At 68.3% G+C, this 56,365-nt stretch carries 55 protein-coding genes and 1 tRNA gene (2 of these 56 cut by a window edge); 28 read left to right on the forward strand and 28 right to left on the reverse strand.

What is annotated here, in order from left to right; all coding sequences use genetic code 11:
* From LK996_RS14990 to LK996_RS15000, 3 genes are all read right to left on the reverse strand, one after another.
* Positions 1-166: the 5' end (the start) of an SRPBCC family protein gene (locus LK996_RS14990; RefSeq protein WP_230528175.1), read on the reverse strand. Its footprint begins 398 nt before the window's first position; the window shows 166 of its 564 coding nt (coding positions 1-166); its start codon is at positions 164-166; its stop codon lies beyond the left edge, outside the window.
* Positions 163-552, reverse strand: coding sequence for an ArsR/SmtB family transcription factor (locus LK996_RS14995; RefSeq protein ID WP_230528176.1), 390 nt, complete (start codon positions 550-552; stop codon positions 163-165). The genes LK996_RS14990 and LK996_RS14995 overlap by 4 nt, the downstream gene beginning before the upstream one ends.
* 112 nt (positions 553-664) lie before the next feature.
* Positions 665-741 (reverse strand) — tRNA-Met (locus LK996_RS15000).
* 128 nt (positions 742-869) lie between these two features.
* Between LK996_RS15000 and LK996_RS15005 the strand changes: the two genes are divergently transcribed.
* The 3 genes from LK996_RS15005 to bfr all read left to right on the forward strand — a co-directional run bounded on the left by LK996_RS15005 (position 870) and on the right by bfr (position 2,336).
* On the forward strand, positions 870-1,478 hold the full coding sequence (locus tag LK996_RS15005) for an RNA pyrophosphohydrolase (RefSeq protein WP_230528177.1): 609 nt from the start codon (positions 870-872) through the stop codon (positions 1,476-1,478).
* A gap of 58 nt (positions 1,479-1,536) precedes the next feature.
* On the forward strand, positions 1,537-1,743 hold the full coding sequence (locus tag LK996_RS15010) for a (2Fe-2S)-binding protein (RefSeq protein WP_230528178.1): 207 nt from the start codon (positions 1,537-1,539) through the stop codon (positions 1,741-1,743).
* A 122-nt stretch (positions 1,744-1,865) separates the two neighbouring features.
* A complete protein-coding gene (bfr, locus tag LK996_RS15015; protein ID WP_230528179.1) occupies positions 1,866-2,336 on the forward strand; it encodes a bacterioferritin in 471 nt (156 codons plus the stop codon).
* Positions 2,337-2,370: 34 nt separating this feature from the next.
* Here the strand turns inward: bfr and LK996_RS15020 are convergent, their stop codons facing one another.
* The 3 genes from LK996_RS15020 to LK996_RS15030 form a co-directional block, all read right to left on the reverse strand.
* Positions 2,371-4,869, reverse strand: a complete 2,499-nt coding sequence (locus tag LK996_RS15020; RefSeq protein WP_230528180.1) for a hybrid sensor histidine kinase/response regulator — start codon at positions 4,867-4,869, stop codon at positions 2,371-2,373.
* Positions 4,869-6,731, reverse strand: coding sequence for an EAL domain-containing protein (locus LK996_RS15025; protein ID WP_425493804.1), 1,863 nt, complete (start codon positions 6,729-6,731; stop codon positions 4,869-4,871). Before LK996_RS15025 ends, LK996_RS15020 begins: the two co-directional genes overlap by 1 nt.
* Before the next feature lie 384 nt (positions 6,732-7,115).
* On the reverse strand, positions 7,116-7,721 hold the full coding sequence (locus tag LK996_RS15030; protein WP_230528182.1) for a DUF4126 domain-containing protein: 606 nt from the start codon (positions 7,719-7,721) through the stop codon (positions 7,116-7,118).
* 91 nt (positions 7,722-7,812) lie between these two features.
* On the opposite strand from LK996_RS15030, the gene LK996_RS15035 reads away from it, so the two are divergent.
* From LK996_RS15035 to LK996_RS15055, 5 genes are all read left to right on the forward strand, one after another.
* Positions 7,813-8,544 (forward strand): DUF6776 family protein, encoded by a 732-nt coding sequence (locus LK996_RS15035; protein ID WP_230528183.1) that lies wholly within the window; start codon positions 7,813-7,815, stop codon positions 8,542-8,544.
* A 1-nt stretch (position 8,545) separates the two neighbouring features.
* Complete coding sequence (locus tag LK996_RS15040) at positions 8,546-8,971, forward strand: bactofilin family protein (protein ID WP_230528184.1); 426 nt, start codon at positions 8,546-8,548, stop codon at positions 8,969-8,971.
* A 65-nt stretch (positions 8,972-9,036) separates the two neighbouring features.
* Entirely contained in the window at positions 9,037-9,402 is a 366-nt protein-coding gene (gene erpA, locus LK996_RS15045) for an iron-sulfur cluster insertion protein ErpA (protein WP_230528185.1), read from the forward strand.
* Entirely contained in the window at positions 9,399-10,304 is a 906-nt protein-coding gene (gene nudC, locus LK996_RS15050; protein ID WP_230528268.1) for an NAD(+) diphosphatase, read from the forward strand. The genes erpA and nudC overlap by 4 nt, the downstream gene beginning before the upstream one ends.
* 73 nt (positions 10,305-10,377) lie before the next feature.
* Positions 10,378-11,292, forward strand: a complete 915-nt coding sequence (locus LK996_RS15055) for a hypothetical protein (RefSeq protein ID WP_230528186.1) — start codon at positions 10,378-10,380, stop codon at positions 11,290-11,292.
* 6 nt (positions 11,293-11,298) lie between these two features.
* On the opposite strand, the gene LK996_RS15060 is transcribed toward LK996_RS15055, so the two are convergent.
* A complete protein-coding gene (locus tag LK996_RS15060; RefSeq protein WP_230528187.1) occupies positions 11,299-13,158 on the reverse strand; it encodes an MFS transporter in 1,860 nt (619 codons plus the stop codon).
* A gap of 30 nt (positions 13,159-13,188) precedes the next feature.
* Complete coding sequence (locus LK996_RS15065; protein ID WP_230528188.1) at positions 13,189-14,550, reverse strand: hypothetical protein; 1,362 nt, start codon at positions 14,548-14,550, stop codon at positions 13,189-13,191.
* 89 nt (positions 14,551-14,639) lie between these two features.
* Here LK996_RS15065 and LK996_RS15070 point away from each other — a divergent pair, with 89 nt between their 5' ends.
* Positions 14,640-15,032, forward strand: coding sequence for a helix-turn-helix domain-containing protein (locus LK996_RS15070; RefSeq protein WP_230528189.1), 393 nt, complete (start codon positions 14,640-14,642; stop codon positions 15,030-15,032).
* Positions 15,033-15,050: 18 nt separating this feature from the next.
* Here the strand turns inward: LK996_RS15070 and LK996_RS15075 are convergent, their stop codons facing one another.
* Entirely contained in the window at positions 15,051-15,689 is a 639-nt protein-coding gene (locus LK996_RS15075) for a DUF6624 domain-containing protein (protein WP_230528190.1), read from the reverse strand.
* 100 nt (positions 15,690-15,789) lie between these two features.
* On the opposite strand from LK996_RS15075, the gene LK996_RS15080 reads away from it, so the two are divergent.
* The gene (locus LK996_RS15080; protein ID WP_230528191.1) at positions 15,790-16,041 is read left to right on the forward strand and encodes a BrnA antitoxin family protein; all 252 of its coding nucleotides are present in this window, start codon (positions 15,790-15,792) and stop codon (positions 16,039-16,041) included.
* A 3-nt stretch (positions 16,042-16,044) separates the two neighbouring features.
* Here LK996_RS15080 and purD read toward each other — a convergent pair whose 3' ends face one another.
* The 14 genes from purD to LK996_RS15155 all read right to left on the reverse strand — a co-directional run bounded on the left by purD (position 16,045) and on the right by LK996_RS15155 (position 30,196).
* Positions 16,045-17,337 carry a phosphoribosylamine--glycine ligase gene (purD, locus tag LK996_RS15085; protein ID WP_230528192.1) on the reverse strand — a complete coding sequence of 431 codons (1,293 nt, stop codon included), beginning with the start codon at positions 17,335-17,337 and terminating at the stop codon, positions 16,045-16,047.
* 28 nt (positions 17,338-17,365) lie between these two features.
* Entirely contained in the window at positions 17,366-18,937 is a 1,572-nt protein-coding gene (purH, locus tag LK996_RS15090; RefSeq protein WP_230528193.1) for a bifunctional phosphoribosylaminoimidazolecarboxamide formyltransferase/IMP cyclohydrolase, read from the reverse strand.
* 70 nt (positions 18,938-19,007) lie between these two features.
* Complete coding sequence (gene fis / locus LK996_RS15095) at positions 19,008-19,268, reverse strand: DNA-binding transcriptional regulator Fis (protein WP_230528194.1); 261 nt, start codon at positions 19,266-19,268, stop codon at positions 19,008-19,010.
* A 97-nt stretch (positions 19,269-19,365) separates the two neighbouring features.
* Complete coding sequence (locus tag LK996_RS16640; protein WP_305068732.1) at positions 19,366-20,931, reverse strand: DUF3426 domain-containing protein; 1,566 nt, start codon at positions 20,929-20,931, stop codon at positions 19,366-19,368.
* 34 nt (positions 20,932-20,965) lie between these two features.
* Positions 20,966-21,886, reverse strand: coding sequence for a 50S ribosomal protein L11 methyltransferase (gene prmA, locus LK996_RS15110; protein ID WP_230528195.1), 921 nt, complete (start codon positions 21,884-21,886; stop codon positions 20,966-20,968).
* 25 nt (positions 21,887-21,911) lie between these two features.
* Positions 21,912-23,198 (reverse strand): hypothetical protein, encoded by a 1,287-nt coding sequence (locus LK996_RS15115; RefSeq protein ID WP_230528196.1) that lies wholly within the window; start codon positions 23,196-23,198, stop codon positions 21,912-21,914.
* A 138-nt stretch (positions 23,199-23,336) separates the two neighbouring features.
* Positions 23,337-24,032: a hypothetical protein gene (locus tag LK996_RS15120; RefSeq protein WP_230528197.1), complete on the reverse strand. Its 696-nt coding sequence runs from the start codon at positions 24,030-24,032 to the stop codon at positions 23,337-23,339.
* Positions 24,033-24,077: 45 nt separating this feature from the next.
* Positions 24,078-25,445 (reverse strand): acetyl-CoA carboxylase biotin carboxylase subunit, encoded by a 1,368-nt coding sequence (accC, locus tag LK996_RS15125; protein WP_230528198.1) that lies wholly within the window; start codon positions 25,443-25,445, stop codon positions 24,078-24,080.
* A gap of 10 nt (positions 25,446-25,455) precedes the next feature.
* Positions 25,456-25,935 carry an acetyl-CoA carboxylase biotin carboxyl carrier protein gene (accB, locus tag LK996_RS15130; protein ID WP_230528199.1) on the reverse strand — a complete coding sequence of 160 codons (480 nt, stop codon included), beginning with the start codon at positions 25,933-25,935 and terminating at the stop codon, positions 25,456-25,458.
* 8 nt (positions 25,936-25,943) lie between these two features.
* Positions 25,944-26,399, reverse strand: coding sequence for a type II 3-dehydroquinate dehydratase (aroQ, locus tag LK996_RS15135; protein WP_230528200.1), 456 nt, complete (start codon positions 26,397-26,399; stop codon positions 25,944-25,946).
* A 135-nt stretch (positions 26,400-26,534) separates the two neighbouring features.
* Positions 26,535-27,131 carry a TlpA disulfide reductase family protein gene (locus LK996_RS15140; protein ID WP_230528201.1) on the reverse strand — a complete coding sequence of 199 codons (597 nt, stop codon included), beginning with the start codon at positions 27,129-27,131 and terminating at the stop codon, positions 26,535-26,537.
* Positions 27,128-29,353, reverse strand: coding sequence for a protein-disulfide reductase DsbD (locus tag LK996_RS15145; RefSeq protein WP_230528202.1), 2,226 nt, complete (start codon positions 29,351-29,353; stop codon positions 27,128-27,130). Before LK996_RS15145 ends, LK996_RS15140 begins: the two co-directional genes overlap by 4 nt.
* A gap of 13 nt (positions 29,354-29,366) precedes the next feature.
* A complete protein-coding gene (gene cutA / locus LK996_RS15150) occupies positions 29,367-29,690 on the reverse strand; it encodes a divalent-cation tolerance protein CutA (protein WP_230528203.1) in 324 nt (107 codons plus the stop codon).
* A gap of 77 nt (positions 29,691-29,767) precedes the next feature.
* Positions 29,768-30,196: a helix-turn-helix domain-containing protein gene (locus LK996_RS15155; protein ID WP_230528204.1), complete on the reverse strand. Its 429-nt coding sequence runs from the start codon at positions 30,194-30,196 to the stop codon at positions 29,768-29,770.
* Positions 30,197-30,816: 620 nt separating this feature from the next.
* On the opposite strand from LK996_RS15155, the gene groES reads away from it, so the two are divergent.
* The 8 genes from groES to glnE all read left to right on the forward strand — a co-directional run bounded on the left by groES (position 30,817) and on the right by glnE (position 40,349).
* A complete protein-coding gene (gene groES, locus LK996_RS15160; RefSeq protein WP_230528205.1) occupies positions 30,817-31,104 on the forward strand; it encodes a co-chaperone GroES in 288 nt (95 codons plus the stop codon).
* Positions 31,105-31,160: 56 nt separating this feature from the next.
* Positions 31,161-32,798, forward strand: coding sequence for a chaperonin GroEL (gene groL / locus LK996_RS15165; RefSeq protein ID WP_230528206.1), 1,638 nt, complete (start codon positions 31,161-31,163; stop codon positions 32,796-32,798).
* Between the two features lie 297 nt (positions 32,799-33,095).
* Positions 33,096-33,638 (forward strand): RNA polymerase sigma factor, encoded by a 543-nt coding sequence (locus tag LK996_RS15170; protein ID WP_230528207.1) that lies wholly within the window; start codon positions 33,096-33,098, stop codon positions 33,636-33,638.
* Entirely contained in the window at positions 33,635-34,303 is a 669-nt protein-coding gene (locus LK996_RS15175) for a zf-HC2 domain-containing protein (RefSeq protein ID WP_230528208.1), read from the forward strand. The genes LK996_RS15170 and LK996_RS15175 overlap by 4 nt, the downstream gene beginning before the upstream one ends.
* A 5-nt stretch (positions 34,304-34,308) precedes the next feature.
* A complete protein-coding gene (locus LK996_RS15180) occupies positions 34,309-35,571 on the forward strand; it encodes a S8 family peptidase (protein WP_230528209.1) in 1,263 nt (420 codons plus the stop codon).
* A 9-nt stretch (positions 35,572-35,580) separates the two neighbouring features.
* Complete coding sequence (locus LK996_RS15185) at positions 35,581-36,402, forward strand: TorF family putative porin (RefSeq protein ID WP_230528210.1); 822 nt, start codon at positions 35,581-35,583, stop codon at positions 36,400-36,402.
* A 30-nt stretch (positions 36,403-36,432) separates the two neighbouring features.
* Positions 36,433-37,575, forward strand: coding sequence for a flavin monoamine oxidase family protein (locus LK996_RS15190; RefSeq protein ID WP_230528211.1), 1,143 nt, complete (start codon positions 36,433-36,435; stop codon positions 37,573-37,575).
* Positions 37,575-40,349 carry a bifunctional [glutamate--ammonia ligase]-adenylyl-L-tyrosine phosphorylase/[glutamate--ammonia-ligase] adenylyltransferase gene (gene glnE, locus LK996_RS15195; RefSeq protein WP_425493799.1) on the forward strand — a complete coding sequence of 925 codons (2,775 nt, stop codon included), beginning with the start codon at positions 37,575-37,577 and terminating at the stop codon, positions 40,347-40,349. The genes LK996_RS15190 and glnE overlap by 1 nt, the downstream gene beginning before the upstream one ends.
* Before the next feature lie 28 nt (positions 40,350-40,377).
* Here glnE and LK996_RS15200 read toward each other — a convergent pair whose 3' ends face one another.
* Positions 40,378-41,355: a mitochondrial fission ELM1 family protein gene (locus tag LK996_RS15200; RefSeq protein WP_230528213.1), complete on the reverse strand. Its 978-nt coding sequence runs from the start codon at positions 41,353-41,355 to the stop codon at positions 40,378-40,380.
* 106 nt (positions 41,356-41,461) lie between these two features.
* On the opposite strand from LK996_RS15200, the gene LK996_RS15205 reads away from it, so the two are divergent.
* The 7 genes from LK996_RS15205 to LK996_RS15235 all read left to right on the forward strand — a co-directional run bounded on the left by LK996_RS15205 (position 41,462) and on the right by LK996_RS15235 (position 46,962).
* On the forward strand, positions 41,462-42,094 hold the full coding sequence (locus LK996_RS15205) for a malonic semialdehyde reductase (protein WP_230528214.1): 633 nt from the start codon (positions 41,462-41,464) through the stop codon (positions 42,092-42,094).
* A gap of 15 nt (positions 42,095-42,109) precedes the next feature.
* Positions 42,110-42,706, forward strand: a complete 597-nt coding sequence (locus LK996_RS15210) for a YceI family protein (RefSeq protein WP_230528215.1) — start codon at positions 42,110-42,112, stop codon at positions 42,704-42,706.
* Positions 42,703-43,431, forward strand: a complete 729-nt coding sequence (locus LK996_RS15215; protein WP_230528216.1) for a pirin family protein — start codon at positions 42,703-42,705, stop codon at positions 43,429-43,431. Before LK996_RS15210 ends, LK996_RS15215 begins: the two co-directional genes overlap by 4 nt.
* Before the next feature lie 71 nt (positions 43,432-43,502).
* Positions 43,503-43,715 carry a zinc-finger domain-containing protein gene (locus tag LK996_RS15220; protein ID WP_230528217.1) on the forward strand — a complete coding sequence of 71 codons (213 nt, stop codon included), beginning with the start codon at positions 43,503-43,505 and terminating at the stop codon, positions 43,713-43,715.
* A gap of 13 nt (positions 43,716-43,728) precedes the next feature.
* A complete protein-coding gene (locus tag LK996_RS15225; RefSeq protein WP_230528218.1) occupies positions 43,729-44,871 on the forward strand; it encodes a glycosyltransferase in 1,143 nt (380 codons plus the stop codon).
* The gene (locus LK996_RS15230) at positions 44,849-46,192 is read left to right on the forward strand and encodes an O-antigen ligase family protein (RefSeq protein WP_230528219.1); all 1,344 of its coding nucleotides are present in this window, start codon (positions 44,849-44,851) and stop codon (positions 46,190-46,192) included. The genes LK996_RS15225 and LK996_RS15230 overlap by 23 nt, the downstream gene beginning before the upstream one ends.
* Positions 46,189-46,962, forward strand: coding sequence for a glycosyltransferase family 2 protein (locus tag LK996_RS15235; RefSeq protein ID WP_230528220.1), 774 nt, complete (start codon positions 46,189-46,191; stop codon positions 46,960-46,962). The genes LK996_RS15230 and LK996_RS15235 overlap by 4 nt, the downstream gene beginning before the upstream one ends.
* Positions 46,963-47,328: 366 nt before the next feature.
* Here the strand turns inward: LK996_RS15235 and lpxL are convergent, their stop codons facing one another.
* Positions 47,329-48,249 (reverse strand): LpxL/LpxP family Kdo(2)-lipid IV(A) lauroyl/palmitoleoyl acyltransferase, encoded by a 921-nt coding sequence (gene lpxL / locus LK996_RS15240; RefSeq protein WP_230528221.1) that lies wholly within the window; start codon positions 48,247-48,249, stop codon positions 47,329-47,331.
* A 54-nt stretch (positions 48,250-48,303) separates the two neighbouring features.
* Here lpxL and waaA point away from each other — a divergent pair, with 54 nt between their 5' ends.
* The gene (waaA, locus tag LK996_RS15245; protein ID WP_230528222.1) at positions 48,304-49,614 is read left to right on the forward strand and encodes a lipid IV(A) 3-deoxy-D-manno-octulosonic acid transferase; all 1,311 of its coding nucleotides are present in this window, start codon (positions 48,304-48,306) and stop codon (positions 49,612-49,614) included.
* A gap of 54 nt (positions 49,615-49,668) precedes the next feature.
* On the opposite strand, the gene LK996_RS15250 is transcribed toward waaA, so the two are convergent.
* From LK996_RS15250 to LK996_RS15260, 3 genes are all read right to left on the reverse strand, one after another.
* The gene (locus LK996_RS15250; RefSeq protein ID WP_230528223.1) at positions 49,669-51,072 is read right to left on the reverse strand and encodes a TolC family outer membrane protein; all 1,404 of its coding nucleotides are present in this window, start codon (positions 51,070-51,072) and stop codon (positions 49,669-49,671) included.
* Between the two features lie 36 nt (positions 51,073-51,108).
* Positions 51,109-51,765 carry a protein-L-isoaspartate O-methyltransferase family protein gene (locus LK996_RS15255; RefSeq protein WP_230528224.1) on the reverse strand — a complete coding sequence of 219 codons (657 nt, stop codon included), beginning with the start codon at positions 51,763-51,765 and terminating at the stop codon, positions 51,109-51,111.
* A gap of 115 nt (positions 51,766-51,880) precedes the next feature.
* On the reverse strand, positions 51,881-52,573 hold the full coding sequence (locus tag LK996_RS15260) for a TetR/AcrR family transcriptional regulator (RefSeq protein WP_230528225.1): 693 nt from the start codon (positions 52,571-52,573) through the stop codon (positions 51,881-51,883).
* A gap of 106 nt (positions 52,574-52,679) precedes the next feature.
* Here LK996_RS15260 and LK996_RS15265 point away from each other — a divergent pair, with 106 nt between their 5' ends.
* Together LK996_RS15265 and LK996_RS15270 are read left to right on the forward strand one after the other, a co-directional pair.
* Complete coding sequence (locus tag LK996_RS15265) at positions 52,680-53,819, forward strand: efflux RND transporter periplasmic adaptor subunit (protein WP_230528226.1); 1,140 nt, start codon at positions 52,680-52,682, stop codon at positions 53,817-53,819.
* A gap of 1 nt (position 53,820) precedes the next feature.
* On the forward strand, positions 53,821-56,365 hold the 5' portion of the coding sequence (locus LK996_RS15270; RefSeq protein ID WP_230528227.1) for an efflux RND transporter permease subunit. Its footprint extends 557 nt past the window's final position; only the first 2,545 of its 3,102 coding nucleotides appear in the window; the start codon lies at positions 53,821-53,823; the stop codon falls past the right edge of the window.

Raw genomic sequence — 56,365 nt, forward strand, 5'->3', positions numbered from 1 at the left:
GCGGTTCGATGTCGCCGGTCGCGAGCCAGAGCGCGCGCAGTGCCGGATCGACGAGGTAGGCCCAGACGCGTTCGATCGGGCCGGGCAGCGTGCGCTCGATGCGCACCGTGTCGGCGGACAGCGGTTGGGCGTAGTCGCCCGTGGCGACGGCGATGGTGGCGTTCATGGGGTCTTCCTCTTGCGCGACTTCGGTGGGGGAGGGGACTTCGACTTCTCCTGTTTCGATTGCTCCTGCTTGAGCAGGGCCTCGAGCTTGTCGAGGCGCTGGTTCCAGAAGGCTTCGTAATGGCGCAGCCATTCGAGGCCGGCGTGCATCGGTGCGGCGTCGAGCGAACAGACGTGCGCACGCCCCTGGATCTCGCGGCGCACGAGGCCCGCGCGTTCGAGCACCTGGATGTGTTTCGACGCGGCGGCGAGCGACATCTCGAGCGGCGCCGCGAGTTCGCCGACGTTGTGCGGCCGCTGCGCGAGGCGTTCGAGCATCGAGCGGCGCGTGCCGTCGGCGAGCGCGTGGAAGACGGCGTCGAGCGGGGCTTTCGTGTATTCAACCATGCGGTTGAATATCTGCCTCGCGATGGTGACTGTCAACCGTCTGGTTGAATGATCCGACGAGCGGGAAGGCCCGGAAACGCAAAAGGCCCCGCGTGAGCGAGGCCTCTACGATTGGTGGCTATGGGTGGACTCGAACCACCGACCCCAGCATTATGAGTGCTGTGCTCTAACCGGCTGAGCTACATAGCCACGGCGAGCCGCGAATTATTCCTGCCGACCGGCCTTCGCGTCAATGCTCGCGAGGCGCGTGTTGCCGTGCTTGTCGCTTCGCCGGTCGCATGGCAGAGTCGGTCGCAGTGCATTGAGGAGTCCGCATCGTGATCGATCCGGACGGTTACCGCCCGAACGTGGGCATCGTGCTCATGCACCCGGATGGCCGGGTGTTCTGGGCACGCCGCGTCCATCGCGACGGCTGGCAATTCCCGCAAGGCGGGATGAATACCGACGAGACGCCGCTCGAGGCCATGTACCGCGAGCTGCGTGAGGAAACCGGCCTGTCGCCGGACCACGTGGCCGTGCTCGGCGTGACGCCGGGTTGGCTGCGCTATCGCCTGCCGCAACGCGCGATCCGGCGCAACGACAAGCTGGTCTGCGTCGGGCAGAAGCAGGTCTGGTACCTGCTGCAGTTCACCGGGCAGGAGTCGGACCTGTGCCTGGACGCCTGCGACAAGCCTGAATTCGATCATTGGCGCTGGGTGGACTTCTGGTACCCGGTCGACCACGTGGTGAACTTCAAGCGCAGCGTTTATGCGAGCGCGCTGGGCCACCTGGCCCCGTTCGCGCGGCAGATCGCAGGGATCGGCGCGATTCCCCATCCGGGCAAGGAGTTACGCATCGATCTCCCGGGCCGAAGCCGCCAGCGGCCGCGCCGGCGGGCAGGGCAAACTGAACGCACCGGTGGTTCGGAACCCGCCAACGGCAATTGACAACGATTCGCATTTGTGGGGAAATGGCGCCGTCCACCCGGCGCCTGAAGTCCCCCAAATGTTCGTCTGCATCTGCCACGGCATCACCGACACCCAGATCCGCGAAGCGGCCGAGAACGGCTGCAAGTCGGTGTCCGAGCTGACGATGCGTACCGGCGCCGGTTCGAGCTGCGGCACGTGCATGGACATGGCCTCCGACCTGCTCGCCCAGCACAGCCCCGCGAAGGACGCCTTCGCCGACTTGCCGGTGCTGCAAGCCGCCTGACGGGCGCGCTTCCAACCCTTTCGCTGCAACCCATCCGTGCGACGTCGATGCGAACGCATCGCGTTTCGTCGTGTCCTGCGCGTCGGCGCTAGCATCCGCGGCATCGAGCACGGAGCACGGACATGAAAGGCGACCCGAAGGTCATCGAACATCTCAACAAGGCGCTCTACAACGAGCTGACCGCGATCAACCAGTACTTCCTGCACGCCAAGATGCTGAAGAACTGGGGCCTGAAGGAACTCGCCGAACACGAGTACAAGGAATCGATCGATGAGATGAAGCACGCCGATCGCCTGGCCGAACGCATCCTCTTCCTCGAAGGCCTGCCCAACTTCCAGGCCCTCGGCAAGATCCGCATCGGCGAGAACCCGCTCGAACTGCTGAAGGCCGACCTCGCGCTCGAACTCGAAGCGCTCCCGGTCCTGCGCGAAGCGATCTCCTACTGCGAGTCGATCCGCGACTCGGTGAGCCGCCGCCTGTTCACCGACATCCTCGATTCCGAGGAAGAACACATCGACTGGATCGAGACGCAGCTCGACCTGATCAACCGACTGGGCGAAGCGAACTACTTGCTGACCAAGATCGAGGAGTAACCGGAGCGGGCCGACGCCCCTGCGTCGGCCGTTCTCAGGCTTCCGCCGTGCGGCGCTTGCGCAGGCGCATCTGCAGCGCGGCGCGCGCGCGTTCGAATTCGTCGGTCAGCATCGCCACCGCGACCGCGGGGCGATCGAGCGTTTCCATGCGCGCACCGAGTTCGATGCGCTTGGCCGCGGCCGACAACGCCATCGCACCGAGGTTCGCGCTCGACGACTTGAGCGAATGCGCGGCTTCGCGCAGCGCCGTGAAGTCGGGCGCGAGCGCGGCGCGCTCGAGTTGCGCCAGCAGGTGCGGCGCATCTTCGAGGAACACGGTGACGATGCGCGAAGCATCGGCGCCGATCACCGCGTACAACTCGTCGAGCGCGCTGTCGTCGATGATCGGTTCGCCCGTCGACGATTCGGACGCAGGCGGTGACGGCGGCGAGGCGGCAGACATGGGCGCGGGCTCCTGCTGCGAAACGAACGCCGGCTCGAGCGATGCAGGCGGCGCCATCGGCGCGCGCTGCATCGGCGCCGGTGACGCGGGCGGGAACGACGGCGCAGGCGCATACGGCGGCGCAGACGAATACGGCGACGGAGCCGCGGTCACTGGCTGGGCAACCGGCGCTTCGATGTTCAACCCCGCAGTCGCGAATGCAGCCGCCGATGGCGCGCGCGGCTTCGGCTGGTCCTGGAGCCAGCGACGCAGGCAGTGTTCGAGCTGGCCGCGCGTCACCGGCTTGGCGAGGTAATCGTCCATGCCCGCGTCGAGGCAGCGCTGGCGATCGCCGGCCATCGCGTTGGCGGTCATCGCGACGATCGGCAAATGCGGGCCGGTGGTGTCCGCCGCTTCGATCTCGCGCCACTTGCGCGACGCGCTGTAGCCGTCGAGCACCGGCATCTGGCAATCCATCAGCACCAGGTCGTAATGGCCGTCGCGCATGCGCAACAGCGCGGCTTCGCCGTTGGTCGCGGTGTCGCATTCCAGGCCCAGCACGCTGAGCAGGCGCTGCGCGACGAGCAGGTTGACCGGGTTGTCTTCGACCAGCAGCACGCGCGCCTGCCAATGCTTGGAAGACGTGTTGGCAGACGCGGCCTTGCGCTCGTCGGTCGTTTCGCCGCGGCCGCGCTTGGCGAGCGCGACGCGCAGTTCCGCATCCGGCGCCTGCCGCGGCAGCAACGTCGCGCCCGAGTACAACTCTTCGGGCACTTCCTCGTCGCCGTACAGGTACACCAGGCGCACGTCGCCGAAGCCGGCGTTGCGCACGACGTTGCGATGCAACGCGATCGCGGTGTTGCTGCGCATGCTCGACATGTCGGCGAGCACGACGCCGTACGTCCACGGCGTTCCTTGCGTGGCCGCCGCGCGCAGGCGATCGAGCGCTTCCTGCGTCGTCTCCACCGTGGTCACGCGCAGGCCCCAGTTCGGCAGCAGCATGCTCAGGCGCGAACGCATGCGCGCATCGGACGTCAGCAGCAACAGGCGCTGGCCGCTGAGATCGGCTTCGCGCGACGGCATGTCGCCGAGCACCTTCAGCAGCGGCACCTCGAAATGGAACGTCGCGCCGTGGCCCGCCTCGGACTGCACGCCGATGCGGCCGCCCATCAGGTCGACGATGCGCTGGCAGATCGCAAGGCCCAGGCCCGTGCCGCCGTACAGGCGCGTCGTCGACGCGTCGGCCTGGGTGAAGGCATGGAACAGGCGCGCCTGCGCGTCGGTCGCGATGCCGATGCCGGTGTCGCGCACTTCGAAACGCAGCTGGTGCTGGCTCGCGGTTTCGCCCACGCGACGCACGCTCACCGAGATCGAACCGCGCTCGGTGAACTTCACCGCGTTGCTGATCAGGTTGGTCAACACCTGGCGCAGGCGCACCGGGTCGCCGCGCACCGGCAGGCGCACGCCGGGATCCAGGTGCAGGTGCAGGCGCAGGCCCTTCGCTTCGGCCGGGCGTTCCATCAGCTGCATGACCGCTTCGAGCAGGTCGCGCAGGTTGAAGTTGGTTGTTTCCAGGTCGAGTTTGTTCGCTTCGAGCTTGGAGTAGTCGAGGATGTCGTCGACGATGCGCAGCAACTGCTGCGACGACGTGTAGGCGGTGCGCACGAGTTCGTGCTGGTCGGGCAGCAGGCGCGCGTGCAGCAGCAGGTCGAGCATCGGCACGATGCCGTTGAGCGGCGTGCGGATCTCGTGGCTCATCGTCGCGAGGAACTCGCCCTTGGCGAGCACCGCGGATTCGGCGGCCTGCTTGGCGCGCGTGAGTTGCTGTTCGAGTTCGTGGTGGCGCTGGATCTCGCGCTGCAACTGGTCGACGACGTGCTTGCCGCGCTTCTCGCGTTCGGCCATCGCCGTCATCTGGCGGTCGCGCACGTGCAGCACGAAGAACACCGCCACCAGCGACACCAGCGCGGTGAGCACGAACAACAATGCCGTGGTCTGCCACGGGCCTTCGATCCCCGTGTACTGCAGCGACAGCGACAGCGCGGCGCCCGCCGCGCCGCCCAGCGCCAGCCAGCGCATGGTGAGCCAGCGACTCGTGACTTCGTTGGCCATCAGAGCACCGCGTTCTTGAAGTCGAAGTCGAGTTCGCTCGCCGCCTGCTGCACGAGGTTGCCCTGGATGAAGTCGATGCCGCTCATCCACAGCGTCGCCGCGGCCTGCGGATCCTCGACGCTGTGGCCGATGACCTGCAGGCCCTGGCGATGCGCGCGGTCGATCGAGGTGCGCATCGCATCGCGCAGCGCGCCGGCGTCGGCGTGCGCGTAACGCGCGGACAGGCGGATGTAGCCTAGCGGCAACTGCGACAGCAGCGAATCGGCGTCCGGCGAATGCTCGTACTGGCTCACGCAGAACTGCACGCCGACCGGCACGAGGTGATCGCAGAACTGGCGTAGCGTGACCGAATGGATCAGTGCATCCGCCAGGCGCACGTCGATCACCAGCGACGGACCTTCGAGTCCGCGCACGGCGATCGCCGACGCGAGCCAGTCCGCGTACGCATCGCGTGCGAGCGTGCGCGGCGATTGCGGAATGAACAGGCGCACGGGGCGTCCCTGCGCGCGGCGCTGCTGCAACACGTCGAGGCCGCGTTCGAGCACCCAGCGATCGATGTCGTGGATGATCCCCGACGTCTCGGCGGCAGGCACGATCTCCGCGGCGTTGTGCAACGTGCCGTCGGCGCCGCGCATGCGCAGCAGCGTCTGGTACTGCGCTTCGTCGCCGCCGGCGACGGCGACGATCGGCTGGTAGACGATTTCGAAGCGATCGTCGGCGAGCGCGTCGCGCAAATATTCCGACAGGTCGCTGCCCGACGTGCGGTCCGGCGGTTCGTACGCGGCGATGCTGGTCGCCTGCGAACGCGCGTGGCGCGACGCGGTTTCCGCCGCTTCGAGCACGCCGCCCGCATCGGTGAAGCCGTGCTTCAGCGCCGCATAGCCGACCGTCACGCGCAGGCGGATGGTATGTCCGTCGACTTCGAAATGATGCTGCGAGATGCCCTCGCGCCACACGCGCGCCTGGCGCTCGAGGCCGTCGTCGTCGAGACCCGGGGTAAACACCAGGAAGCTGTGGTCATTGAGGCGCGTCGCCGGGTGCGTGCCGGCGAGGTCGCCGAGGCGGCGGCCGGTTTCGGTCATCAGGCGTTCGAGCGCGGCGTAGCCGAAGCGCTCGCGCAGCGTCGCGGTGCCTTCCACTTCGAGGAAGAACACGCCGCCGCCCGAAGCCGGCAAAGTGGCACCGAGTTGCTGCAACAGGTGGCCGCGCGCCATCAGCCCGGTCGCCGGATGGCGGCTGGCTTCGGTCATGCGCTGCTTGCCGAGCGCACGCGCGCGCTTGACGCGGCTTTCGATCGCGGCGATCAGGTGGCGCGGGCGAATGGGCTTCTGCAGGAAATCGTCGGCGCCGAGTTCGAGTACTTCGAACTGCTTGTCCGGATCCGGGTCGCCGGTGAGGAACACGATCGGCGTGTGCAGGAACGATTCGTGCGCGCGGATCATCGTCGTCAGTTCGGCGCCCGACAGGCCCGGCATGTGCAGGTCCATCAGCACGAGGTCGGGCGTGATGCGCACCATCATGTCGATGACGTCGGCCGGATCGGCGGCGACGATCGATTCGATGCCCGCGCCGTTCAGCACGCCCGCGGCGAACAACGCCTGCGCGCGATCGTCTTCCACGATCAGCACGCGGAAGGGCGGTTCCTCGCCGCCCAGCGGCGGCATCGGCACGGGATTCGGCGGCGTCGCATCGGGCGGTGCGGCGTGCGTCGACGATGCGTCCTGCGCATCGGCCGGCGGTGCGTCTTCGCTCCAGCGGCGCCAGTAATTGGGCGGCGGGGTTTCCCCGCGCTGCGGTGAGTCGTCGCCGGGCTTTCCGGCGGTAGGCAATTGCAACAACAGGTGCTCCGCGGTCGAAATCATCTGGGCCGTCGCGCCGGCGTCGGGCATGCGTTGCGCGACGCGCGCGGCGGAAACGGGGCCATGCATCTGCGCCAGGAGGCTCGACCAACGCTGATCGAATTGCGATGCGACGTTCTGCAGTCGCTCGATCTCGTGCGCGATCTGCTCGAACGTCCCCGAATCCCATCCCTGCGCGCGTCGATTGCGCAATTGTTGCGCAAGGCCATCCACGCTCCCGCGAAATTGCGCGAACGGGTCCTTTGACGCCGCGTGGCGTTTGGTCTTGGTGGCGGGCATCGTTCCCCCGGCGGTGACCGCCATTATCCCCTGCTCCCCTACAACAGAGTTCCACGAATTTTGAATGCGCCCCCGGCCATTGGGCGAGGCGCTAGCGTGACGCCGTCCTCAATGCGGCACATCCGATTGCGCGGGCGCCGTGCGTGGCCTGAACAACGCGCGCCGCACCGTGCGCCACAGCATCCACACCGCCATCGCGAGCGTCACGCTGATCGCGATCACGATCGCCAGCGCGATCCACGGATGCGCGAACGCGAGCGCGAGACCGCCGACCACGGCCGCATCTTCGGTCACCGACGCGGTCCAGTTGCTGACCGGTTCAGGCGACGTATTCAGCAACGCGCGCGATCCGGCCTTCAGCACGTGACTTGTGAGCGCCACGCCAGCACCGGTAGCGAGCATCCCCGCGCCGAGCTGGCCGTCGGGCGACAGCGCGGCGGCAGCGAGGAACGCGCCGACCGGGATGCGCAACACCGTGTGCAGCAAGTCCCAGCCCGAGTCGATGCCGGGAATCTTGTCGGCGAAGAACTCGGCCGTGGCGAGCAACCCCGAAACGCCGAGCACCCACGGCGAGGTCGTCGCTTCCAGCGCAGGCGGCAGGTCGAGCCAGCCCATCACGCCCGCGAGCCCGATGCCGAACACCGTGAGGTAGACGCGGATGCCGGCCAGCCAGGCCAGCAGGATCCCGATGGCGAAAAGGTGCGCTTCGGACATGGCAGTTTTCCTCCCGTCGAGCGCGTGGCATTCGCCGTACACTCGCTGCCCCGAGTATAGGCGTCCCCCGGCCGCCGTCCCGTGGAGTGACATGGAGCCAGCCGCCAGGCCCCCCCAGTTCGAAATCGTGCAGCGCACCAAGGGCCGCATGCCCTATTGGGCGTGGCCGGTCCTGACGCTCGTGGTCGGCCTGCTCGTCGGCGGGCTGCTCGCGTGGTGGCTCGCGCGGCCCGAAGCGGGCTCGCCGCAGGCGCGCATGGCCGACGCCGACCGTCGCCTGCGCGAACAGCAGGTCGTGATCGCCGAACTCCAGCAACGCGTCTCGACGCTCACGCGCTCCGACCAGATCAGCCGCGACGCGAACCAGGACGTGCAGGGCATGCTCGCCGACAAGGACGAACAGATCGCGAGCCTGCGCGCGGACGTCGCGTTCTACGAACGCTTCGTCGGCAGCGGCGGCGAACGCAAGGGCCTGTCGGTGCATTCGGCCGAATTCGAAAAGGAACCCGGCGGCAGCTGGCGCTACCAGGTCGTGCTGACGCAGAGCCTCAATCGCGGCGCGATCAGCCAGGGCCAGATGAAGTTCGACGTGGAAGGGGTGCAGGACGGTCGGCTCACGACCGTGAAGTGGGACGAGTTGCAACAAACGCCCGGCGCACCGGGACAAGAATATGCATTCCGCTATTTCCAGCGGCTCACGGGCAGCCTTGTACTGCCCGCGGGATTCACCCCGCAACGCGTCAAGGTGGCGCTGCGCGGGAAGGGCGCGAACGTCGACACGGCGCTCGCGTGGACTCTGATGTCGTCACCCGGGGAACAATGAGATGTTCAAGAGCACGCAAGCCAAGCCTTCTTCGCGCGACGGGCAACCCGTCGACACCCTCATCGGTCCGCAGGTCACGATCCGCGGCGACCTGGAATTCAGCGGAGGGCTGTACGTCGAAGGCCGCATCGTCGGCCGCGTCACCGCGGCACAGGGGCAGAAGGGCGTGCTGATGCTCGCCGAGAACGGCAGCATCGAAGGGGAAGTGCATGCGCCGGTCGTGATGATCGATGGCCGCCTGGACGGCGACGTGCATGCCGGCGAGCGCTGCGAGCTGGCCTCGAAGGCCCGCGTCACCGGCAACGTCCACTACCGCGTGGTCGAGATGCACGCCGGCGCCCAGCTCACCGGCCGCCTCGTCCATGCCGACGCCAATGCCGCCGACGTCCTCGACGGCCCGGGCCTGCTGGCCGTCAACGCCGCCTGACCGGCGCAACGGCCTGTCGTCGCGCGCCGCTTGATTGCGGCGCGCATGGCCCGCATCTTGTCGCGATGGAAATCTTCGATACCCCCACCTGGCAGCAGCTCGACGGGCCGGTCCAGTTCTCGCCGGCCGCGGCCGCCAAGGTCCGCGAACTCATCGCCGAGGAAGGCAACGCGGACCTGAAGCTGCGCGTGTACATCCAGGGCGGCGGCTGCTCGGGCTTCCAGTACGGCTTCGAGTTCGACGAATCGCGCGGCGAGGATGACGTCGCGGTGGAAACCGACGGCGTGACGCTGCTCGTCGATCCGCTCAGCCTGCAATACCTGATGGGCGCGGAAGTCGACTACAGCGAAAGCCTGCAGGGTGCGCAGTTCGTCATCCGCAATCCCAACGCGAAAACCACCTGCGGCTGCGGCAGCAGCTTCACGGTCTGAACGCCGCTTCTCCCTTCGCCTTCATCGACGGCGCGCTCGATCGCGCCGATCACCTCCGCGACGATCCCGACACGCTGGCCGCGCTCTGGCCGCAGGCGCGTGTCGTGCTGCTCGAAGACGACGGCCGCGCCTGTTCCGGCGATAACGACGCATTGCTCGCGCCGACCGGCGAAATGCTCGGCGGCGGCCCCGGCACCGCGATCTTCCTCGGCCTGCATGAAGGCGTCGCATGGTTCGCGCAGCGCGCGAACACCGTCGCCTTCGATGCGCCCGGACGCATCGACCTGCGCGCCGCCGCGACACGCTGGCCCGCATTCGAATCCACGGTGTTCGCGCAGGCGCGCGCGATGCTCCACTGGCACACGCGGCATCGCTTCTGCGGCGTGTGCGGCGGCGAGCTCGCATTCGTGCGCGCCGGTTGGCTCGGCCGCTGCACGCAATGCGGCAGCGAGCATTACCCGCGCACCGACCAGGCGATCATCGTCGCGGTGAGCGACGGCGAACGCCTGCTGCTCGGTCGCCAGAAGAACTGGCCGCCGCGGCGCTGGTCGGTGATCGCCGGTTTCGTCGAACCCGGCGAGTCGCTCGAACAGACCGTCGCCCGCGAAGTCCTCGAGGAAACCGGCGTGCGCGTCACCGCGAGCCGATACGTCGCCTCGCAACCCTGGGCGTTCCCCGGTTCGCTGATGCTGGGCTTCCTCGCCGACGCCGGGCCCGACATTCCCGTGGTGGGCGACGAACTCGACGACGCGCGCTGGTTCGACGCCGACACCATCCGCGCGGGCCTTGCCCGCGACTGGGCGGTCGGCCCGGAGGAAGACGAGGGCGGCATCGCGTTGTCCGCGCCCATGTCCATCGCACGTTGGTTGATCCAGTCCTGGTTGGCGTCCGTCACACGCTGAATGCGTAACGGGTGATTCCGTATCATCCTGCGTCGTACGCCCGGGTCCCGGTCGCGATCGCCAGAGGTCGTCGATGTCCACAACGCTGATCGCCGTCGTCATTGCACTCATCGTCGGCCACACCATGCCGGCGCTGGTCGCGTTGCGCCGCTACGACTGGTTCATCCGCTGGCTCGAATGGCTGGCCGCGCAACTGGGCGACAGCCCGACGTGGCGCGGCGTCGGCGGCCTGCTGTTCGCGATCGCGCCGCCGCTGCTGGCGGTGGGGATCGTGCAGCTGATGCTGCGCGGCGACTTCTACGGGTTCCCGGCCTTCCTGTTCGCGCTGGCGACGCTGTTCTACGCGTGGGGCCCGCGCGACCTCGACCACGATGTCGAAGCGGTCGTCGAAGCGACCGATGCCGGCGTGCGACGCGACGCCGCCGCGCGCCTGTACCCCGAACGCGAAGCGCCGTCGCTCGATGGCGGCTCGCTCGTCGAAGCGGTGTTCCGCTGCGCGTTGTGGCGCTGGTTCGGCGTGTTGTTCTGGTTCCTGCTGCTCGGCGCGTTCGGCGCGCTGCTGTATCGCCTCGTCGCATTGTGCGCGCAGGGCGAAGCACAAAAGCGCCTGCCCGAAGGCGCGTCGCAGGCCGCGCGCACGGTGCTGGCGTTCCTCGACTGGCCGGTCGCGCAACTGATGACGCTCTCGCTCGCGCTGGTCGGCAATTTCGACAGCGTCTTCGCCGCGTGGAAGGAAGCGGGCGGCGCGGGCTACACCGGCGACTCGCGTTTCCTCGCTGCCGCCGCGCGCGCGAGCGTGCGCAGCGAACTCGCGGACGAAGCGCTCGATGAGATCGACACCGAGTACGTCGCCGACGGCGGCGTGGCCGTGTCGCGCAGCATTCCCGGCTTGCCGGAACTGCGCGATGCGATGAGCCTGGTGTGGCGGATCCTGTTGTTGTGGCTCGCGGTGTTGGCGTTGTTCGTGATCGCCGGTTGGGTGACCTGACGTTCGTCAGGCCGCGTCGCCGCGCATCCCGCGCACCTTCGCTTCCAGCAATTCCGCCGTCGCGATCTGTCCGTCGATCGCCGGCGCCGCTTCCACTTCGACGTGCGCGCGGAATCGGCGCGGCACGCGCATGCGCTTCAGGCGTCCGTCGCGGCGGCTCCACATGCTGGTCCACATGCCGCGCAACACCATCGGCACGACGGCCACCTGGCGGCGCGCGAGGATCTTCTCGACGCCCGATTTGAACGGTGCGATCTCGCCGTCCTTCGTCAGCGAACCCTCGGGGAAGATGCAGACGAGTTCGCCTTCGGCCAGCGTGGCGTCGATCTCGTCGAACGCGCGCTGCATCAGCGCCGGGTCTTCCTTCGCGCCGGCGATCGGGATCGCCTTCGCGGTGCGGAAGATCCAGCGCATCACCGGGATGTTGAAGATCTTGTAATACATGACGAAGCGCACCGGCCGCGGGATGCTCGCGGCGAGGATCAGCGCGTCCATGTAGCTGACGTGGTTGCACACGAGCAGCGCAGGGCCTTCGTCGGGGACGTATTCCTCGATGCCGCGCGCGCGCAGGCGATACAGCACGCGCACCAGCAGCCAGCTGAGGAAGCGCATCAGGAATTCGGGGACGACGGTGAAGATCCACAGCGCGACCAGCGTGTGCGCGATCGCGAGCGCGAGGAACAACTGCGGGATCGACCAGTGCAGGTATTGCAGCGCCGCGACGCCGATGACCGCGGCGACGACGATGAAGGCCGCGTTCTGGATGTTCATCGCCGCAATCACGCGCGAAAGCTCGCGCTTGGGCGTGCGACTCTGGATGAGCGCGAACAGCGGCACCACGTAGAAGCCCGCGAACAACCCGATGCCCGCCAGCGACACGATCGTGTGCAGCATGCCGTGCCCGTAGGTCGCGCCCGTTTCCGGCAGCCATAGCGCGAGCACGAACAGGAACACCGCCATGCCGAAAGCACCGAGCGGCACGAGGCCGATTTCCACCGTGCGTCCCGACAATTTTTCGCACAGCAGCGACCCCACGCCCGTCGCGATCGAGAACACCGCGAGCAACAGCGTGTACGTGCCCGCTTCGCCGCCGAGGTTGTTGTCGCCGTAGGTCGGCAGTTGCGCGGTGAGCATCGTGCCGACGAACCAGAACCACGACACGCCCAGCACCGAGTTGCGCACCGCCGGTTGCTTGCGCACCAGGCGCATCAGGCGCACGGATTCGGGAATCGGGTTCCAGCCGATCCTGAGGTCCGGCGCCGCGGCTTCGGTCACCGGGATCGCGCGGCTCACCAGGTTGCCCGCGACCGCGAGCATCACCACCGCCGTCGCCGCGACAATCGGGCCGTGCGCATGGTCGCCCTGGAAGATCATCCCGCCGAGCAACATGCCGAGCAGGATGAACACCGAGGTGCCCGATTCGACCAGGCCGTTGCCGCCGGTGAGTTCCTCCGGCTTCAGCACCGACGGCAGGATCGAATACTTCACCGGTCCGAACAGCGCCGACTGCACGCCCGTCGCGAACAGGCAGACCAGCAGCACGGTCATGTTCTGCAGCAGGAAGCCGACCGCCGCGCCCGACATGATGACGATCTCCATCGTCGTCGTGATGCGGATCAGGCGCGACTTCTCCAGCTTCTCCGCGATCTGTCCCGCGGTGGCGGAGAACAGGAAGTAGGGCAGGATGAAGATCGCGGGCGCGAGGTTCGCGTAGATGCTGCGTTCGCTGTCCGACACGCCCATGTAGAACAGCAGGCCGATGATGGCCTGCCGGAATACGTTGTCGTTGAAGGCGCCGAGCGACTGGGTCGCGAAGAACGGCAGGAAGCGCCGCTGGCGGAGGAGTTCGAACTGGTTGTGCGCCATGCGAAGGCCGCCGCGGGGGTTGCGCGGAGCCTAGCAGAGGACGACGTACAGCAACTCGCTCGCGCGGCCGTCGGCGCCGAGCGCGCGGACGCAGACGCGACGCGGGCCATCGTGGCGGGGGAGCCGCAGGCTGACGCTGCGCGCGCCGGGTTCGCCGTCGCGCAAGGCGTGCCACGCGCCGCGGAACACGTCGCCGTCGTGCGCGGGGTCGATGCTCCAATCGACGACCGGCTCGCCGAAGTCGTCGCCGAGTTGCACGTTCACCCATTCGAAGTCGGGCGCGCTGCGCGAACGACGGCGGTCGACGCATGCACGCGCGAGCCCGTCGATGGGCGCGAAACCGCGCGGATCGATGCGCAGCACGGGGCCGCGTTCGGCGCGCGGCAGGCAGCGGATCGCCTGCACCTCCACGCGCAGGTCGCCGCGCCCGGCCAGTTGCTGGCCGAGCAGCGGCGCGACGTGCCAGCCGAGGACGACGACGCGGTCGTAGCGGCCGTGTTCGCGGCGGGTGATCGCGCGGCACACCGTCGCCTCGCCGGTGCGGCGATCGGGGGCATCGACCCAGACGAGCGTGCGTTCGCCGTCGCGTCGTACTTCGCCCAGCACGACGTCCGCGCCCGCGCGCCGGCGACCGGTCGGCGTGGCCATCGACGCCGTTTCCACGAGCGGCTTCGCACCGTAGGCCACCAGCGCGGCGTGCATTGCCGCGAGCGGTTGGGCGGCGGCGTTGCGGCGCATCCATTCGGCGGGCGTCGCGCCGACCGCATCGATGCGGAAGCGCGTGTCGCCGCGCAGCAACAAGCTGCGACGCAGCGCCGCGCACGCGGTGGCATCGCGGACGCATGCGATCCAGTGCGCGTCCTTCGTCGTTGTCTTCGTCTCCGAAGCGAGCGCGGGCAAGCGCGATGCGTCTTCCGCGAGCAGCAGCGTCGTCGCGTCTGCATGTGGCTCGACGTCCGTATCGCGCAACGTGTAGGCATCCAATACGAGTTGCACGATCGAGGCTTCGTCCGGCGCGACGCGCAATGCGAGCGCCGCCGACGGTGCAACCTTGCGCAAGAGCGCCAGGCACGGGGCCCAGCGCGCGAGCCGTGCGGGCAGCGCGTCGCCATCGCACGCCGGGTGCAGGTCGACGACGACGCGCCCGATGCGAGGCGCGCGGCATTCGCGTTGTTCGGCGAGCAGCGCCGCGACCGACAACGCCGGCACGCCGCACAACACGCGCCGCGATGGAGCGCCCGTGTCCGTTGCGGCGTCGCCGGGCACGTCGATCCATTCCACGGGAACGGCGCGTTCGCGCTGTCGTCCGTGCGTGGAATCCACGAGTCGCTGCGCCTGGCGCCGGCCGTGCGCGACGATTCGCGGAAGTCGTTCGAGAAGGGAGGTGGCCATCGCGATTGCCTGCGTTGAACCTGATTGGTTCAACGAGCATAACGCGATACTTGCAAGGCCTTCGCGCGCTTGCGCCTAACGTCGGCGCCATGAAAAGCGAGCAAGCCCTGTTCGGTGAGCGACTGCGAAATGCGGTGAAGGCCGCAGGTTATGCGGAGAGTCCGTCGGAACTCGCACGACTCCTTACGCGCCATGGCGGTGATCCCACGACGCCGCAAGCGATTTCCCGTTGGCTGCACGGAAAGAGCATGCCGCGCCAGCGCAATCTCAAAGCGTTGGCGCAATTGCTCCGTATCGAACCAACCGCATTGCAGTACGGAACCGACACCACTTCCCGCGTTCGCGAGTCGCGCACCGAATTCCGCATCAGTGCGCCGGATCAGCATGCGATCGACGCTTTCCTCGTTTTGCCGGCAAAGGCCCGCAAGATCGTGCGCGACCTGATCGAGCACCTCGGGGAAGAGCGCGAGCGGAAACGCTGACGGCTTCCGCCGAGGGCGTCACTCCGCTTCCGGGCACTCCGTCGGAATGAAGAGCACGCCTTGCGGCCATTCGATCGGCAGCTTGCGCGATTCGCTCATCTCGACGGCGTGGCAGTAGAACGGCGCCAAGCCGATCTCCTTGCGGCGCGCATCGAGGTTGGCCGGATCCTCGATGTCGAAGCGCAGCGTCTTGGCCGGCGTGACCTCGGGATTCAACGCGTAGGCCTGCGGTTGCTTCTGCTGCATGCGATTGCGATCGACCAGGCGCGAAAGCGCGCCGCCATTCGCTTCGCCGGCGAGCACCGCCTCCTTCATCGCCGCCGCGGCGGCGACCTGGAAGTCCGGGCTCATGTCGGCGTGCTGCGCCATGAGCCACGCGTGCATCGCACCTTCCTTGCCCACTTCGGACTGCTTCGGCCAGTTGCACTGCGCGACGACTTCGCGCATCCACGCGGTGTTGTCGCGATCGGTGCGCAGCGCGATGTCGAGTGCGTTCTTGTCGGAGGGGTTGGCCATCAACGCCTTGCGTGCGGCCTGATCGGCATTGGCGTGCGTCGCGAGTGCTTCGCGAAGTGCGGCAGGTGTGCAATCGACTGCGAGCGCAGAAGACGACAGCAAACTCGCGACGACCGCGAACGCGACGCGTCTGTTCAACATACAGGAGGCATTCCCGCGTCGTTCCAAGAGCATTTCCGATTCCCCTGCGCCAAAGCGCGTACGCGATGAAGGCTAGCAGATGCGCACGGAGCGAGCTTTCGTGGTGCAGCATCTAAGGCCAGCGCGCACGCTCGGCGTCATGACACGAGAACTGGATTTTTCAAAAGGACGTCGCGGACCGGTGCTTCCGATTCCGCAGGGCAAGACTCGCATCACCATCTATATCGACGATGAAGTATTGGACATGTTTCGCGAGCAGGCCGACAGGGCAGGTCGCGGATACCAAGGGGCGATGAACAACGCATTGCGTCAATCGTTGGGCTTGCCGCCGACGGACGACGCAACGCGCTGACGCTTACGCCTCCCCCCGCTCCCGCGCAATCGCCCGCCACCCGATGTCGTGCCGGTGGAACTCGCCGTGCCACGAAATCCCGGCGACTTCCGCGTACGCGCGCTGCTGCGCTTCGGCCACGGTGTCGCCCAGCGCGACGACGCACAGGACGCGGCCGCCGGAGGTGACGACGTGTTCGCCTTCCACGCGCGTGCCGGCGTGGAAGACCTTGGTGTTCTCGACGTCCGGCGTGTCCCAGGTGTTGATGATGTCGCCCAGGCGCGGCGTGCCGGGGTAGTGCTCGGCGGCCATCACGACGCCCAGCGACATGCGCGGGTCCCAGTCGGCCTGCGCGCGGTCGAGTCTGCCGTCGATGGCGGCTTCGACGAGATCCACGAGGTCGGAGCGCAGGCGCATCATCACCGGCTGCGTTTCCGGGTCGCCGAAGCGCACGTTGAATTCGATGACCTTCGGCGCGCCGGACTTGTCGATCATCAGGCCCGCGTAGAGGAAGCCGGTGAACGGGACGCCGTCGGCGATCATGCCGCGCACGGTGGGTTCGACGACTTCGCGCATCACGCGCGCATGCACCTCGGGCGTGACCACCGGCGCGGGCGAATATGCGCCCATGCCGCCGGTGTTCGGGCCGGTGTCGCCGTCGTGCACGCGCTTGTGGTCCTGCGACGTCGCCATCGGCAGCGCGGTCTTGCCGTCGACCATCGAGATGAAGCTCGCTTCTTCGCCGTCGAGGAATTCCTCGATGACGACGCGCGCGCCGGCGGCGCCGAAGGCTTCGCCCGACAGCATGTCTTCGATCGCGTGTTCGGCTTCCTCGAGCGTCATCGCGACGATCACGCCCTTGCCGGCCGCGAGGCCGTCGGCCTTCACCACGATCGGCGCGCCCTTCTCGCGCACGTACGCCAATGCTTCGTCGATCTTCGTATGCACCGCGTAATACGCGGTCGGAATCCCGTGCCGCGCGAGGAAGTCCTTAGCGAACGCCTTGCTGCCTTCGAGCTGCGCCGCCGCGGCGGTCGGGCCGAAGATGCGATGCCCCGCGGCGCGGAAGCGATCGACCACGCCGAGCACGAGCGGCTGCTCGGGACCGACCACCGTCAGCGTCACGCCCTCGCGCTCGACGAGCGCAAGCAGGCCGTCGATGTCCTTCGCGTCGACGCCGGCGTTGCGGCACTTCGCCTCGGTCGCCGTGCCCGCGTTGCCCGGGGCCACGATCACTTCGGAAACCCGCGGGGACTGCGCGATCTTCCACGCCAGCGCGTGTTCGCGACCGCCGGAACCGATGACGAGGATCTTCATGCGCTGCTCCTGGCGAGTGCGTTGGACGTCAGTGGCGGAAGTGGCGGATACCGGTGAACACCATCGCGATGTCGTGCTCGTCCGCGGCGGCGATCACTTCGTTGTCGCGCATCGACCCGCCCGGCTGGATCACCGCACGGATGCCGGCGGCGGCCGCGGCGTCGATGCCGTCGCGGAAGGGGAAGAACGCGTCGGAGGCCATCGCCGAGCCCGGCACGACCAGGCCCGCTTCGTCGGCCTTGAGCGCGGCGATCTTCGCCGACACCACGCGGCTCATCTGGCCCGCGCCGATGCCGACGGTGCGTCCGTCCTTCGCGTACACGATCGCGTTGGACTTCACGTACTTGGCCACGCGCCAGGCGAACAGCAGATCGTTCAATTCGGTCGGCGTCGGCGCGCGTTTCGTGACGACCTTGAGTTCGTCGCGCGTCACTTCGCGGATGTCGGCGGTCTGCATCAGCAGGCCGGAACCGACGCGCTTGACGTCGGCGTTGTTCTTGCCCCAACCGTGCGGGATGCGCAGCACGCGCACGTTGGCCTTCTTCTTCGCGTATTCGAGCGCGCCCGGCTCGTAGTCCGGCGCGATCAGCACTTCGACGAACTGGCGGTCGAGGATGGTCTTTGCCGTCGCCGCATCGAGCGTGCGATTGAAGGCGATGATGCCGCCGAACGCGGACGTCGGGTCGGTGCCGTAGGCGAGTTCGTACGCCGCCGCGTTGTCGGCCGCTTCGGCGACGCCGCACGGATTGGCATGCTTCACGATCACGCATGCGGTGCCTTCGAACTGGCGCACGCATTCCCACGCTGCGTCGCTGTCGGCGAGGTTGTTGAACGAGAGTTCCTTGCCCTGCAGCTGCGTGAACGTCGCCAGCGTGCCCGGCACCGGCCACAGGTCGCGGTAGAACGCGGCCTGCTGGTGCGGGTTCTCGCCGTAGCGCAGGTCCATCACCTTCACGAAGTTGCTGTTCTGCTGCGCAGGGAAATGACTGCGCGTGCCGTCTTCGTTGATCGACGACAGGTAGTCGCTGATGAACGCGTCGTACTGCGCCACGCGATTGAACGCGGCCACCGACATCGCGAAGCGCGTGCGCGCCGACAGCGTGGCGTCGTTGCCCTGCAATTCTTCGACCAGCGACGCGTACTGCGCCGGATCGGTCGCCACCGCCACGCGCGCGAAATTCTTCGCCGCCGAACGCAGCATCGCCGGGCCGCCGATGTCGATGTTCTCGACGATCTCGTCCATGGTGCTGTCCGGATTCGCCGCGACCTTTTCGAACGGGTACAGGTTCAGCACCAGCAGATCGATCGGCGCGATGCCGTGATCGGCCATCACCGCATCGTCGGTGCCGCTGCGACCGAGCAGGCCACCGTGCACCAGCGGATGCAGCGTCTTGACGCGACCGTCCATCATTTCCGGGAACTGCGTGAGTTCGCTGACGTCGCGGACCGCCAGGCCCGCGTCGCGCAGCGCCTTCGCGGTACCGCCGGTGGAAATCAGTTCGACGCCGAGCGCGGCGAGCGCGCGGGCGAGGTCGGTGAGGCCCGTCTTGTCGGACACGGACAACAGGGCCCGGCGCACGGGCAGGCGATCGGCGGTCATGCGGCAGCGGAACCGGGGGTGTGGGGCCGCGAATTATAGCGGCGTGGCGGCGGCGCCCCGTGTGCGGGCCTCAACCGAGGCCGTAATCCCGCAGTTTCTTGCGCAGCGTGGCGCGATGGATGCCCAGCATCGTGGCCGCGCGGCTCTGGTTGCCTTCGCAATGGTTGAGCACTTCGGCGAACAGCGGGATCTCGAGCTCGCGCAGCGCGATGTTGTACAGATCCTGGGTTTCGCAGCCGTCCATGTCGCGCAGGTAGCGGCGCACGGAATTCGCGACGTGCTCGCGCAACGGCGGACGAGGCTTCTCTTGTCGATCAGCGGCGGCGTTCAAACGACTTCCCCTACGCGTTGGTGCTGCGCCCGCCCTGGCAACGGGACGGCGAGTCTAGCGCGGCGCCCGCCACCATGCACGGCTGGCGAACGACCGCTCAGCGGAATTCGAAACTGAAAGCGACCACGCCAGGCGCAGGTTCGACGACGGCGAGGGAGACCGCCGCGGTCTGTCCTGGTGCAAGGGTGGGTTGGGTGCCCGCGGCGTCGCCGAGGTACTCCTTCGCAGTAAACGCGCGCGTGCCGAGAACACGGCCATCGATGTCCGACAGGCTCACCACCAATCGCGGCCACGCCTGCGACCAACGCGCATCGTTTCGGAAACTCGCATCGATCTGCAGCGTACCTGCTGCAACCGGATGCGGGCGCACGTCGCGACTGAGCATGGTGAACGCGTCAGGTTCGCGCCACGCGGGAACACTGCAACGCAACATGCCGCATAGCGCACCGATGGTCGGTCGCCAGCGCGCATCGGCGGCCAGCGCATCGCGTTGCGCGAGCAACAGTTGCACCGCCAGCAACAATGCGAGGCCACCGATGGCGGCGATCGACTGCCATCGTGCGGGCATCGCCGCACGCAGCCCGCTGCGCGCGCGGGCGAAGCTGGGCGCGGGCGCGCCGCGGCGCACGAGTGGCGGCGTGACTTTCGGTGGCGGCGGTGGTGTCGGTGGTGGCGGCGTCGGCGGTGTCGGTTGCACGTCGGCGAACAGGGCTTCGACGACGGCGGGTTCGACGACGGTTTCGACGTTGGCGGCGACGATCGGTTCGGGCTGCGCGGCGACGATCGAATCCGGCTGCGCGGCGAGTGCGGCTTCGACGGGCGTGGGTGCGAGTGTCGCGACTTCGGTCGGCACTGCCACGGGCGTCGGTGCTTCGATATTCGTGTCGGCCGGCGTCGACTCGGGCGTTGCAGCGGCCGCGCGTTTCGCGGCGCGCTCGCGCAACGACGGCACCGGTTTGACCGTCGCTTTCTTGCGTTCCGGTGTTTCGACGGGCAACGGTTCAGGCGTTGCCGCCGCGGGTTTCGCCTTCGGCTCGGGCTTCAGCGACTTCGCCCATGCCGCGATGCGCGCGGACAACGAAGGGCCCGCGGGTTTCGGTGCAGGCGTGGGTTTTGGCGCGGCCTTCGGCGCAGGCGTCGTGGTCGGTGTCGCTTCCGCCGCGTCCTCGTGCGTCGCGCGTTTGCGTCGCGCAGGTTTTTCGGCTGCCGGCTTCGCGACGATCTCTTTCGTTTTCGCGCGCGGCTTGCGTGGCGCTTTTTGCGCCATCGCGGCGATGAAGTCGTCGGCGCTGGGTGTCGTTGGCGCAGGCGATTCGGCGGGCGGCGGCGCGGGCTCCGTCGCGATCGGCGCCGGTTGCATCGGGGCCGGTTGAATCGGTACTACCGGTTGAATCGGCGCAGCCGGCGCAGCTTCGACCGACGCAGCTTCGACCGGCGCAGCTTCGACCGGCACAGCTTCGACGTGCTTCTTCCTTCCGAGCGCGGCTTCCGCCTGCTTCGGCTCGACTGGCGCCGACTCGACCGGCACCGAATCGACCGGCGCGACTTCCGCTTCTGCCTGCGACTCCATCTCCTTGCCGCACTTCGGGCACGCCGCAGGCGGCCGACCCGTGCGCGGGTCGACGCCGACCAGGAACTGGCAATGGGGACACAGGACGAACATGCGGCTATTCAAGCACGCTCGTTGCGTGAACGGATCAGGCCGCGCGCACGCCGTCGATGCGAATCCAGTCACCTTCCTGCGCAACCGCGAGCGAATCGAACCATTCGCCGTAACGGTCCAGCAGTGCGTCCTCCTGGCCGGCGAGGATCCCCGACAGGGCGATCCGCCCGCCGGGGGCGACGCGCGAAGCGAGGATGTCGGCCAGCGCATCGAGCGCGGAGGCGAGGATGTTCGCGACGACGAGCGGGTATTGCGCCGGCGGTTCGTCGTCGGGCAGGAACACGTTCATGCGTTCGTCGACGCCGTTGCGCTGCGCATTGTCCTGCGTGGCGATCAGCGCCTGCGGATCGTTGTCGACGCCGACCGCGCGCGCCGCGCCGAGCTTCAGCGCCGCGAGCGCGAGGATGCCCGAGCCGCAACCGAAGTCGAGCACGGTGCGGCCTTCGAGTTCGCCGGCTTCGGCGAGGGCATCGAGCCATTGCAGGCACAGCGACGTCGTCGGATGCGTGCCCGAGCCGAACGCGAGGCCCGGATCGAGTCGCACGACGGCGGCGTCATGCTGCTGCGCTTCGACGGGCAACTCGCGATTCCAAGGCACGATCCACGTGCGCGCACCGAAGGCGAGCGGCACGTACTGGTCCATCCACGCGCGTTCCCAATCCTGGTCCTCGACCTTGCGGAAGCTCGCGCGAGACCAGTCGAGCTCGTGGTCGAAGGCTTCCAGCGCGGCGAGCAGCACCAATGCGTCGGCGTCGGCTTCGAACAGCGCCGACAGCGAGATCTCGCCCCACAGCGGCGTTTCGCCGACGCCGGGTTCGAGGATCGCGCGTTCGTTGGGGGTGTCGATGTCCGCGTCGAGCAGCGTCACCGCGAGGGCGCCGACGTCCTCCAGCGCGCGCTCGTAGCGCGGCTGGTCCTGTTCGCGGCATTGCAGCGTGAGTTCTAGCCAGGGCATGGCGGGCAGTTTACCCGCCGCCGTGTCAGCGACCCAGCAAACCCTTCAGCAGCTTCTTGGTCTTGGATTCCTGCGGCTGCTGCGGCGCCTCGCCTTCGTCGTTGACCTGCTGCATCGAGCCCATGTCGAGGCCGAGCATCGCCGTCGCGGTCGACTTGTTGCGCACGCGCACGTTCCATTCCGGATTCCACGCCGCGGCGAGCTTCGGATCGCTGGGCTTGGGCGGATATACGAAGTGCGACTCGGGGCCGAAGGCGATCATCTGCAGCATGCCGCCGGCGCCCTGGCCGCCGTTGCTGGCGAAGATGCCCTTCGGGACCGCGCACGAGGTGACGCTCGGCGCGAGCAGCACCTTCTCCTTGATCCACTTGTCGACGGTCGACGGCGGCAGGTAATCCATGATGCCCATGCCCGCGTCCGGCGTTTCGGAGCTGCTCCACAGCACCATCGCGTCGTCCTGCATGCCCATCGCGCTGAGGAAGTAACCATTCGCGCGATCGACCGCGGGCCACTTGTACGTCAGGCCCGATTCGACCGAACCGGTCTTGCTCAGCGCGATCTGCGGCATGAAGTCCTGCGTGCGCGTGAGTTCGAACTGCAGCGACTCCGGCACCTTCTCGCCGACGATCTTGTGATTACCGACGAGCGAGCCGTTCGCCGGCACCATCTTGCGCAGCTTCTCGTTCGGCCACAGCGCGTAGCGCGGGTCGACGTCGACGGTGCGATCGGGCGCGTAGCGACCCTGCATCGCGGTGCCCCACTTGGAGGTGTCGCCGATGACCTTGCCGTCCTTCACTTCGAACTTGATTTCCCGCGGCTGGCCCGGGCGCACTTCGAGGCCGCAACCCCAATAGATCAGGATGCGCGCCTTCGCGTTGCCGTCGGCGCGGCCGTAGGTGTTGCCGCCGAGTTCGGGCTTCGCTTCGGCCTTCGGCGGCAGCAGCGGCAACGACTTGCCGAGCTGCATGCCGGTCGGAATGAGGTCTTCGGCTTCCTTGCCGGGGTTGAGCTGGTTGAGCATCGCGATGTCGACGTACTTGCCGGGCAAGCCGGAATAGCGCGCCGACCCGTAGTGGTTCTGCATCGCGTCGCCACCGAACATGCGCGCCGCAACACCGCCCATGCCGCTGGACATGTTGGGCATGCCGGGCATCGCGTGCGTGCCGACGTCCAGCCACAGCTGCGTCTTCGGCGACTTGCCCTGCTGGCTCGCGGCCGGCAGTGCGAGCAGCGCGCCGACGATGAGGACGGCGAGCGCGGCGCGGCGAACGTTGCGGAACTTCGGGGACAGCGTGATGTGCGAGCGATACATGCGAACCTCGGCGACGTAACACGGGAGCGAAAAACGCGGGAACGAAAAAACACCCGCAGTTCGGCGGGTGCATGGTTTCAAACGCCGCATTGGCGAAAAACCGGCCACTCGTCGGCGACGGCCGGGTTGTGAAGGCGTTCAGCTTTCGCCGGCTTCCGCGCGTTCCTGCGCCTGCCGCGCGAGGATCCAGTCGCGTCGCCGCCGCAACAGGCGCACGCCGCCATGCAGGTACCAGAGGCTGAAGACGATCGTCAGTCCGATCAGCAACAGGTGCCCGCGATCGCGCAACATCGCATCGGGGAAGCGATGCACCAGCCACCACGACACGCCCTGGAATGCGACCGCGAGCGGCATCAGCAACACGATGTTGTCGCGCTGGTCGCGGACGATGTCGTCGTGCAGCAATCGTTCTTCCGGCGTCGCGAAGTCGTGCGCCTGCCTGCGCACCACGCGCAGGTCCCACGCGTACAGGCCCCACACCGCGAGCGCGTAGCACGCATTGAGCGCGAACCACGCGCGCGGATCGGACACCTGCGTCAGCGCCGCCGCTTCGATCAGCGTCGCGCCGAAATAACCGAAGGTGTGCCCGAACTCGAGCGGCCAGCCGATGAAGCTCAGCGTGTGGATGAGCGAACGCGACCAGAAGATCAGCACCACCAGCAGGCCGGTGAAGACGTACGGCCAGGCTTCCCATTCGAGCCGCACCATCGGGCCGACCGCCGCGCCCGCGAGCACCGCGAGTGCGAGGCCCTGGATGATGGAGATGAGCGTCAGCTCGATGCCGACGACGGTCTTGTCGAGTTCGGTCCTGGCGATGCGGCGGTGCTCTTGCATCTCGACCCCCGTAAGCAAGGAACCCGCCGAGGCGGGGTCCATGCATCAAACGATCGACAGCGACTTCTCTTTCCGTTCCGCGAGCCGCTTTTCGAGGTAGTGGATGTTCTGTCCACCCTGCTGGAAGCCGCCGTCGGCGAGGATGCGTTGCTGCAGCGGGATGTTCGTCTTGATGCCGTCGACGACCATTTCGCTCAGCGCCACGCGCATGCGCGCGATCGCGGTCGCGCGGTCGGGGCCGTGCACGATGAGCTTGCCGATCATCGAGTCGTAGTTCGACGGGACGCGGTAGCTCTCGTAGATGTGGCTGTCGACGCGCACGCCCGGGCCGCCCGGAGCGTGGAAGTGCTGGATCAGGCCGGGGCAGGGCATGAACGTGTCCGGATCTTCGGCATTGATGCGGCACTCGATCGCGTGGCCGTTCAACACGATGTCTTCCTGCCTGATCGACAGCTTGTGGCCGGCGGCGATCATCAACTGTTCGCGCACGAGGTCGATGCCCGTGACCATCTCGGTCACCGGATGTTCGACCTGGATGCGGGTGTTCATCTCGATGAAGTAGAAGCGCCCGTTTTCGTAGAGGAACTCGAACGTGCCCGCGCCGCGATAGCCGATGCGGATGCACGCTTCCACGCACACGCGGCCGATTTCCGCGCGCTGTTCCGGCGTGATGCCGGGAGCTGGCGCTTCCTCGACGACCTTCTGGTGGCGGCGCTGCATCGAACAGTCGCGTTCGCCGAGGTGGATCGCGTTGCCCTGGCCGTCGGCGAGGACCTGGATCTCCACGTGGCGCGGGTTCTCCAGGAACTTCTCCATGTAGACCATGTCGTTGCTGAAGGCCGCCTTCGCTTCGGTCTTCGTGGTCTGGATGGCGTTGTGCAGGTGCGCTTCGGTGTGGACCACGCGCATGCCGCGGCCACCGCCGCCGCCCGCGGCTTTCACGATCACCGGGTAGCCGATCTCGCGCGCGATCTTGACGTTGGTCGCCGGATCGTCGCCGAGCGGACCGCCGCTGCCGGGCACGCACGGCACGCCGGCGGCCTTCATCGCGCGGATCGCTTCGACCTTGTCGCCCATCAGGCGGATCGTGTCGGCCTTCGGGCCGATGAACACGAAGCCCGACTGCTCGACGCGTTCGGCGAAGTCCGCGTTCTCGCTGAGGAAGCCGTAGCCCGGGTGGATCGCCTGTGCGTCGGTGACTTCCGCCGCGGCGATGATCGAGGCCATGTTCAAGTACGAATCGGTCGACGGCGCGGGGCCGATGCACACCGATTCGTCGGCCATGGCGACGTGCTTGAGATTGCGGTCGACGGTGGAATGCACCGCGACCGTGCGGATGCCGAGCGCGTGGCACGCGCGCAGGATGCGCAGCGCGATTTCGCCCCGGTTCGCGATAACGACTTTATCGAGCATCACGACAACCTCAGCCGATGACGAACAGGGGTTCGTCGAATTCGATCGGCTGGCCGCTCTCGACCAACACCTTCAGCACCGTGCCCGACACGTCGGCTTCGATGGGGTTGAACATCTTCATCGCTTCGATGATGCCCAGCGTGTCGCCGGCCTTGACGGCCTGGCCGACGGTGACGAACGCGGGCTTGTCCGGCGACGGCGAGGCGTAGAACGTGCCGACCATCGGCGCGCGGACGATGTGGCCTTCCGGCAGGTCGGAGGACGGCTTGGGGTGGCCGCCGCTCGCGGCGTCGGTCGGGCCCGCCATCGGCATGACCGCCGGGCGCGATTCGACATGCATCGGCATCGCCATCTGCGGCGCGGCGACGGCCACGCCGCCGCGCGGCACGCGCGCCAGGCGGACGGACTCTTCGCCTTCCTTGATTTCGATCTCGGCGAGGTTCGATTCTTCGAGGAGATCGATGAGCTTCTTGATTTTGCGCAGGTCCATGGCGGGCCTCAGGGTGCGGTGTTGACGGGGGCGAGCCGCACGAGGGCGGCATCGAGCGCGAGTCGGTAGCTCGCCGCGCCGAACCCCGCGACGACGCCGACGGCGAGGTCGCTGAAGTAGCTGGTGCGGCGGAACGGTTCCCGCGCGTGCGGATTGGAGAGGTGCACTTCGATGAAGGGCAGCGCGACGGCGGCCAGCGCATCGCGCAGGGCCACCGAGGTGTGGGTGAACGCGGCGGGGTTCACCAGCGCGAAAGCGGTGCCGTCGTCGCGGGCCTGCTGGATGCGGTCGACCAGGACGTGCTCGGCGTTGGACTGCACGGACTCGAGGTCGTGGCCCGCGGCGCGCGCGCGCGCGGCGAGATCGGCGTCGATCTCGGCGAGGGTCGTGCGGCCATAGACCTCCGGCTCGCGCGTGCCGAGCAGGTTGAGGTTTGGGCCATGCAGGACCAGCAGCTTCGCCATTCGATCTCGGCGCGCCATGCGGGAAGGGGAGGCGAAGTCTGGCCGAACCCTTCCCGGGTGTCCAGAAGCTAGATCGCAGTTCTCTACCGTATCGGCGAAGTTCGCAGGACTTATGCCGACCTTTGAGTAGGCCCTCTAATCCTTTGCCCAGCCTGCAATTTCCCCTTCCTCGAAGGGGCCGATCCGCTGCTTCAGCAACCGCCCGTCGGCAGACACCAGTGCCGAATAGGGCAGGACGCCCTTGGGGTTGCCCAGGCGGACGCCGGCGTCGGCCGGTCCGGGGGCATCGACGAGGATCGGGTAGGTCACGCCCGTCCGCTCGATGAAGGCGCGCACGGCGTCGATATCATCCAGCGCGATGCCGACCACCTGGACGCCGTTGTCGCCTTCGGCCTTCGCGAAGGATTGAAGCGCGGGCATCTCGGTGATGCACGGGCCGCACCAGCTCGCCCAGACATTGACGAGGACCGGGCGGCCCTTGAACGCCGCGGGCAGTTCGACCTGGCTGCGGTCGAGGCTGTGCAACGCGAAGGTCGGGATCACGTCGCCGCGCCTGGCGACTTCGATGCCCGCGGGCGGCGCGGGCGCCGTCGCCTGCGCGGCGGAGTTCAGCGCGCGCTGGCCGACTTCGGTGCGCCACAAGGGACCGGGGCCGGTGGTCAGCAGGCTCGCGACGACGCCGAGGGCGCCCGCGGCGAAGGCGATGAGCACCACCTTCGTCGTCGTGTTCACTTCGCGGCTCCGCTTCGAGCGCGTTCGACGAACTTGTCCGCTTCCTCGAACCCCGTCAGCCGCAGACCGCGGCGCTCTTCACCATCGCGGAAGAACAGCGACATCGGCGGACCGATGATGCCGAAGCGCTGCATCAGCGCCTGGTCGGCCTCGTCGTTCGCGGTGACATCGGCTTGCAGCAGCACGTAACCGCGCAGCGCCTCGTGCACCTTCGGCTGGGTGAAGACGTACTTCTCCATCTCCTTGCAGCTCACGCACCAGTCGGCATAGAAGTCGAGCATCACCGGCTGGTCGTTCGCGCGCGCCGCGGCGAGTTCGCGATCCAGGTCCTCGACCGACTTGATGCGCTTGAACGCCACGGCCTCGCGCTTCTCGCCGACGATGCCCGACAACGGCTGCAGCGGATCGTGCCCGCCCGCCATCGCGCCGAGCAGTTGCGCCGCGCCGACGACGCCGAGCACCACGGAGGCGAATCGCGCCGCGAGTTTCGTTCGCGGCTTCACGCCGAGCGTGAACACCCACGTCGCCGCGCCGAGCGCCAGCAGGCCCCACAGCGCGAGCGTCGCCGCCGCCGGCAACACGCGCGACAACATCCAGATCGCCAGGCCGAGGAACACGAAGCCGAACACGCGCTGCACCGTCATCATCCACGGCCCGCTGGTCGGCATGCCCTTGCCCGCGGCGACACCGAACGCGACCAGCGGCGCGCCCATGCCGAGGGCGAGCAGGAACAACGCCGCGCCGCCGAACACCGGATCGCGCGTCTGCGCGATGTACAACACCGCGCCCATCAGCGGCGGCGCGACGCACGGCCCGACGATCAGCGCCGACAACGCGCCCATCGCCGCCACGCCCCACCACGAACCGCCGCGCTGGCGATCGCTCGCCGCACCGAGGCGCGAACGCAGCGCCGCCGGCAACTGCAGTTCGTACACCCCGAACATCGACAGCGCGAGCAGCACGAACAACGCCGCGAACGCACCGAGCACCCACACGTTCTGCATCCATGCCTGCAGGTTCGCCGCCGCACCGAGCATGCCCGCGAGCACGCCCGCGATGGTGAACACCACTGCGCTCGACAACACGTACACCATCGACAGCGAGAACCCGCGCGCCGCGCCGATGCGCTTGCCGCTTCCCGCGATCAGCCCCGACAGGATCGGCACCATCGGCAACACGCACGGCGTGAACGCGAGCCCCAGCCCGTACACGAAAAACAACGCGAGCGCCCACGTGCGCTTGCTGCCGATCAGACTGCGCGCGAGGCGCTGGTCTTCCGCGATCGGTGCGCCGTCGTCGGCGAGGGCCGCGCCAGCGACACCATCGCCATTCGCAGCCGACACCATGCCCGCGGGCAACGACACCGGCACCGCACGCGTCATCACCGGATAGCAAATGCCGCCGTCCTGGCAGCCCTGGAACGAGACATGCAGCGTGCCCTCGACCGCACCCGCATGCGCGCGCTGCACCGGCACCTTCACGTCGACGGGATCGAAGTACACGACGACTTCGCCGAAATGCTCGTCGCGATGTTGTTTGCCCGCCGGCCATTGCGGCGCGCGCAACGCGATGCCGTCGCCTTCTTCGATGCGCATCTGCGTCTTGTCGCGATAGATGTAATAGCCCGGCGCCGGCGTCATGCGCACGAGCAACGCGTCGCCACCGTCGGCGATCGCTTCGATGTTGAACGCCTGTTCCGCCGGCAATGGCTCGCCCTTTGCGGCGCCGAACAACGATGGTCCCTGCTGCGCCGGCGCACCGAGCAATCCCGCCACGGGCGAAGGCGAAGGCAGCGACACCTGCAGCGTGCGCGTCTGCGGCGGATAGCACACGCCGACGTCCGCGCACCCCTGGTACTTCACCTTCAACGTCACCGTTCGTGCATCGGCCGCGGCGGTGCCGGCGAACGTGGCCTGCAATTGCGTGCGATAGGTTTCGACGTCGCCGAAGAATTCGTCGCGCTTGTGCTTGCCCGGCGGCATTTCGAGCGTGCCGTCGAAGCCCGTCGCCGACACGCTCGTGCGGTGGCGATAGAGGTAATAGCCGGGCGCGATCTTCCAGGTCAGCGCGATCGCATCGCGCGACGTGGCCTGCGCCTCGAGCGCGAAGGCCTGGTCGACGGGCAGCAGGTCCTTTTCGTCGACCGCGTGCGCGGACCACGACAGCGCGCCCAGCAGGAGGGCGAGCGAGAGCTTCGCGGCGTGTTTCCAGGGCATCGTCATCGGCGGGGGATCGTCAGTCGGCGGAAGGATCGGCTTCGCGCGCGATCCATTGCAGGTAGGCGGGCAGGCCACCGGCTTCGACCGCGAGGATCTCCGGCAGTTCGTAGGGATGCAGCGCGACGATGCGCGCCTGCAGTTCGGCCAGTTGCACGGGCACGGTCTTGGCCATCAGCAACACTTCGTCGGCGTGTTCGATCGCGCCTTCCCAGCGATACGTCGAACGCATGCCCGGCAACACGCTCACGCACGCGGCGAGGCGCGCATGCACGAGTTCATCGGCGATGCGTTGCGCGGTCTCGGCGTCGGGGCAGGCGGTGAAGCAGAGCAGGGCGGTCACGGCGGGGCGCGGTCGAGGGGCGCCATAGGGTACCCGCGCGGCCCGGCCGGGCCGAGTGCCTCGTCAGTAAGGCGCGGTCAGTCGAGGCTGTCGTAGTACGCGTCGGCCGTCATGAGGGACTTCGCGCGCGGGCGCCCGGTGCGCTGGCTCGCGAGTTCTTCCATGAGTTCGACCAGCGCCAGGCGCGCGCGCACCGGGGCTTCGCGGAAGGCGACGAGCAGGCGTTGCTCGAGCGCGTCGTCGACCAGCAGCGCGTCGACCGCGGAAACCGAATCGAGCACGGTCTCGCGCGACGGCGCCATCTGCCCGCGGCCGGTGGCGAGCCACTCGAACTGCACGCCGGTGACCATCGAGATTTCGCGAAGGTGCTTGACGCTCGGGTTCTTGCCCTGCGGCGCCTCCCAATGGCTCACCGCACTGCGCTGCACGCCCACGGCCTGGGCGAGCTGCGTCTGCGACATCGCGGCGTGGCGCCTTGCGAGGCGGATGCGTTGCTGGGAAGTCATGGTGCTCTACGTCGAAAAATCAGCGCGGTGTGAAGGCGTGGTCCGCACGTTACACAGCCGAACCGGCCGTATGAAGGGAAGTTGTGACCAATGCTCACCGGGTGAATGATAATGGCATCAACATGTCTACTTTTGGTAGCGGCAGCGAACGGGAATCTGGAACCAGCGATGTAACCACCGGTTTTCGCTACCGCATTTAGCGGGTTTGCGGCCGCCACCACGCTTCACAACGGCGACGGAGTCCGCAATCCTGCGCGTGTCGAATGGACCATCGGCAGCAAAGGACTGGGGGCGGGGGACGGTGAGGGATCACCAGCCACGGAGCGGCAACTCCTGACCCAGGGGCGCGCACGGCCACGTGCGCGCCCTTTTTTCTTTCTTGCGCGCACGTTTTGCGGGACCCCTCCCGGCCCTTCCCCCTGTGTTCGCCGGTTGAAGGGGTCCCCAAGCTTTTTACGTGGATCTTCCCGAGCCCTTGAAAGATCCCGCGCGCGTCCGCAAATGACTCGCCGTCCCGGTGTTCCGGGTCTCTTTTGGCCGCGACTTTGGCACTCGCTTTCCGCGACTGCTAGAATTCGCGCCCTTTCCTCAACCACTTCAACCACTTGCGAGGGTTGTACATGAACATCAAGCCGCTCTACGACCGCGTGGTCATCAAGCGCATGGAAGAAGAAAAAATGTCGGCCGGCGGGATCGTGATCCCGGACTCGGCGACCGAGAAGCCGATCAAGGGTGAAGTCGTCGCCGTCGGCGAAGGCAAGGTCCTCGACAACGGCAGCGTGCGGACCCCGAAGGTCAAGGCCGGCGACAAGGTGCTGTTCGGCAAGTACAGCGGCACCGAAGTGAAGCTCGACGGCACCGAATACCTGGTCGTGAAGGAAGACGACATCCTCGCCGTCATCGGCTGAGCGTCGCCCTTCGCATCGCAAAGAACACAAGAATTCATCTACTGAGGTAATCCGCAATGGCTGCCAAGGAAATTCGTTTCGGTGAGGACGCGCGCGCGAAGATGGTGCGCGGCGTCAACGTGCTCGCCAATGCCGTCAAGGCCACCCTCGGCCCGAAGGGCCGCAACGTCGTGCTCGAGAAGAGCTTCGGCGCCCCGACGATCACCAAGGACGGCGTCTCCGTCGCCAAGGAAATCGAGCTCGCCGACAAGTTCGAGAACATGGGCGCGCAGATGGTGAAGGAAGTCGCTTCGAAGACTTCCGACAACGCCGGCGACGGCACCACCACCGCGACCGTGCTCGCGCAGGCGCTGATCCGCGAAGGCATGAAGGCGGTCGCCGCCGGAATGAACCCGATGGACCTCAAGCGCGGCATCGACAAGGCCGTGACCGCGGCCGTCGCCGAGCTGAAGAACATCAGCAAGCCGACCGCCGACGACAAGGCGATCGCGCAGGTCGGCACGATCTCGGCCAACTCGGACGAATCGATCGGCAACATCATTGCCGACGCGATGAAGAAGGTCGGCAAGGAAGGCGTCATCACCGTCGAGGAAGGCTCGGGCCTGGAGAACGAACTCGACGTCGTCGAGGGCATGCAGTTCGACCGCGGCTACCTCTCGCCGTACTTCATCAACAACCAGCAGTCGATGTCGGCCGAGCTGGATGATCCCTTCATCCTGCTGCACGACAAGAAGATCTCGAACGTCCGCGACCTGCTGCCCGTCCTCGAAGGCGTGGCGAAGGCCGGCAAGCCGCTGCTGATCGTCGCCGAAGAAGTCGAAGGCGAAGCGCTGGCGACCCTCGTCGTCAACACCATTCGCGGCATCGTGAAGGTGTGCGCGGTGAAGGCCCCGGGCTTCGGCGATCGTCGCAAGGCGATGCTGGAAGACATGGCGATCCTCACCGGCGGCACCGTGATCTCCGAGGAAGTCGGCCTCTCGCTCGAGAAGGCGACGATCAAGGACCTCGGCCGCGCGAAGAAGGTGCAGGTCTCCAAGGAGAACACCACGATCATCGACGGCGCCGGCGAAACCGGTGGCATCGAAGCGCGCATCAAGCAGATCAAGGCGCAGATCGAGGAGACCTCCTCGGACTACGACCGCGAGAAGCTGCAGGAGCGCGTCGCGAAGCTCGCCGGCGGCGTGGCCGTGATCAAGGTCGGCGCCTCGACCGAAATCGAAATGAAGGAAAAGAAGGCCCGCGTCGAAGACGCCCTGCACGCCACGCGTGCGGCGGTGGAAGAAGGCGTGGTCCCGGGCGGCGGCGTCGCCCTGATCCGCGCGCTGGCCTCGGTCGGCAAGCTCACGGGCGCCAACGAAGACCAGAACCACGGCATCCAGATCGCCCTGCGTTCGATGGAAGCCCCGTTGCGCGAAATCGTCACCAACGCCGGTGAAGAGCCGTCGGTCGTGCTGAACAAGGTCAAGGAAGGCCAGGGCAACTTCGGCTACAACGCGCAGACCGGCGAGTTCGGCGACATGGTTGCCATGGGCATCCTCGACCCGACCAAGGTCACCCGCACCGCGCTGCAGAACGCGGCCTCGATCGCCGGTCTGATGATCACGACCGAAGCGATGGTGGCCGAGCTGCCGAAGAAGGACGAACCGGCCATGCCGGGCGGCGGCATGGGCGGAATGGGCGGTATGGATTTCTGATTTCGCAAAGCGAAATCAGACATTTGCGCAGCGCCATCCCCGACTTTCCCCGCCTTCGGCGGGGAACCGCCCCCAACTAGGGGGCTAGTCCAAAGAGCCGCTGCTCCAGATGCCGCTGCACCACGAAAGGCCCGCGAAAGCGGGCCTTTCCATTTGGTTCCGGCAACCGGGCGTATCTTTGAACCGTCGAGCCCCGCAGAGGTAAATACGGGCGACAGGAGGGTCAGGATGGCGCAAGGCCCATGGAACGAGGGCCCCGACCGCGGGACGCCGCGCGGGGCGGAGCGATCCATCGCCATGGACGAAGCCGATCTCATCGGTCTCGTGGCGATGGAGGACGTGCGCGCCTTCGAGGCGCTGTATCGCGCCTACTACCCGAGACTCCGCCGTTTCCTGCGCGGCATGTTGCGCCAGTCGACGATGGTGGACGAAGTGCTCGACGACACGATGCTCGTAGCGTGGCGGAAGGCCCATACGTTCGATGCGACGTCGCGCGTGTCGACGTGGCTGTTCGCGATCGCCTACCGCCAGGCGTTGAAGGCGCTGCGGCGCGTGGACTGGTCGCTCCCCGATCCCATCGACGAACCCGCGGCGCCGCGCGATGCCGAACCCGACCACGAACTCGAGCACCGGCAACTGCGCGAACGCCTGGATGCCGTCCTCGTGCAGCTGTCGCCGGAACACCGCGCGGTGATCGACCTGACCTACTTCCACGGTTGCAGCTGCAAGGAGATCGCCGACATCGTCGGTTGCCCGGTGGCGACGGTGAAGACGCGCATGTTCTACGCGCGTCGCCACATGAAGGCGCTGCTCGGCGATGAAGGAGCGCAGGCGCTATGAACGGTCGCATCCTCTCCTTCGAAGGCCACGCGCATCGCGACGTCGAACGGCTGCTGCCGTGGTACGCCAACGCGACGCTCGATGACGACGAAACCGCGCAGGTCGAACGTCACCTCGCCGATTGCGCGTCGTGCCGCGCCGAACTCGCCGCCGTGCGTGCGGTGATCGATGCGAACGACGCGATGCAACCGGCCGACGATCCGCGCGACGCCGATCGCGCGTGGTCGCACATGCGCCAACGGCTGCATGCCGCGCGCCGCGCACCGTCGACGCGCTTCGACCTGGGTCGCGTGCGCGACGGATGGAACGGTTCGGCGCCGTGGATGCGGATCGCACTCGCCGCGCAATGCGCCGCCGTCGTCGTGCTCGCCGCCTTCCTCCTGCGCACCGAGCCGGCACCGCAACCGCAGACCTTCCACACCCTGTCGGCCACGCCTTCGCCGGTGTCGTCGCAGGACACCTTGCTCGTCGTGTTCGACCCGCGCCTGACCGATGCGCAATTGCGGGAATTGCTCGGCGCGAACCACGCACGCATCGTGGACGGGCCGAACGCGACGGGCGCCTTCCTCGTGGCCACGCCTCCGGGCCAGGCCGAACCCGTGCGCAATGCACTGCGCGCATCGCCCGGCGTGGCGATGGCCGAGCGTCTTGCGCCGCCGGAATGAAACGCGTGCGCTGGCTGCTCCTCCTGCTGCTCGCCCTGCTTTCCGGCGGCGCGCTCGCCGCGCAGCCCGACGCTTCGTACGACCACGACACATCGCGCGACGTCCTGCTGATGCTGCGCGCCCCCGCCGCGCACGCGACGCCGGAGGCCGGTTACATCGGCGACTACCGCAACGCGCCGGGCCACAAGGCGCGCGCACGCATCGCGCGCAAGCTCGCCGCCGCACACGGCATGGCGCTGCGCACGGATTGGCCGATGCCCGCGCTCGGCCTGGATTGCTACGTGCTCGAAGCGAAGGACGCGCAATCCGCCGAACAGGCCGTCGCTTCGCTTGCATCGGATCCGCGCGTCGAATCCGTGCAGTCGATGCAGCGCTTCGATTCGCTCGCGGCAGGCCAGGACCCCTTGTATCCCGCGCAGCCCGCGGGCGTGGCGTGGAAACTGGACGAACTGCACGCCTTCGCGACCGGGCGCGGCGTCACCGTCGCGGTGATCGACAGCGGCATCGCCGCGTCGCACGCCGACCTGCGCGGACAGATTTCAGAATCCCGCGACTTCGTCGCCGACGACAACGCACGTCGTGCGATTCCAGAGACGCACGGCACCGAGGTCGCGGGCCTGATCGCGGCGCGCGCCGGCAATGCACTCGGCATCGCCGGCGTCGCACCCGACGCCAGGCTGCTCGCGCTGCGCGCGTGCTGGCAGGCGAACGGCAAGGGGCGCGCGCAATGCAACACGTTCACGCTCGCCAAGGCCCTGCAGTTCGCGATCGACAGTCGCGCGCAGGTGATCAACCTCAGCCTCGGCGGTCCGCGCGACGTGCTGCTGTCGCGCTTGGTCGACGTTGCGATGCAGCGCGGCGCGGCGGTGGTCGCCGCCGTCGATCCGCGCGCGGCCGACGGCGGTTTTCCCGCGTCGCATCCGGGCGTGGTCGCGGTCGCGGGCGATGCCTCGCGCGCGCTGCCGTTCCGCGCCTTCCTCGCGCCGGCCGACGCCCTGCCGACCACGACGGTCGATGGCGGATGGGGACTCGTCGGTGGCACGTCCTTCGCCGCCGCGCAGGTGAGCGGCCTGGTCGCGTTGCTGCGCGACGCCGCCCCGCGCCTGCGCAGTGCTGCAGTGCGTGACGCACTCGCGCCCGGACCTGCGCTAGGCTCCGCTGCGGCGCGACCCCTGTCGATCGACGCCTGCGCCGCCTTCGCGCGCGCCGGCCCCGGATGTGCCTGCGGATGCAGGCTCGCCGATGCACAGGAGACGCCGCGCCACTGAGAGCGCGCAGTGCGGCGGATCGCCACGGAGCGTTGGAAGGGACTGCGATGCGCGCTCGCCGCGCTCGCGTGCCTTTGCGCGTTCGATGCGGCCGCGCAGGTTTCCGGCACCGTCGGCGTCGTGTCCGACTATCGCTATCGCGGCTACTCGCTGAGCGACGGCGATCCCGCCGTGCAGGCGAGCGTCGCGTACGACTGGGCGCAAGGTGCGTATACAGGCCTGTTCGCATCGAGCGCGGATTACGGCGGCGAGAGCGGTGTGCAGTTCGTGCCGTACTTCGGCTACGCGCGTCGCGACGCGCAGGGGCGCAGCTGGGACGTCGGCGTGCGTTACTCGCATTTCAGCGCGAACGACGAAGCCGACTACGTCGAAGTGCACGGCGGCGTGGCCTGGCGTCGCGCCGCGTTGCGCATGCATTACGCGCCCGACTACTTCGGACAGGTGTCCAACGTCTATGTCGAACTCGACGGCAGTGTGCCGTTCGGGGAACGCTGGCGCTGGTTGTGGCACGTGGGCGTTGCGCACAGCGGGCGCGGGGCGAACGCCTACGACCCCACGCCCGAGACGCCCGGCGGAGGCTCCGGAGGCGGCGGCGGAGACTACGACCCGAACAACGCACGCCCCGCGCGCGCCTTCTATTACAGCGAAGAACTCCGCGACGACGATCGCACGCGCATCGACGTGCGCACCGGCGTGTCCTTCACCACGCGCGCGTGCGATGTGCAACTGACCTGGCAATCGATCGACGGCGAGGACGCCACCGCGTACGCCGTCCCGTGGAATCCGCGCGACCGCTCGGGCTGGGTCCTGGGCTGCGTGTATCGCTGGTAACGACATCGCTGGTACCGACAAGGAATCGCCATGGCCCGCACGCCGTTGTTCGCCCTGCTGCAACGCGCCGCACGCATCGCGCGCAATGCTTCGCACGCCGACATGCCGCTCGACGAATTCCAGGAACGCGGCCGCGCGCTGCGCGTCGACGCCACGCGTCGCCGATTGTTGCAAGGCGCCGCGGCGAGCCTCGCGCTCACCGCATGCGCACCGGCGACACGCATCGCGGGCGGCGGCGGCATGCCCGACGTCGCGATCGTCGGCGCCGGCATCGCGGGCCTCACCGCCGCATGGCGCCTGCGCCAGGCCGGCGTGCCCGCGCGTGTGTTCGAAGCGCAAGCGCGCGTCGGTGGTCGCATGCTCAGCCTGCGCGACCACTTCCCGAACGGGCAGGTGATCGAACTCGGCGGCGAACTGATCGACACGGGACACGTGCGCATCCGCGCGCTCGCGTCCGAACTCGGCATCACGCTCGACGACCTGCTCGACGGCGATACCGACGTGGATACGTGGTGGTTCGGCGGCCGCCGCATCGGCGAACGCGAACTCGTCGAAGCCTTCGTCCCGATCGCGGCGATGATCGAACGCGATGTCGCGACGCTCGGCGAAGGCGCGCTCGACTACACCGACACGAACCCCGCCTTCCGCGCGCTCGACGCGATCTCGATCGCGCAATGGCTCGACCGCAACGGCGTGAGCGGCTGGCTGCGCGACCTGATCGACGTGGCGTACACCACCGAGATGGGCCTGCAGATCGAAGAGCAGAGCGCGCTTAACCTGCTCACCTTCATCGGCACCGAGGACGACGACGCGTTCAAGGTCTTCGGCGAAAGCGACGAGCGCTTCCACGTGCGCGGCGGCAACGATCTGATTCCCCGCACGCTCGCCGACCGGATGCCCGGCACCGTCGAAACCGGCCACGTGCTCGAAGCCGTGCGCACCGAAGGCAGCGGTGTCGTGCTGACCTTCCGCCGCGCATTCAGGCAAGGCGATCGCGGCGTGCCGCGTGAGCCTTCCTGTACCCGCCGGTATTTTTTTGCAGTGCAGCGTGCATTCGCGATAACGAATCCTTCACCCTTGGGCTGCATCCCGACGTGGGGGAGGGAGCAGGCCCGCAACCGGTTCGTCCGGGGCGGGCTTTTTATTTGCCTCATGCCACGTCCATCGGAATGATGTCGGCGATGACGGACCTCGCCGACGATTACGCCAAGCGCCAGCTCGAACGACTGCGCGCCGCCGTGCCCACGCCCTGGGCGCCCCATGCCGAATCCATCCTCTTCGACGTCGCGCGCGCGAGCGACTTCGCGATCGACACGCTGCTCAGGCAGCCGGCGCTCGTCGATACGCTCGCTTCGTTCGCGCCGCCCGCGTCGCTGGTGCTCGCGCGCGATGCGCGACGCGATTGGGGGACGTTGCTTCGGCGACATCGCACCGCCGAATCGACGCGCCTGGTCTTTCGCGACGTCGCTGGCGTGGACGATGTCGACGCGACCCTCGCGGGCAGCACGCGTCTCGCGGATCAATGCCTGCAGGTCGCGCTCGAAGCACTCGAAGTCGAATTCGCGGAACGCTTCGGTCGCGTGCGCGCGCCCGACGGCAGCGCGCAGCGGCTGGTGGTGTTCGGCCTCGGCAAACTCGGCGGCGGCGAACTCAACTTCTCCTCCGACGTCGACCTCGTCTACGCGTATCCGCAGGAAGGCGAAGCCGACGGCCCGCGTTCGCTCGCGGCGGAAGACTATTTCGCGCGGCTCGGGCAACAACTCGCGAAGCTGCTCGACGAAGTGACGGCCGACGGGTTCTCGCATCGCGTCGACTTGCGCCTGCGCCCGTTCGGCAACGCGGGGCGCGTGGCGCTGCCGTTCGCCGCGATGGAGTCGTACTTCCAGCGCGAAGGTCGCGACTGGGAACGCTACGCGTGGCAGAAGGCGCGCCCGGTCGCGGGGGATGTCGCCGCGGGCCTGCGCTTTCTCGAAACGCTGCGGCCCTTCGTCTATCGCCGCTATCTCGACTACGGCGCGCTCGACGGCCTGCGCGAGATGAAGGCCGCGATCGCCGCGGAAGTCGCGCGCAAGGAACTCGCCGACGACGTGAAGCGCGGCCCCGGCGGCATCCGCGAGATCGAATTCCTCGTGCAGGCGTTGCAGTTGATCCGCGGCGGGCGCGAGCCCGCGTTGCGCGAACGCCGCCTGCTGCCGGCGCTCGATGCGCTCGTCGACGCAGGGCAGGTGTCGACCGAAGCGGGCGCGGCGCTCACCGACGCATACCGTTTCCTGCGCCGCCTCGAAAATCGCCTGCAGATGTTGCGCGACGCGCAGACGCACGCCTTGCCGCAGGGCGAGCTCGATCGCCATCGCATCGCGCGCGGACTCGGGTTCGACGACTGGACGGGGTTGCGCACGACGCTCGATGCGCATCGCGGTCGCGTGGCCACCGAATTCGAAGCGCTGCTCGCCCCGCGCGGTCGCACCGCGGCGCCGAGCGAACTCGCGACCTACTGGCGCGCGTTGCCCGACGCGGGCGATGCGCAGACGCTCACCGACGCGGGCTTCCGCGACAGCGAAACGCTCGACGGCAGCCTGCGCGATTTCGCGCGCGCGCCCGGCGTGCGCACGTTGTCCGACGCGACGCGCGCGCGCCTGGATCGCGTGCTGCCAGCGTTGCTCGCGTCCGCCGCGCGTGCGACGCAACCGGATGCCGCGTTGCGTCGCGTGTTGCCGCTGTTGCACACCTTGCTCCGTCGCGCGAGCTACCTCGCGTTGCTCGACGAACAACCGCCCGCGCTCGCGCGCCTGGTCGACGTGGTTTCGGGTAGCGCGCTGCTCGCCGAACGCATCGCGGCGCATCCGCTGTTGCTCGACGAACTGCTGGATCGACGCACCAATGAAGCGATGCCCGCGCGCGAGGACTTCGTCGCCGCCTGCAGCGCGACGCTGCGCGACGACGATGCCGAAGCCGCGTTGATGGCCCTGAACGAAGTGCGCCAGGCGCTGAGTTTCCGCATCGCGCTCGCGACGCTCGATGCGCGCCAGTCGGCGCAGGACAGCGCGCGATTGCTGGCGTGGCTCGCCGACGCGGTGGTGCAGGTCGTGCTCGAACTCGCGCAGCGCGAAGTGGAACGCGCGCATGGCCGCGTGCCCGGTGCGCGTTTCGCCGTGCTCGGTTACGGCAGCCTCGGTGGCCAGGAACTCGGCTTCGGTTCCGACCTCGACCTCGTGTTTCTCTACGACGCGCCGCCCGATGCGCATTCCGACGGTGCGCGGCCGCTCGATGCATCGCGCTGGTTCGCGCGCCTGGCGCAGAAGATCGTCGCGCTGCTCGGCACCGTGACGGGCGCGGGGCGCCTGTACGACGTCGACGTGCGCCTGCGCCCCGATGGCGCGAAGGGCCTGCTGGTGTCGAGCCTCGCGAGTTTTTCCGACTACCAGCGCGAACGCGCGTGGACCTGGGAACACCAGGCGTTGGTGCGCGCGCTCGGCGTGGCAGGCGATGCCACGCTGATCGCGGACTTCGAACGCGTGCGCGCGGAAACGCTGGCACGCGCACGCGACCCGGAAACGCTGCGCGGCGAGATCGTGCAGATGCGCCAGCGCATGCGCGCCGAACTCGATCGCACGGATGCGGCGCGCTTCGATCTCAAGCAAGGCGATGGCGGCCTCGTCGACCTCGAGTTCCTGCTGCAGTGGGGCGTGCTGGATCGCGCCGACGAGAATGCGGCGTGGCTGAAGCCGCGCGATACGCCGGGGCTGCTGCGCCTGGCGTGCGAGGACGGGCTCTACGATCGCGAACGCTGCGATGCGTTGCTCGCGGCGCATGCGGCGCTGCTCGATGCGGGATTGAAGTGCACGCTGGATCGCCGCCCGCGCATCACCGCGGAAACCGATGCGATCGCGGCGGCGCGCGCGACCATCCGCGCGGCGACGCAAGGCGCGGGGCTCGCGTTCGGCTGAGCGACGTTCCGGTCCGCGCTGCCGCGCGTCAGCGCTTCGGCAACCGCGCGCGCACTTCGGCGGCGACGCGCGCCGTCTCGCGCAGCGGCGTGACCGCATACGCGTCCAGCGCGTCGTCGAACGCCCGCACGCGGCCCATGCGATCGAGTGCGTCGTGGAAGCGACGCAGGCGTCCGTCGACCGACTCGCGCCCGAGCACGAACACCGGTACGCGCGTCGCGCTCGCTTCACTCAGCATGTTCACCGAATCGGCGGTGCACACGATGCGGTCCGCCCACGCGAGCAGGCCTGCGTACGGATTGTCGCTGTCGTCGCCGCCCGGCGTGGTCGGCGCGAACCAGCGCAGGCCCGGAATGTCGGCGCAGTGCGTCTTCAACGCCTGCGCCCAGTCGGTGGGCGTGCGGCGCGACGTGGTGGCGAGCAGGCTGCCGCCCTCGGCACGCAGCCGCGCATCGAGTTGCCGGAGGTCGCGCGCGAGCGCCGCGGTGTCGTAACCGGCGATGTGTTCGCTCGGCCCGCCGAGCAGCAACGCGGTGCGCGGCGATGCGAGCGGCGCGAGGATCGAGAAGTCGCTGCGCGCCTGCGCGAGCCACACGTCGTCCACCGGATGCAGGCTGCCGACGAGGGTGATGACGTTGTCGCCGGCGAGGCCGTCGTGTTCCGGCGCGACCACGAGGTCCCACAGGTGCGGCGGCAGGCGCGGGTCGAGGATCTGCACGGCCTGCGCGCCGCGCATGCGCAGCCGGCGCGTGGCGAGCGCGGCCTGTCGCCCGCATCCGATCGCGAGCGACGGCGGCGTGGCGAGCATCGGTGCGAACCCGCTGAACGCGTGGTCGCTGCCGGGCATCGCGCGCGGCGCGCCCCAGCGCCATGGCGCGCGGGGCCGCAGCGTCACGTCGCGCGCATCGCCGTACCCCATCGCATGCGCGAGCGCCCGCGCCTGGCGCACGTTGCCCGCGCGTCCATCGGTGAGCGTCCAGCAAGCGGCGGGCGAGGGCTGTTGCACGCAGGAAATCGGTCCGTTGCGGCCACGGTCTCGGCCGCTTGACGCGCGACACTCTACACTGCGCGTCTCGACGCAACTGCGCGCCACGGCACGGACCCGCCCCGAGATGCCCGCTTCGAACCCGCAAGACCAGCACGACGGCGACGCTTTCAAGCCGACGCTGCCCGACGCCTCGCTCGACCAGTTGTTCCGGCAGGCCCGCACCTACAACCGCTTCACCGGCGAGGTCGACGACGCCACGCTGCATCGCCTCTACGACCTGCTCAAGTGGGGACCGACGACGTCCAACAGCTGTCCGGCGCGCTTCGTGTTCGTGCGCTCGCCCGAAGCGAAGGCGAAGCTCGGTCCCGCACTGGACGAAGGCAACTACAAGAAGACGATGGCCGCGCCGTGCACGGCGATCGTCGCCTACGACATCGCGTTCTACGAAAAGGTGCCGGTGCTGTTCCCGCACACCGACGCGCGCGGCTGGTTCGACACCAAGCCCGAGCCCGACCTGCGCACCATCGCGCTGCGCAACGGCAGCCTGCAGGGCGCATACCTGCTGCTCGCCGCGCGTTCGATCGGCCTGGATTGCGGCCCGATGTCGGGCTTCGACAACGCGAAGGTCGACGCCGCGTTCTTCCCCGGCACCAGCTGGCGCTCGAACTTCCTGGTCAACCTCGGCAAGGGCGATCCCGCTTCGATCTTCCCGCGCTCGCCGCGCCTGAATTTCGACGAAGCCTGCCGCATCGATTAACCCACGAGGACCCCCATGACTCGCACCAGATTGCTGATCGCGTCCCTCCTGCTCGCCATCAGTTCGGCGCAGGCCGCGTCGAACACCTACAAGCTCGATCCGAACCACACCCAGGTGCTGGCGTCGTGGGACCACGGCGGCTTCTCGCGCCCGTCCGCCAACTTCGGCGGCGCCGACGGCACGCTCGTGTTCGATCCGGACAAGGTCGAAGCGTCGAGCGTCGACGTCACGCTGCCGCTGTCGGGCCTCGATGCGTTCGTGCCGAAGCTCACCGAGCACCTGCGCACCGCCGACTTCTTCGATGCCGAAACGTGGCCGACCGCGCGCTTCAAGAGCACGAAGGTCGAGCAGGGCGCTTCGCCGAACAAGCTCAAGGTGACCGGCGACCTCACGATCCGTGATGTCACGAAGCCGGTCGTGCTCGACGTGACCCTCAACAAGGCCGGCGAAGGCCGCGGCGGTGCACCGAAGGTGGGCTTCGACGCGACGGCCACGATCCTGCGCAGCGAGTTCGGCATCGCGAAGTTCATCCCGAGCTCCAGCGACGAGGTGCAGCTCCGCATCACCACCGAGGCCACGGTGCCGCAGGCGCCGACGGACGCGGCGAAGTGATCCTCGAGCGGCCCGCCGGTGCGCGCGGCGAGGTGTCGGCAGGCTGGTTGCACAGCCGCCACACCTTTTCGTTCGGGCACTACTACGACCCGCAGTGGATGGGGTTCGGGCCGCTGCGCGTGATCAACGAGGACATCGTGGCGCCGGGCGGCGGCTTCCCGCCGCATCGGCACGCGAACATGGAGATCCTCAGCATCGTGTTGTCGGGTGCGCTTGCGCATCGCGACAACGCGTCCAATGAAGGGCGGGGCGACGAAGGCGTTCTGCAACCCGGCGAAGTGCAGTGGATGAGCGCGGGCCACGGCATCGAGCACAGCGAGTTCAACGGGTCGAAGGACGCGCCGGTGCATTTCCTGCAGATCTGGATCCAGCCGGATCGGCTCAATGCGCAGCCGGGGTATGCGCAGCGCGCGTTCGATCCGGCCGCGCGCGAAGGGCGCTGGGCGACGCTGGTCGCGCCCGATACCGCGGGCGACGTGGACGGCGCGCTGCCGCTCCGCCAGCAGGCCTGGCTGCGCGCGGTGCGCCTGGCCGACGGGCAGGCGGTCGACGTGGTCCTCGATCCCGCGCGCCGCTACTGGCTGCACGTGGCGACGGGCGATGCCGAATTCGATGGCCGCGCGCTTTCGGCCGGCGACGCGCTGGGCCTGGTCGAGGAGGGCGGAACGCGCCGCCTGCTGGGCCGCGGCGCCGCCGAGGTGTTGCTCTTCGATCTGCCGGCCTGAGCTCCGAAGCCGCGCGACACGGGCCGGCTGGTAAACTTCCGGCCCGCGCATCACGCAGACCCCTCAGCGCCATGGCCGAACATCACTCCCACGCTCCCGTCGCCGCCGCGCCGGCGAACGCGCAACAGCGCTATGAAGTGCGCCGCGCCGACCTGCCGCTGAGCTGCCCGCTGCCGTCGATGGCGCTGTGGAATTCGCACCCGCGCGTGTACCTGCCGATCGAGGCCGAAGGGGGCGAATCCACGTGCCCTTACTGCGGCTCGCATTTCGTGCTCGTCGACTGATCTTCCCGCGACGATGGCCGGTCCGCGCCGGACGATCGTCCAGTTGCTGCCAGCGCTCGATGCGGGCGGCGTCGAACGTTCCACCCTCGAGATCGCCGAAGCACTCGTGCGCGCGGGCGATCGCGCGATCGTCGTGTCCGCCGGCGGTCGCCTCGTGCCGCGCCTCGTCGCACTGGGCGCGGAGCACGTGCGGCTCGACATCGGCCGCAAGTCGCTGCTGACCCTGCGTCATGTCACGACGTTGCGACGTTTGTTCGAACGCGAGCGCGTCGACATCGTACATGCGCGCTCGCGCCTGCCCGCATGGATCGGCTGGCGCGCGGTGCGCGGCATGGGCCGCGCGGCGCCACGCTTCGTCACCACAGTGCACGGACTCAACTCGCCGTCGCGCTACAGCGCGATCATGACGCGCGGCGAACGCGTGGTCTGCGTGTCGGAGACGGTGCGCGACTACGTGCTCGCGCATTACCCGAAGACCGATCCGTCGAAGCTGCGCGTCGTCCCGCGCGGCATCGATGCGAAATCCTTCCCGCACCATCCCTGGCCCGATAAAGATGCGCGCCGCCGCGCGACGACGCTGCATCCGCAGCTCGGCGGCGACGGCCCGCTGTTGTTGTTGCCCGGTCGCGGCACGCGCCTGAAGGGCCATGCCGACGCATTGACGCTGCTCGCCGCACTGCGCGCGAACGGCCGCGACGCGCGCCTGTGGTTGCCCGGCAGCCGCGAGGAAGGCCGCGACCATTACATCGGCGAACTCGAAGCGCAGGCCGCGGACCTCGGCCTGTCCGATGTCGTGGCGTTCACCCCGTCGACGTTCGCGATCGCCGACGCCTACGCCGCGAGCGACCTGGTGCTGCAACTCTCGCGCAAGCCCGAAGCCTTCGGCCGCACCGTGCTCGAAGCGATGGCGATCGGGCGTTGCGTGGTGGGCTGGGATCACGGCGGCGTCGGCGAACTGCTGCGCACGCTGCAACCGCGCGGCGCCGTTCCCCCGTTCGACGGCACGTTGCTCGAGCGCACCGCGGACGCCATGCTCGACGCGCCGCCGCCGCGTCCGGTTACGATGCCCTACACGTTGCGTGCGATGCAGGAGGCGACGCTCGCCGTCTATGCAGAACTCGATGCAGGACTCAATGCAGAACTCGATCGGACCTGATCCTCGAAGTGCGGAAGCGCAACGCGCCCCCGCGGGCTGGCGCTGGGCGCCGGCGTGGGTGCTGGCGTTCGTGGCGCTGTGGCCGGCGCCCGGTTACGCCGAAGGCATCCTCGTGCTCGGCGCGCTCGCGGCGATCGTCAAGCTCCTGCTCGCGCGTTTCCGCGGTGGCGCGCAGTTGCTGAGCGCGCCGGCGTGGGCGCTCACGAGCGTGTTGTTCTTCGCGTACTGGTTGCCGCAGGCGGTGTCGGCGATCGATGCGGTCGATCCCGCGCGTGCGTTCCGCGAAGCCGCGGTCGACCTGCGCTACCTGCCGTTCCTGTGGCTCGTCGCGGCCGCGGTCGCGGACGATCGGGGGCGGCGCGTCACCTTCACCGGGCTTGCGGTCATCGTGCTGGTGTGGACGTTCGACGCGCTGATGCAGGCGGTCACCGGCACGAGCCCGCTGTTTTTCGGCATCGATTCGGTCAAGCGCATGATCAGCGGACACGGCATGTGTTCGGACGAAGCGGTGCTGGCCGTCGATCGCCTCAGCGGCATCCTCGGGCCGTGCAACCTCAAGTTCGGTCCGATGCTCGCGAGCATGTCGCCGTTCGCGCTGTACTACGCGGCGCGGCGCTTCGGTGCGATGGGCTGGTTCGTCGCGGCGTTCCTCATCGGCGCGGTCGTGCTGCTCGCCGGCGCGCGCGCGGCGTGGGTCGTGTACGGGTTCGTGCTGTTGTGGTCGGGCTGGCGCGTGCTGGGATGGAAGCGCCTGATGGCGGTGTTCGCCGCCGGTGCGATTTCGCTCGCGGTGCTCGGCGTGTTCGTGCCGCAGGTCGGCGAGCGCATCGAACGCACGATGCAGTTGGTCTCCACGAAGGAATCGGACGTCGACACCGCGCTCTCCGGGCGCACGCGCATCTGGTCGGCGGCGGTGTGCATGTATCGCACGCACTGGGTCAACGGCGTCGGCGCACGTGGATTCCGGCAAGCGTTCCCGGCGTGCGACCCGGCGGCGGGCAAGCTCGCGGCGTGGGGCGAAGGCCCGGCGCTGCACGCGCACCAGATCGTCCTCGAAGTCGCCAGCGAGACCGGCACCTTCGGACTCGTGCTCTGGCTCTCGGGCCTGGCGCTCGGCTGGCGCGCATGGCGTTTCGCTTCGCCCGAATCGCGCGAACACGCGCGGCCGGCGATGCTCGCGCTCGCGGCGACGCTGTTCCCGTTCAACACGCACCTCGCGTTCTATTCGACGTTCTGGGGCGGGCTCGCACTGATGCTCGCGGCGTTGTACGCGGGCAGCCTGCTCGGTCGCGACACCGACGCGCAGGAGCCCCACGCGTGAGCGGGCGTCCGCCGATTTCCGGCGTCGTCACCACGTTCAACAACGCTTCCACGCTCGACGCGTGTCTTGCGAGCCTGGCGTTCTGCGACGAGCGCGTCGTGCTCGATTCGGGATCGACCGATGCGACCGTCGAGATCGCGCGGCGCCACGGCGCACGCATCGCGACGAAGCCGTTCGCCGGTTACGGCCCGCAGAAGCAGCACGCAATCGACCTCGCGACGCACGACTGGATCCTGTTGCTCGACGCGGACGAACACCTGACCGACGCCGGCCGCGAGGCGATCGAACTCGAACTGCGCAACGCGCGCGCCGACGGCTATCGCCTGCCGCGGCAGGAGTGGCTGTTCTGGCGCTGGGCGCACCCGCACGCGCGCGGCAACTGGCAGTTGCGGCTGTTTCGCAAGTCGCGCGGGCGCATGAACACGGTGCCGGTCCACGCCGCGCCCGTGGTCGATGGCGATCGACGCGATCTCGACGCGCCGTTCCGCCACTACGGCGAACCGCGGCTCGCCGATCGCGTCGACAAGGTGAATCGTTATTCGAGCGGCCTGGTCGTGCACAAGCGCCAGGGCGGCGTGCGCGGAATCGGCATGCGCATCCTGCTGCAGCCGACGCTCGCCTTCCTCAAGCTGTACATCGGCAAGCGCTACTTCCTCGACGGGTGGGCGGGCTTCTTCGCCGCGCGCACGCACGCGTTCTACACCTTCCTCAAATACGCGAAGCTGCTCGAAGCGCAGCGCAGCTCGGACGAGCCGACACTTCGGAGTTGAAGAACGGGTTGCATCGCTTCGGTCGGGCGGAGGGGCGCGCATATGCATGTTCCCCTCTGCCGGTCCTGGCAAGCGCCATCCATGGCCAGCCAAAGACCGGGCGCACGGCCCCCGTCGTAAGGGCAACGCCCTACAACTCCGGCTGCGCTTCAGCTTCTGCTCTTCGCTCTCGCCGAAGATGTGGAGAGAGTGAATCCGAGGTGCGGGGCGGCACGTGCAGGCGTATGTACCCCGAGCAAAACCATGGAGGGTTTTGCGCACGGTTCTTGGCTGGCCATGGATGGCGCTTGCCAGAACCGGCGGGATACATACGCCTGCACGTGCCGCCCCGCCCATCCGAAGTCGCGCTCTTCGCGCTCTTCGCTCTCAGATGCCAGCGTACGGCGTCGAGCCGTCGGGTTGCCGCTTGAATCGGCGATGGATCCACAGGTACTGGTCGGGCGCTTGCCGTGCCATCGATTCGATCGCGGCCATGACCTGCGCGGTATCCGCGGTCGCATCCTTCGACGGAATCGCATCGAGCGCCGGCAACACGCGCAACGTGTAACCGCCGTCCGCGCGACGCGCATGCTGGAACGCGACCACCGCCGCACCCGCCAGGCGCGCGAGCTGGTGCGTCGAGGCCAGGCTGTGCGCGGGAAGACCGAAGAACGGCACGTAGACGGTGTCGCCGCGGCTCGGATCCTGGTCGGGCGCGTACCACAACAGGCCGCCCTGCTTGAGGTGCTTCACCGCGGGGCGCACTTCGAACTTGGTGAACATCGCCTGCGCGTAACGCAGGCGGCCGTGCTTCACCGCCCATTCCATCGCGGGCTCGGCGTGCGGGCGATACATGCCGGCGAGCGGCGCGTAGTCGCACATCAGGCGGCCGCAGATTTCCAGCGTGGTGAAGTGGCCGGACACGACGATGACGCCGCGTCCGCCCGCGCGCGCGGCTTCGAGGTGTTCGAGGCCTTCGACGATGAGACCGCGACGCAGCGGCGCGACCGAGCCCCACCACGCGCGCGCGAATTCGAACAGGCCGATGCCGAGCGAGGCGAAGTGTTCGCGCAGCAGCGCATCGCGCGCGGCGGCGTCGAGCTCGGGGAAACACAGTTGCAGGTTGCGTTCGGCGATGCGACGCCGCTTCGGGAGCGCGACACGCAGGAACGCGCCGGCGACACGCCCGAGCCCGCGCTGCACCGCCCACGGCAGGCGCGCCAGCGCGGCCATCGCACCGATGCCGGCCCACGTGGTCCAGTGGCGCGGCCCGAGGGGCGGGCGATCGACGGGGGTGTCCTGCGTCATGCCCGCGATTCTAAGGGCAACCTCCAACGAACAAGTCCGATATCCTGCCCGCCTATGCGGACGGACCCCATCGAGCGCGTGCTGCGTGGCCTGTATTCGGCCGCCCTGTACGTGTTGCTTCCGATCACGGTGTACCACCTGATCTGGCGTGGGTTCCGCCAGCGCGCGTACTTCCGTCGCTGGCCCGAGCGCTACGGCGTCTACGGCCGGCCGCAGGACGAGGACGCGCCGCGCGACATCCTGTGGGTCCACGCGGTGTCGGTGGGCGAAGTCAACGCCGCGGCGCCGCTCGTGAACGCGATCCGCCGCCTGCATCCGCAGCTGCCCCTGCTCGTCACGACGATCACGCCGACGGGCTCGGCGCGCGTGCGCGCGCTGTGGGGCGACGCGGTGCGCCACGTCTACCTGCCGTACGACCTGCCCGGCGCGGTCGATCGCTTCTTCGAGCATTTCCGCCCGCGCGCGGGGCTGATCCTCGAAACCGAGTTGTGGCCGAACCTGTTGTTCGGCGCGCGCGACAACGGCGTGCCGACGTACATCCTCAATGCACGCCTGTCGGCGCGTTCGCTGCGCGGTTATCGCGTGCTCGCGCCGCTGATCTCGCGTGCGCTGCGCACGCTCTGGCGCGTCGGCGCGCAATCGCAGGCCGACGGCGAACGCTTCATCGCACTCGGCGCGCGCGCCGAGCAGGTCGTCGAACTGGGCAACCTCAAGTTCGATACGCCGGTGCCGGAAGGCATCGGCGATTTCGTCGCCAAGTTCGTCGCGCAGGCAGGCACGCGGCCGGTGTGGATCGCGGCGAGCACGCACGAAGGCGAAGAGGAGGCGGTGGTCGACCTGCATCGTCGCCTGCGCGCGCGCTTTCCCGATTTGTTGCTGCTGTGGGCGCCGCGGCATCCGGAACGCTTCCGCGCAGCCGTCGATCACGCGCATGCGGCGGGGTGGCGCGTGGCGACGCGCAAGCTCACGCGCCTCCCAGGGCCGGGCGACGATGTGTTCATCGTCGATACGCTCGGCGAGTTGATCTGCTTCTACGCCTGCGCGCAGGTCGCCTTCGTGGGCGGAAGCCTGCAGGCGATCGGTGGACACAACCTGCTGGAGCCCGCGGCGGTCGGCACCGCGGCGGTGACCGGTCCGCACCTGCACAACTTCGCCGAGATCGCGCGCCTGATGCAGGACGCGCAGGCGGTGCGCATCGCGAAGGACGTCGACGAAGTGCACGCGGCCCTCGCCGAATTGCTGGCCGACGAAGCGGCGCGCGCACGCATGGCCGATGCAGGACGACGCCTGGTGGCGGAAGGACGCGGTGCGCTCGCGCGGAGTCTCGCGATGATCGCGCCGGTGCTGCCCGCGACGCGACGCTGAAACGACGAAGCCCGCCTTGCGGCGGGCTCCATTCGAACGCCCTGCGGCGATCGGTTACTGCGTCGGCTGCTGCACCGCGGCCGACACGTTCACCGTCAGGAAGCGGTTGATGCGCTGCACGTCGTCGACGTCCAGCGTGCCCGCGGCCTGTTCGAGGTTCAGCACGCTCTGCAGGAAGTTGTAACGCGCCAGCGCGAAGGCCTGCTGCGACTGGAACAGGTTGCGCTGGTTGACCAGCACGTCGAGCACGGTGCGCGTGCCGACCTCGAGGCCGACCTGCGAGGCTTCGTACGCGGCCTTCGCCGACACGACCGCCAGGCGGCGCGCTTCGACTTCGCTCACGCCGGCGACGACGGTCTGGTAGGCGTTGCGCGTCGCGCGTTCGAGGTTGCGACGCTGCTGCTCGAGTTCGTCCTGGCGGATGTCGCGCGTTGCGAGCGCCTGGCGCACGCCCGACTGCGTCGCGCCACCGGCGAAGATCGGCACGTTCAGCGTGAGGCCGACCGACTTCGAGTCGTTCTCGTTGTCGAACGCGGTCTGCGTGGCGTTGAGGTTGTTCGTCGTGTCGCCGTCGCTCGTCGTGTTGCCGTAGTTGGCGCCGAAGTAGAGCGTCGGGTAGTGGCCCGCACGCGCGGTGCCGACATCCTGCTCGGCCGACTTCACCTGCAGTTCCTTCGCCTTGAGCGCGGGATTGTTGTCGAACGCCATCTTCACCCAGTCGTCTTCGCCGGCGTGTTCGGGCAGCTGCGGCTGGAAGTCTTCCGGCAGGCCCTTGAGGTCGGCGACCGGGCGACCGGTGATTTCGGCGAGCGCCTGGTAAGCGTCTTCGACGAGGTTGCGCGCGGTGATGGTGTTGGCGCGCGCGGTGTCGTACTGCGCGCGCGCTTCGTGCACGTCGGTGATTGGAGCGAGACCGACTTCGAGGCGCTTGCTCGCGAAGTCGAACTGCTTCTGCAGCGCGGTCTCGGCCGATTCGGCGGCGGCGAGGTTTTCCAGCTGCACGAGCACGTTGAAGTACGCGGCGGAGGTGCGCGTGATCAGCGACGCGCCTTCCGATTCGAGCGTGAAGTCGCTCGCTTCGCTCAGCGCGTTGGCGCTGCGCAGGCGCGTGATGCGCGAGTGGTCGTACACCATCTGCGTGAGGCTGACGCCGTACTGGCGCGTCGTGGTGTCGGTGCTGGAATCATTGGCGCCGAGCGGCGTGCCGGCGAACACCTGCTGGCCGCTCGAGTCGCTGTTCGACTTGTCGTACGTCGCCTGGCCGTTGACCAGCGGCAACAGGCCCGCACGCGCCTGCACCGAGCCTTCCTTCACGAAGAGGCGGTTGGATTCGGCGGCGGAGAACTGCGGATCGCCGGCGCGTGCCAGCTCGTAAGTCTGAAGCAGGTCTTCGGCGTGCGCAGCCAGCGGCGCGGACAGGGCGAAGGCTAGGGCCAGGACGAGGGGGCGACGGCTCATGCGGGTTCCTTCCGGATTCAATGCGTGTAAGGGGAATTAGAAATCGAAGCGGGGCGCGGGAGCGGCGCCCACGAGATAGGGCAGGTCGGTTTCGAACAACGATTCGATACGCGGACCGTTGACGCCGTTGCGCGCCACGACCGCTTCCATCGCCGGCGAAGCGCCGCGGACGATGAACATGCGGCCTTCGGGGCGCAGCCACTGGAGGAAACGGCCCGGGATCGCATCGACGGCGCCGGTGACGACGATCGCGTCGAAGCGGCGCTCGGTGTTCCAGGCGAAGGCGTCGGCGACTTCGATCCGCACGTTGACGCCCAGGCCCATCGCATCCAGGCGCGCGCGCGCTTCGTCGGCGAGGTCGGCGTGCAGTTCGATGCTGTGCACTTCACGGCCGAGGCGGCCCAGGCACGCGGTGAGGAAGCCGCTGCCGGTGCCGATCTCCAGCACCTCGTCGCCGGCCTGCACGTCGATCGACTGCAGCACGCGGCCTTCGACCACGGGCTTCATCATCGATTCGCCGTGGGCGAGCGGAAGCGCGACGTCGGCGTACGACAGCGCGCGATGCTGCGACGGGACGAAGGCGTCGCGCGGAATCGACACCAGCGCGTCGAGGACGCGTGCGTCGAGCACGTCCCACGGTCGAACCTGTTGTTCGACCATCAGTTCGCGGGCCTTGCCGTAATCCATCGTCATGTCGTTCGTCTCGCGCGGAAAGCCGGATATTTTACGCCCGGCCGGCACAGCATCGCTGTGGTAGCACACTCCAACTCAGTGCCGGAAGTCAGCGGGCCCATGGTCATGCGGGGGGTCAACCCCGGGTCCGGGCCGTGCCGTAGGCGCGCAGGAACATGTCGACCGCACCCTCCAGCTGGGCTTCGGCCTCGTCCGCGAGCGGGGCGGCCGCGCAGCCGAAGACCACGCGCTGGTGCAGGTCGCCCTTCACCAGGCAGAGGAACTGGGACGCGGCGCGGGGCACATCGTCGATGTCCAGTTCGCCCGCGTCGACGTGATGGCGCAGCACGTCGGCCACCATGTCGATCGCGCGCTGCGGCCCGACTTCCCAGGCGCGCTGCGGCATGTCGGTTTCCACCATCTGCGGCGTGCACATGATGCGGTGCCCGGCCAGCGCGTCGGGATCCATGATCATCGCGAAGAAGGCGCGCGCGATCTGCATCAGGCCGTCGTGCAGCGGCGCCGCGTCGGCGGCGGCGAACAGCGATTCCGGCAACTGCTGCTCGAAATGCGCCTGCACGGCCGCGGCGAACAACGCTTCCTTGTCGCCGAAATGACTGTAGACCGTGAGCTTGGAAACGCCGGCGTCGGCGGCGATCTGGTCCATGCTCACGCCTGCGAATCCCTGCGCGACGAACAGGCGCTTGGCCGCGGCGAGGATCGCGGCGCGCTTGCCGAGGTCCTTGGGACGGCCGGGGCCGGCGGCGCGCTTCTCGGGGAGGCGCATGCCGTCGGCGGATTCGGGTTTGGGACGAGGACGCTGCACCATGGGCCTACTATAACGAAATACTGGACTACGGGGTTCGCTATTTATACTCTACCGGCCAGTTCAAAAAGGCCCGGCAACGAGACCCCTCATGGAAGCCCAGCGCAGGATGCACCGGCATCCCCCCACCGATCGCCTATTTTTTCGACATGTCTTCGTTTCGCTGGTGCTCGGTGGCGCGCTCGCGCTGTCGGCGTGCGGGAGTGACGAGAAGCCCGTCGAGGTGCCACGCCCCGCCCTCGTGGTGATCGTGGGCGCAGGCGCCGATGCCGTGCCCAGCGCCTTCGCCGGCGAAATCCGCGCGCGCGAAGAAAGCCCGCTGTCGTTCCGCATCGGCGGCCAGCTCGTCAGTCGGCACGTCGATGCAGGCGATCGCGTGCGTCGCGGCCAGGTGCTCGCCGAACTCGATCCCGGCGACGTGCGCCTGCAAGTGGACGCGGCGCGCGCGCAACTCGCCGCGGCCGAAGGCGAACTCGCACGCGCGACGTCCGACCAGAAGCGCTACGCCACGCTCGCGAAGGAACAACTCGTCAGCAAGTCGACGCAGGATGCGCAGGACGCGTCGTATACGGCGGCCGCCGGACAGGCGCGCGCCGCGCGCGCGCAACTCGATGTCGCGCGCAACCAGGCCGACTACTCGCAACTGCGCGCACCGCGCGACGGCGTCATCGCCACGCGTACCGCAGAAGCAGGACAGACCATCACCGCGGGGCAGGTGGTGTTCACGCTCGCGGGCGATGCGGGTCGCGAAGTCGCGATCGCGTTGCCGGAGTCGCGCATCCGCGAATTCCGCGTCGGCCAGCCCGTGCTCGTCGAACTGTGGAGCAAGCCGGGCGAACGCTTGCCGGGCCGCATCCGCGAACTCGCCGCGGCCGCCGATCCGCAGGCGCGCACATACGCCGCGCGCATCGCGATCGATCCCAACGTCGCCGGTGAAGTCGACCTCGGCCAGAGCGCGCGCGTCTACATCGCCAATTCGCACGCGGGCGCGCAGGCGCTGCGCCTGCCGCTGTCGGCGTTGCAGCGCGGCACCAACGGCGCGACGACCGTGTGGGTCGTCGATCCGAACACGAATGCACTCAAGCGCGTGCCGGTGCGCGTCGGCCCGTTCGGCGCCGACTCGGTGCCGGTGTTGTCGGGCCTGCGCGCGGGCGATCGCGTGGTCGCCGCCGGTGGACACCTGTTGCGCGAAGGCCAGGTCGTGACGCCGGTCGATCGCGACAACCGACCGCTGCCAAAGGCGCGCTGACATGCGCTTCAATCTCTCCGAATGGGCGCTGCGCAACCGCACGCTCGTCGTCTACGCGATGCTCGTGCTCGCGGTGCTCGGCGTCATGAGCTACCGCAGCCTCGGACAATCCGAGGATCCGCCGTTCACGTTCAAGGCGATGGTCGTGCGCACAGTGTGGCCGGGTGCGACGGCGGAGGAAGTCTCGCGCCAGGTCACCGAGCGCATCGAGAAGGCGCTGATGACGACGGGCAAGTACGAGTTCATCCGCTCGTATTCGCGACCGGGCGAATCGCAGGTCATCATGATGGCGCGCGACTCGCTGCCGTCCGACGAAGTGCCGGACCTGTGGTACCAGGTGCGCAAGAAGATCGGCGACATCGAGCCGACCTTGCCGGAAGGCACGATCGGTCCGTTCTTCAACGACGAGTTCGGCGACACCTTCGGCAACATCTACGCGCTCACCGGGCCGGGTTTCGACTACGCGGTGATGAAGGACTACGCCGAGCGCATCGAACTCGAACTTCAGCGCATCCCCGACGTCGGCAAGGTCGAACTGATCGGCCTGCAGGACGAGAAGGTCTGGATCGAGTTGTCGAACACCAAGCTCGCCTCGCTCGGCATTCCGCTCGCGGCCGTGCAGCAGGCGTTGTCGGAACAGAACGCGGTGGTGCCGGCCGGCTTCTTCGAGACCGGCAGCGATCGCATCCAGATCCGCGTCACCGGCGCGCTGCGTTCGGTCGACGAGATCCGCGACTTCCCGGTGCGCGTCGGCGACCGCACGTTCCGCGTCGGCGACATCGCGACGATCGAACGCGGCTTCTCCGATCCGGCCGCGCCGCGCATGCGCTTCATGGGGCAGGACGCCATCGGCATCGCGGTCGCGATGAAGGACGGCGGCGACATCATCCGCCTCGGCAAGAAACTGGAAGTCGAATTCGCGCGCCTGCAGGGCACGCTGCCGGTGGGCATGGAACTGCGCAAGGTCTCCGACCAGCCGCACGCGGTGAGCGAATCGGTCGGCGAGTTCGTGAAGGTGCTCGCCGAAGCGGTCGCGATCGTGCTGGTGGTGAGCTTCTTCTCGCTGGGTTTCCGCACCGGCCTGGTGGTCGCGGTGTCGATCCCGCTGGTGCTCGCGATGACCTTCGCGGTGATGCACTTCTTCGACATCGGCCTGCACAAGATCTCGCTCGGCGCCTTGGTGCTCGCGCTGGGCCTCCTTGTCGACGACGCGATCATCGCGGTCGAGATGATGGCCATCAAGATGGAGGAAGGCTTCTCGCGCGTGAAAGCAGCGAGCTTCGCGTGGGACACCACCGCGTTCCCGATGCTGACCGGCACGCTGGTGACGGCGGCGGGCTTCCTGCCGATCGCGACCGCCGCGTCGAGCACGGGCGAATACACGCGTTCGTTGTTCCAGGTCGTGACGATCGCGCTGGTGGTGTCGTGGATCGCGGCGGTGTTGTTCATCCCGTATCTCGGCGACAAGCTGCTGCCCGACCTGCACAAGCAGCACAAGGAAGCGCACGATCCGCACGCGACGAAGTTCTACCAGCGCTTCCGTGGCCTGCTCGACTGGTGCCTGGAACATCGCAAGCTGGTGATCGCCGCGACGGTGGCCACGTTCATCGCATCGCTGCTGCTGTTCCGCTTCGTGCCGCAGCAGTTCTTCCCCGACTCCACGCGACCGGAGCTGATGGTCGACATGGAACTCGCCGAAGGCTCGTCGCTGCGCTCGACCGAAGCGCAGGCCAAGCGCCTGGAAGCGCTGCTGAAGAAGCGCGACGACATCGACAGCTTCGTCGCGTACATCGGCACGGGCTCGCCGCGGTTCTACCTGCCGCTCGACCAGCAGCTGCCTGCCGCGAACTTCACGCAGTTCGTCGTGCGCGCCAACGATGCCGAAGCGCGCGAAGCGTTGCGGACGTGGCTCATCGACGAAGTAGCGCCGCAGTTCCCGGCGCTGCAGTTGCGCGTGACGCGCCTGGAGAACGGACCGCCGGTGGGCTATCCGATCCAGTTCCGCGTATCGGGCGAACACATCGACCGCGTGCGCGCGATCGCCAAGCAGGTCGAAGCGAAGGTGCGCGCCAACCCGAACGTCGCCAACGTCAACCTCGACTGGGACGAACCGAGCAAGGTCGTGCGCCTGGAGATCGACCAGGATCGTGCGCGCGCGCTCGGCGTGAGCACGTCGAACCTGTCGAAGTTCCTCTCGGGTTCGCTGTCCGGCCTGCACGTGAGCACGTATCGCGAAGGCAACGAGCTGATCGAAATGCTGCTGCGCGGCGCCGACGACGAACGCACGCGCCTGGACCTGCTCGGCAGCCTCGCAGTGCCGACGCAGAACGGCGTGACGGTGCCGCTCTCGCAGATCGCCACGCTGCGGTACGTGTTCGAGGACGGCATCATCTGGCACCGCGATCGCCTGCCGACGGTCACCGTGCGCGCGGACATCCGCAACGAGCTGACGCCGCCGACGGTCGTCGCGCAGATCTTGCCGACGCTGGACGGGATCCGCGCCGAATTGCCCGAAGGCTTCCTGCTGCAAACCGGCGGCACGGTGG

The organism is Noviluteimonas lactosilytica, assembly GCF_020866925.1.
In the GTDB taxonomy this organism is placed as follows: Bacteria; Pseudomonadota; Gammaproteobacteria; order Xanthomonadales; family Xanthomonadaceae; genus Noviluteimonas; species Noviluteimonas lactosilytica.

Bases quoted from the DNA above. Each gene is read 5' to 3' on its own strand.
- LK996_RS14995 (WP_230528176.1), bottom strand. From the start codon at position 552: ATGGTTGAATACACGAAAGCCCCGCTCGACGCCGTCTTCCACGCGCTC.
- LK996_RS15010 (WP_230528178.1), top strand. From the start codon at position 1,537: ATGTTCGTCTGCATCTGCCACGGCATCACCGACACCCAGATCCGCGAA.
- bfr (WP_230528179.1), top strand. From the start codon at position 1,866: ATGAAAGGCGACCCGAAGGTCATCGAACATCTCAACAAGGCGCTCTAC.
- LK996_RS15020 (WP_230528180.1), bottom strand. From the start codon at position 4,869: ATGGCCAACGAAGTCACGAGTCGCTGGCTCACCATGCGCTGGCTGGCG.
- LK996_RS15025 (WP_425493804.1), bottom strand. From the start codon at position 6,731: ATGATTTCGACCGCGGAGCACCTGTTGTTGCAATTGCCTACCGCCGGA.
- LK996_RS15030 (WP_230528182.1), bottom strand. From the start codon at position 7,721: ATGTCCGAAGCGCACCTTTTCGCCATCGGGATCCTGCTGGCCTGGCTG.
- LK996_RS15035 (WP_230528183.1), top strand. From the start codon at position 7,813: ATGGAGCCAGCCGCCAGGCCCCCCCAGTTCGAAATCGTGCAGCGCACC.
- LK996_RS15040 (WP_230528184.1), top strand. From the start codon at position 8,546: ATGTTCAAGAGCACGCAAGCCAAGCCTTCTTCGCGCGACGGGCAACCC.
- erpA (WP_230528185.1), top strand. From the start codon at position 9,037: ATGGAAATCTTCGATACCCCCACCTGGCAGCAGCTCGACGGGCCGGTC.
- LK996_RS15055 (WP_230528186.1), top strand. From the start codon at position 10,378: ATGTCCACAACGCTGATCGCCGTCGTCATTGCACTCATCGTCGGCCAC.
- LK996_RS15060 (WP_230528187.1), bottom strand. From the start codon at position 13,158: ATGGCGCACAACCAGTTCGAACTCCTCCGCCAGCGGCGCTTCCTGCCG.
- LK996_RS15065 (WP_230528188.1), bottom strand. From the start codon at position 14,550: ATGGCCACCTCCCTTCTCGAACGACTTCCGCGAATCGTCGCGCACGGC.
- LK996_RS15070 (WP_230528189.1), top strand. From the start codon at position 14,640: ATGAAAAGCGAGCAAGCCCTGTTCGGTGAGCGACTGCGAAATGCGGTG.
- LK996_RS15075 (WP_230528190.1), bottom strand. From the start codon at position 15,689: ATGTTGAACAGACGCGTCGCGTTCGCGGTCGTCGCGAGTTTGCTGTCG.
- purD (WP_230528192.1), bottom strand. From the start codon at position 17,337: ATGAAGATCCTCGTCATCGGTTCCGGCGGTCGCGAACACGCGCTGGCG.
- purH (WP_230528193.1), bottom strand. From the start codon at position 18,937: ATGACCGCCGATCGCCTGCCCGTGCGCCGGGCCCTGTTGTCCGTGTCC.
- LK996_RS16640 (WP_305068732.1), bottom strand. From the start codon at position 20,931: ATGTTCGTCCTGTGTCCCCATTGCCAGTTCCTGGTCGGCGTCGACCCG.
- prmA (WP_230528195.1), bottom strand. From the start codon at position 21,886: ATGCCCTGGCTAGAACTCACGCTGCAATGCCGCGAACAGGACCAGCCG.
- LK996_RS15115 (WP_230528196.1), bottom strand. From the start codon at position 23,198: ATGTATCGCTCGCACATCACGCTGTCCCCGAAGTTCCGCAACGTTCGC.
- LK996_RS15120 (WP_230528197.1), bottom strand. From the start codon at position 24,032: ATGCAAGAGCACCGCCGCATCGCCAGGACCGAACTCGACAAGACCGTC.
- accC (WP_230528198.1), bottom strand. From the start codon at position 25,445: ATGCTCGATAAAGTCGTTATCGCGAACCGGGGCGAAATCGCGCTGCGC.
- accB (WP_230528199.1), bottom strand. From the start codon at position 25,935: ATGGACCTGCGCAAAATCAAGAAGCTCATCGATCTCCTCGAAGAATCG.
- aroQ (WP_230528200.1), bottom strand. From the start codon at position 26,399: ATGGCGAAGCTGCTGGTCCTGCATGGCCCAAACCTCAACCTGCTCGGC.
- LK996_RS15145 (WP_230528202.1), bottom strand. From the start codon at position 29,353: ATGACGATGCCCTGGAAACACGCCGCGAAGCTCTCGCTCGCCCTCCTG.
- LK996_RS15155 (WP_230528204.1), bottom strand. From the start codon at position 30,196: ATGACTTCCCAGCAACGCATCCGCCTCGCAAGGCGCCACGCCGCGATG.
- groES (WP_230528205.1), top strand. From the start codon at position 30,817: ATGAACATCAAGCCGCTCTACGACCGCGTGGTCATCAAGCGCATGGAA.
- groL (WP_230528206.1), top strand. From the start codon at position 31,161: ATGGCTGCCAAGGAAATTCGTTTCGGTGAGGACGCGCGCGCGAAGATG.
- LK996_RS15170 (WP_230528207.1), top strand. From the start codon at position 33,096: ATGGACGAAGCCGATCTCATCGGTCTCGTGGCGATGGAGGACGTGCGC.
- LK996_RS15175 (WP_230528208.1), top strand. From the start codon at position 33,635: ATGAACGGTCGCATCCTCTCCTTCGAAGGCCACGCGCATCGCGACGTC.
- LK996_RS15190 (WP_230528211.1), top strand. From the start codon at position 36,433: ATGGCCCGCACGCCGTTGTTCGCCCTGCTGCAACGCGCCGCACGCATC.
- glnE (WP_425493799.1), top strand. From the start codon at position 37,575: ATGTCGGCGATGACGGACCTCGCCGACGATTACGCCAAGCGCCAGCTC.
- LK996_RS15205 (WP_230528214.1), top strand. From the start codon at position 41,462: ATGCCCGCTTCGAACCCGCAAGACCAGCACGACGGCGACGCTTTCAAG.
- LK996_RS15210 (WP_230528215.1), top strand. From the start codon at position 42,110: ATGACTCGCACCAGATTGCTGATCGCGTCCCTCCTGCTCGCCATCAGT.
- LK996_RS15220 (WP_230528217.1), top strand. From the start codon at position 43,503: ATGGCCGAACATCACTCCCACGCTCCCGTCGCCGCCGCGCCGGCGAAC.
- LK996_RS15225 (WP_230528218.1), top strand. From the start codon at position 43,729: ATGGCCGGTCCGCGCCGGACGATCGTCCAGTTGCTGCCAGCGCTCGAT.
- LK996_RS15230 (WP_230528219.1), top strand. From the start codon at position 44,849: ATGCAGAACTCGATCGGACCTGATCCTCGAAGTGCGGAAGCGCAACGC.
- lpxL (WP_230528221.1), bottom strand. From the start codon at position 48,249: ATGACGCAGGACACCCCCGTCGATCGCCCGCCCCTCGGGCCGCGCCAC.
- waaA (WP_230528222.1), top strand. From the start codon at position 48,304: ATGCGGACGGACCCCATCGAGCGCGTGCTGCGTGGCCTGTATTCGGCC.
- LK996_RS15250 (WP_230528223.1), bottom strand. From the start codon at position 51,072: ATGAGCCGTCGCCCCCTCGTCCTGGCCCTAGCCTTCGCCCTGTCCGCG.
- LK996_RS15255 (WP_230528224.1), bottom strand. From the start codon at position 51,765: ATGACGATGGATTACGGCAAGGCCCGCGAACTGATGGTCGAACAACAG.
- LK996_RS15260 (WP_230528225.1), bottom strand. From the start codon at position 52,573: ATGGTGCAGCGTCCTCGTCCCAAACCCGAATCCGCCGACGGCATGCGC.
- LK996_RS15265 (WP_230528226.1), top strand. From the start codon at position 52,680: ATGCACCGGCATCCCCCCACCGATCGCCTATTTTTTCGACATGTCTTC.